The 44,325-nt window shown below is 73.3% G+C and carries 30 protein-coding genes and 3 pseudogenes; 6 read left to right on the top strand and 27 right to left on the bottom strand.

Annotation, left to right across the window (positions count from 1 at the left end; translation table 11 throughout):
- Positions 1 to 308 precede the first annotated feature (308 nt).
- From ACIQWA_RS39080 to eccD, 11 genes and pseudogenes are all read right to left on the bottom strand, one after another.
- Complete coding sequence (locus ACIQWA_RS39080; protein ID WP_360243990.1) at positions 309 to 1,994, bottom strand: ribonuclease J; 1,686 nt, start codon at positions 1,992 to 1,994, stop codon at positions 309 to 311.
- 171 nt (positions 1,995 to 2,165) lie between these two features.
- Positions 2,166 to 3,065, bottom strand: coding sequence for a 4-hydroxy-tetrahydrodipicolinate synthase (gene dapA / locus ACIQWA_RS39075; protein ID WP_402491421.1), 900 nt, complete (start codon positions 3,063 to 3,065; stop codon positions 2,166 to 2,168).
- A 215-nt stretch (positions 3,066 to 3,280) separates the two neighbouring features.
- A pseudogene (gene thyX / locus ACIQWA_RS39070) lies at positions 3,281 to 3,730 on the bottom strand (FAD-dependent thymidylate synthase); the annotation flags it as partial.
- A gap of 3 nt (positions 3,731 to 3,733) precedes the next feature.
- A pseudogene (locus tag ACIQWA_RS39065) lies at positions 3,734 to 4,336 on the bottom strand (HNH endonuclease); the annotation flags it as partial.
- Positions 4,337 to 4,639: 303 nt separating this feature from the next.
- Positions 4,640 to 4,921: pseudogene (locus ACIQWA_RS39060) on the bottom strand (FAD-dependent thymidylate synthase); the annotation flags it as partial.
- Complete coding sequence (locus tag ACIQWA_RS39055) at positions 4,918 to 5,376, bottom strand: tetratricopeptide repeat protein (RefSeq protein WP_360243999.1); 459 nt, start codon at positions 5,374 to 5,376, stop codon at positions 4,918 to 4,920. The gene ACIQWA_RS39055 and the pseudogene ACIQWA_RS39060, both read right to left, overlap by 4 nt.
- Before the next feature lie 25 nt (positions 5,377 to 5,401).
- The gene (gene dapB / locus ACIQWA_RS39050; protein WP_402491417.1) at positions 5,402 to 6,148 is read right to left on the bottom strand and encodes a 4-hydroxy-tetrahydrodipicolinate reductase; all 747 of its coding nucleotides are present in this window, start codon (positions 6,146 to 6,148) and stop codon (positions 5,402 to 5,404) included.
- Positions 6,149 to 6,183: 35 nt separating this feature from the next.
- Positions 6,184 to 7,536, bottom strand: a complete 1,353-nt coding sequence (locus ACIQWA_RS39045; RefSeq protein WP_360244005.1) for a pitrilysin family protein — start codon at positions 7,534 to 7,536, stop codon at positions 6,184 to 6,186.
- 119 nt (positions 7,537 to 7,655) lie between these two features.
- A complete protein-coding gene (locus tag ACIQWA_RS39040) occupies positions 7,656 to 9,863 on the bottom strand; it encodes a polyribonucleotide nucleotidyltransferase (protein WP_360244008.1) in 2,208 nt (735 codons plus the stop codon).
- Positions 9,864 to 10,318: 455 nt separating this feature from the next.
- Entirely contained in the window at positions 10,319 to 10,609 is a 291-nt protein-coding gene (gene rpsO, locus ACIQWA_RS39035) for a 30S ribosomal protein S15 (RefSeq protein ID WP_188302791.1), read from the bottom strand.
- Between the two features lie 200 nt (positions 10,610 to 10,809).
- The gene (gene eccD, locus ACIQWA_RS39030) at positions 10,810 to 12,270 is read right to left on the bottom strand and encodes a type VII secretion integral membrane protein EccD (RefSeq protein WP_402491413.1); all 1,461 of its coding nucleotides are present in this window, start codon (positions 12,268 to 12,270) and stop codon (positions 10,810 to 10,812) included.
- Positions 12,271 to 12,604: 334 nt separating this feature from the next.
- On the opposite strand from eccD, the gene eccCa reads away from it, so the two are divergent.
- Together eccCa and ACIQWA_RS39020 are read left to right on the top strand one after the other, a co-directional pair.
- Positions 12,605 to 16,549: a type VII secretion protein EccCa gene (gene eccCa / locus ACIQWA_RS39025; protein ID WP_402491410.1), complete on the top strand. Its 3,945-nt coding sequence runs from the start codon at positions 12,605 to 12,607 to the stop codon at positions 16,547 to 16,549.
- A 512-nt stretch (positions 16,550 to 17,061) separates the two neighbouring features.
- Positions 17,062 to 18,465 (top strand): APC family permease, encoded by a 1,404-nt coding sequence (locus ACIQWA_RS39020; protein WP_402491407.1) that lies wholly within the window; start codon positions 17,062 to 17,064, stop codon positions 18,463 to 18,465.
- Positions 18,466 to 18,606: 141 nt separating this feature from the next.
- On the opposite strand, the gene ACIQWA_RS39015 is transcribed toward ACIQWA_RS39020, so the two are convergent.
- The 6 genes from ACIQWA_RS39015 to ACIQWA_RS38990 all read right to left on the bottom strand — a co-directional run bounded on the left by ACIQWA_RS39015 (position 18,607) and on the right by ACIQWA_RS38990 (position 24,718).
- Complete coding sequence (locus tag ACIQWA_RS39015; RefSeq protein WP_402491404.1) at positions 18,607 to 19,902, bottom strand: hypothetical protein; 1,296 nt, start codon at positions 19,900 to 19,902, stop codon at positions 18,607 to 18,609.
- A gap of 161 nt (positions 19,903 to 20,063) precedes the next feature.
- Complete coding sequence (locus ACIQWA_RS39010) at positions 20,064 to 20,606, bottom strand: SigE family RNA polymerase sigma factor (protein ID WP_402491400.1); 543 nt, start codon at positions 20,604 to 20,606, stop codon at positions 20,064 to 20,066.
- A 126-nt stretch (positions 20,607 to 20,732) separates the two neighbouring features.
- Entirely contained in the window at positions 20,733 to 21,965 is a 1,233-nt protein-coding gene (gene mycP / locus ACIQWA_RS39005) for a type VII secretion-associated serine protease mycosin (protein ID WP_402491397.1), read from the bottom strand.
- A 112-nt stretch (positions 21,966 to 22,077) separates the two neighbouring features.
- The gene (locus ACIQWA_RS39000; RefSeq protein ID WP_360244029.1) at positions 22,078 to 22,368 is read right to left on the bottom strand and encodes a WXG100 family type VII secretion target; all 291 of its coding nucleotides are present in this window, start codon (positions 22,366 to 22,368) and stop codon (positions 22,078 to 22,080) included.
- A 99-nt stretch (positions 22,369 to 22,467) separates the two neighbouring features.
- Positions 22,468 to 22,770 carry a WXG100 family type VII secretion target gene (locus tag ACIQWA_RS38995; protein WP_360244032.1) on the bottom strand — a complete coding sequence of 101 codons (303 nt, stop codon included), beginning with the start codon at positions 22,768 to 22,770 and terminating at the stop codon, positions 22,468 to 22,470.
- Between the two features lie 184 nt (positions 22,771 to 22,954).
- Positions 22,955 to 24,718 carry a type VII secretion protein EccB gene (locus ACIQWA_RS38990; RefSeq protein ID WP_402491393.1) on the bottom strand — a complete coding sequence of 588 codons (1,764 nt, stop codon included), beginning with the start codon at positions 24,716 to 24,718 and terminating at the stop codon, positions 22,955 to 22,957.
- Positions 24,719 to 25,073: 355 nt separating this feature from the next.
- On the opposite strand from ACIQWA_RS38990, the gene eccE reads away from it, so the two are divergent.
- From eccE to ACIQWA_RS38975, 3 genes are all read left to right on the top strand, one after another.
- On the top strand, positions 25,074 to 26,333 hold the full coding sequence (gene eccE, locus ACIQWA_RS38985; RefSeq protein ID WP_402491390.1) for a type VII secretion protein EccE: 1,260 nt from the start codon (positions 25,074 to 25,076) through the stop codon (positions 26,331 to 26,333).
- A complete protein-coding gene (locus ACIQWA_RS38980; RefSeq protein WP_360244041.1) occupies positions 26,333 to 27,100 on the top strand; it encodes a hypothetical protein in 768 nt (255 codons plus the stop codon). The genes eccE and ACIQWA_RS38980 overlap by 1 nt, the downstream gene beginning before the upstream one ends.
- A 130-nt stretch (positions 27,101 to 27,230) precedes the next feature.
- The gene (locus tag ACIQWA_RS38975) at positions 27,231 to 29,486 is read left to right on the top strand and encodes a MinD/ParA family protein (protein WP_402491387.1); all 2,256 of its coding nucleotides are present in this window, start codon (positions 27,231 to 27,233) and stop codon (positions 29,484 to 29,486) included.
- 85 nt (positions 29,487 to 29,571) lie between these two features.
- Here ACIQWA_RS38975 and ACIQWA_RS38970 read toward each other — a convergent pair whose 3' ends face one another.
- From ACIQWA_RS38970 to rimP, 10 genes are all read right to left on the bottom strand, one after another.
- Entirely contained in the window at positions 29,572 to 30,513 is a 942-nt protein-coding gene (locus ACIQWA_RS38970) for a bifunctional riboflavin kinase/FAD synthetase (RefSeq protein WP_360244047.1), read from the bottom strand.
- A 64-nt stretch (positions 30,514 to 30,577) separates the two neighbouring features.
- Entirely contained in the window at positions 30,578 to 34,201 is a 3,624-nt protein-coding gene (locus ACIQWA_RS38965; RefSeq protein WP_402491383.1) for a serine protease, read from the bottom strand.
- Between the two features lie 239 nt (positions 34,202 to 34,440).
- The gene (truB, locus tag ACIQWA_RS38960) at positions 34,441 to 35,370 is read right to left on the bottom strand and encodes a tRNA pseudouridine(55) synthase TruB (RefSeq protein ID WP_402491380.1); all 930 of its coding nucleotides are present in this window, start codon (positions 35,368 to 35,370) and stop codon (positions 34,441 to 34,443) included.
- A gap of 44 nt (positions 35,371 to 35,414) precedes the next feature.
- The gene (locus ACIQWA_RS38955) at positions 35,415 to 36,518 is read right to left on the bottom strand and encodes a DHH family phosphoesterase (protein ID WP_360244056.1); all 1,104 of its coding nucleotides are present in this window, start codon (positions 36,516 to 36,518) and stop codon (positions 35,415 to 35,417) included.
- Between the two features lie 2 nt (positions 36,519 to 36,520).
- Positions 36,521 to 36,961 carry a 30S ribosome-binding factor RbfA gene (rbfA, locus tag ACIQWA_RS38950; protein ID WP_360244059.1) on the bottom strand — a complete coding sequence of 147 codons (441 nt, stop codon included), beginning with the start codon at positions 36,959 to 36,961 and terminating at the stop codon, positions 36,521 to 36,523.
- Positions 36,962 to 37,114: 153 nt separating this feature from the next.
- Complete coding sequence (locus ACIQWA_RS38945; protein ID WP_030311386.1) at positions 37,115 to 37,411, bottom strand: DUF503 domain-containing protein; 297 nt, start codon at positions 37,409 to 37,411, stop codon at positions 37,115 to 37,117.
- 136 nt (positions 37,412 to 37,547) lie between these two features.
- Positions 37,548 to 40,694: a translation initiation factor IF-2 gene (gene infB, locus ACIQWA_RS38940; protein WP_402491375.1), complete on the bottom strand. Its 3,147-nt coding sequence runs from the start codon at positions 40,692 to 40,694 to the stop codon at positions 37,548 to 37,550.
- Positions 40,695 to 40,905: 211 nt separating this feature from the next.
- On the bottom strand, positions 40,906 to 41,166 hold the full coding sequence (locus ACIQWA_RS38935; RefSeq protein ID WP_402491373.1) for a YlxR family protein: 261 nt from the start codon (positions 41,164 to 41,166) through the stop codon (positions 40,906 to 40,908).
- Positions 41,167 to 41,290: 124 nt separating this feature from the next.
- Positions 41,291 to 42,295 carry a transcription termination factor NusA gene (nusA, locus tag ACIQWA_RS38930; protein ID WP_402491370.1) on the bottom strand — a complete coding sequence of 335 codons (1,005 nt, stop codon included), beginning with the start codon at positions 42,293 to 42,295 and terminating at the stop codon, positions 41,291 to 41,293.
- Between the two features lie 53 nt (positions 42,296 to 42,348).
- The gene (gene rimP, locus ACIQWA_RS38925) at positions 42,349 to 42,888 is read right to left on the bottom strand and encodes a ribosome maturation factor RimP (RefSeq protein WP_360244071.1); all 540 of its coding nucleotides are present in this window, start codon (positions 42,886 to 42,888) and stop codon (positions 42,349 to 42,351) included.
- 292 nt (positions 42,889 to 43,180) lie between these two features.
- Between rimP and ACIQWA_RS38920 the strand changes: the two genes are divergently transcribed.
- Positions 43,181 to 44,170, top strand: coding sequence for a ferritin-like domain-containing protein (locus ACIQWA_RS38920; RefSeq protein ID WP_402491367.1), 990 nt, complete (start codon positions 43,181 to 43,183; stop codon positions 44,168 to 44,170).
- Positions 44,171 to 44,325: the final 155 nt, after the last annotated feature.

Below are 44,325 nucleotides of genomic sequence, written 5' to 3'. Positions count from 1 at the left end.
GGACGCTTCCTTCGGACCGCCTTCCAGCGGGCCCTCCGGGCGCTTCGTTCTTTCGTGTTTCCAGCTTATCAGATGTTTTCCGCTCCGTTTTCCGGAGTTTCATTCATCCGATTAGGCTTTTGCCTTTCGGCGCTCCCGAACTCTACCAGAGTTTCTCGGTCCGTTTTCCCGGTAGTTCTCGAATTCGCATTCGCATTCGAGGACTTCCTTGGGGCTCGTCCCGTGGGGCAACCCGGAGAACATTACGCACCGGGTCGCCCCACGTCAAACCGGCCTCAGCGGGGCCGGACGAGGGTCTGGAGCGGGGCTCAGACCTCGACGACGACCGGCAGGATCATCGGCCGGCGGCGGTAGTTGTCCGCGACCCACTTGCCGATGGTCCGGCGGACGAGCTGCTGCACCTGGCGGGGCTCCAGCACGCCGTCGCTCGCCGAACGGTCCAGGGCCTCCTGGAGCTTGGCGATGACCGGCACGAAGGCGTTGTCGTCGATGCCGGAGCCGCGGGCCTGGATGGTCGGGCCACCGACCATCTTGCCGTTGGTCGTGTCGACCGCGACGAAGACCGAGATGAAGCCCTCCTCGCCGAGGATCCTGCGGTCCTTGAGCGAGGCCTCGGTGATGTCGCCGACCGAGGCGCCGTCCACGTAGACGTAGCCGGCCCGGACCTTGCCGACGATCCGGGCGACGCCCTTCTCCAGGTCGACGCAGACGCCGTCCTCGGCGATGACCACGCGGTTGCGCGGCACGCCGGTCGCGATGCCCAGCTCGGCAGCGGCCCGCAGGTGGCGCCACTCGCCGTGGACCGGCATCAGGTTGCGCGGCTTGCAGATGTTGAAGAAGTACAGCAGCTCGCCGGCCGAGGCGTGGCCGGAGACGTGCACCTTGGCGTTGCCCTTGTGCACGACCTTGGCGCCCCAGCGGGTCAGGCCGTTGATCACGCGGTAGACGGCGTTCTCGTTGCCCGGGATGAGCGAGGACGCCAGGACGACGGTGTCGCCCTCGACGATGCGGATCTGGTGGTCGCGGTTGGCCATCCGGGACAGTGCCGCCATCGGCTCGCCCTGGGAGCCGGTGCAGATCAGCACGACCTCCTTGTCCGGCAGGTCGTCGAGCTGCTTGACGTCGACGATCATGTTGCCGGGAACCTTGAGGTACCCGAGGTCGCGGGCGATGCCCATGTTGCGGACCATCGAGCGGCCGACGAAGGCGACCTTGCGCTTGTACTCGTGCGCGGCGTCCAGCACCTGCTGGATGCGGTGCACGTGGCTGGCGAAGGAGGCGACGATGATGCGCTTGTCGGCGTTCGCGAAAACGTTTCGCAGCGCGGCCGAGATGTCGCGCTCGTGCGGGATGAAGCCGGGGACCTCGGCGTTGGTGGAGTCCACCAGCAGCAGGTCCATGCCCTCCTCCGCCAGCTTGGCGAAGGTCGGCAGGTCGGTGAGGCGGCCGTCCAGCGGCAGCTGGTCCATCTTGAAGTCACCGGTGGCCACGACCATGCCGGCGGGGGTGCGGACCGCCACGGCGAGGGCGTCCGGGATGGAGTGGTTGACCGCGATGAACTCGCAGTCGAAGGGGCCGATGCGCTCGCGCTCGCCCTCCTTGACCTCCAGCACGTACGGCCGGATGCGGTGCTCGGCGAGCTTGGCCTCGATCAGGGCGAGGGTCAGCTTGGAGCCGATCAGCGGGATGTCCGGGTTCTCCCGCAGGAGGAACGGGACGGCGCCGATGTGGTCCTCGTGGCCGTGGGTGAGGACGATGCCGTCGACCTTGTCGAGGCGGTCCCGGATGTAGCTGAAGTCCGGGAGGATCAGGTCCACGCCGGGCTGCTCGTCCTCGGGGAAGAGGACGCCGCAGTCGATGATCAGGATGCGGTCGCCGTACTCGAGGACCGTCATGTTGCGGCCGATCTCGCCGAGGCCGCCGAGCGGAGTGATGCGGAGGGCGCCCTCCTTGAGGGCCGGGGGCGCGCCGAGTTCGGGGTGCGGGTGGCTCAAAAGACTCTCCTCACGACGCACGCCATATGCCCGGGGTCCTCCCCCTGGAGACATATGGCGTGCGTACTCAGTGTCGTTCTTCCTACTGGGTCTGTGCTCTCGCGCCTTCGGTCCGGTCCAGCGGCGGACCCGGTCGGGTCCGGCGAGCCGGGGCGCGCACGTCTGTGTCTGCTACAGGTGTACCCCGCCGGAGGCGAGATCCTGCTTCAATCGGTCGATCTCCTCGGGCGTCGCGCCGACCAGGGGCAGGCGCAGCGGCCCGGCGGGCAGGCCCTGGAGGTCCAGCGCGGCCTTCGTGAGGATCACGCCCTGGGTGCGGAACATACCGGTGAACACCGGCAGCAGGCCCTGGTGGACGGCGGTGGCCTTGGCCACATCGCCGGCCAGGTAGGCCTCGATCATCGCCTTCAACTCACCGGCGACCACGTGCCCGACGACGCTGACCACGCCGACGGCCCCGACGGACAGCAGCGGCAGGTTGAGGATGTCGTCGCCGGAGTACCAGGCGAGATCGGAGCGGGCGATCGCCCAGGCCGCGGCGCCGAGGTCGCCCTTGGCGTCCTTGTTGGCGACGATCCGCGGGTGCTCGCCGAGCCGGACCAGGGTCTCGTGGCTCAGCGCGACACCGCTGCGGCCCGGGATGTCGTACGTCATGACCCTCAGGCCGGTGGCGTCGGCGACCTGCGTGAAGTGCCGATACAGGCCCTCCTGCGGGGGCTTGTTGTAGTACGGCGTGACGACCAGCAGGCCGTGCGCCCCGGCCGCCTCCGCCTGGCGGGCCAGCTCGACGCTGTGGTGGGTGTCGTTGGTGCCGACCCCGGCCACCACGTGGGCACGGTCCCCGACCGCCTCCACCACGGCGCGGACGAGCTGGGCCTTCTCGGCGTCGCTGGTGGTCGGGGACTCACCGGTGGTGCCGTTGACGACGAGGCCGTCGTTCCCGGAGTCGACGAGGTGCGTGGCGAGGCGCTGGGCGCCGTCGAGGTCGAGCGCGCCGTCGGCGGTGAACGGGGTGACCATCGCGGTCAGCACCCGGCCGAACGGCGTCTGGGGGGTGGAGGTCGGAGCCATGCGTCCAAAGCTACTCGTAGGCGGTGGGGCGGTACCCATGCCGGTCCAGGGTTCGGACAGGCGCGCAGGCCAGGAGGCGGGGGAATGGGATCCCGGTGCTGCCCGCTCGGGGGTTCGGGCAGCACCGGGATCCGTGGTCACGAATGTAGGGAGCGGCTAGAAAAGCCGCAATCCAGACATGCCCGACACTCTGCCCATATGCCTGTCGTCCCAGGTCAGGGCGCGACCCGGCCGTGCTTCTCGAAGGCCGCATGGGTGAGCGGCATGAGCTGCGCCCACTGCTCCTCCATCTGCTCCGCGACCATCTCGATCTCGCGCTGCGGGAAGGACGGCACCGCCGAGTTCTCCCGCCGGGTGCGCAGCGAGAGGAAGTGCATCAGCGAGCGCGCGTTGCAGGTCGCGTACATCGAGGAGAACAGGCCGACCGGCAGCACCGCCCGGGCCACCTCGCGGGCCACGCCGGCCGCCAGCATCTCCTGGTAGCGGGCGTAGGACTCGCGGTACGCGGCCTCCATCGAGTCCGTGACGGTCTCGTGCTGCTCCTGCGTGCCGTCGACGAACTCGTAGCGGCCCGGGCGGCCCTGCTGGACGAGCTTGCGGTCCTCGGCCGGCACGTAGAACACCGGCTGGAGCTCGCGGTAGCGGCCGGACTCCTCGTTGTACGAGTTGTGGACGACGATGCCGTTGGCGAGGAAGTTGTGCCAGGGCCCCTCGACGGCGAGGTCGTAGGTCATCTCCTCGCCGTCCTCGGCGATGGCCGTGACCAGGTCCGCCTTGGCCAGTGCGACCTTTCCGCCCCGCTGGGCCAGGGCCTGCTCGTCCGCGCTCTTGGCCGTGTGGCAGTCCTCGCAGGCGGGCGCGAGGTTCTTCTCGTCGAGGGCCTTGCCGAGGTCGAGCGCCACCGGGACGACGTGGTCCAGTTCCAGCGCCTCGCGGGGGAAGGTGCGGGAGCACAGGTAGCAGATGTCCAGCTCATCGATGAGCCGGTTCCGCTGCATTGACGTCCAGACGCCGATGCCCCGGCGCAGGCTCGGCGGCACCAGGGCCTCCGACGGGCGGGGGGCGGTACCGCCGGTCATGACCGAATCGCCGACCGCCAGTTCCCCCGCCTTGCGCCAGCCGTCCGGGGTGAGGATCGCGTGGTCCTTGCTGCACCGCAGCTGCTTGCCGCTCGCGGTCGTCAGCTTGATGAGCCGCTTGACGCCGGATTCCATCACGTCGACGATCTGCGCACGCCCGGCCAGCAGCGTCCGCTCGTCGAAGCAGCGCACGTGGTTGCGCCGGACGGAGTCCAGCTTCCTCGTGCGCTTGCCTGGGTGCAGTTCGCGGAAGTCCGCGACGGCTGCCTCGGCCGCCTCGCGGCTCGCGTGCAGACCGAGGTGGTGCACCTCGCCCTTGTGCTTGACCTGGGCCCGCCACTTCCCGGACTTCTCGTGCCAGGTCACGCCGCCCTTGGCAGTCGGCTCCCGGTCCTCGACGCCCACGTGCCAGAGCCGGTGGAGCTCCGCGATGCTCCGGCGCTTGAGCGAGCCGTCCTTGCCCTGGAGAGTGACCTCGGTGTCGCCCGCGAGGCACCAGCCGCTGCGGTGCCGGTGGAACTCGCGGAACACGAAGATCGGCGCGCTGATGAAGAAGGTCATCGAGTTGTGCTCGAACGGCGTGCCGTGCCGGTCGCGCATCAGGAAGTTGATCAGGCCCTTGGACTTCTCCGGGTCCTGCTGGAGCGCCTCCAGGGACTGCTCCCCCGCGGTCGACACCCGGGCCGACCAGATGACGTCCGAATCGGCGGCGGCGCTGCGGACCAGCTCCACCGTCACGTCGCTCCGGAAGCTGGGGGCCGTCGGTTCGTCGCTCACGCGTTACTCCTTGCGGGTTCGGTGCTGTGCAGCTTGATGGCGTGCTGCATGGTCTTGCGGGCGCGCGGGGTGTCGCCGGCGTCTGCGTACGCCACGGCGAGCCGGAACCAGACGCGCCAGTCGCCCGGTGCGGCCTCCGCCTCGGTCCGGCGGCGGGTGAACACCGCGTCGGCCGAGGCCCGGTCGATCCGCCCGCCGCTGGTGCGCTCCAGCTCGTCCACCGGCAGGCCGCCCTCGGCCTCCAGCTCGCGGGCGAGCTGCTCGCTGGCCCGGCCGAAGCGGACGGTCTGGCGCAGGAACCAGATGCCGATCACCGGGATCACGAAGGCGCAGAGGCCGATACCGATGCCGAGCGGCTTTCCGGTGGCGACCAGCTGGACGCCCTCCCCCACGCAGAGGAGGGCGACCAGCAGCAGCACGCCGGACAGGACGAAGAAACCGGTACGGGAGGTCATTCCGCGCTCCTGGAGGTCGACACGGTCACAGGTCCAGGAAGTGTTCGAGGCCGAAGGTCAGCCCCGGGGTCTCGACGACCTTGCGCACGCCCAGCAGGATGCCCGGCATGAAGCTGCTGTGGTGCAGCGAGTCGTGCCGGATGGTGAGCGTCTCGCCGGTGTCGCCGAACATCACCTGCTGGTGGGCGAGCAGGCCGCGCAGCCGTACGGCGTGCACCGGGACCCCGTCCACGTCGGCGCCGCGCGCGCCGGGCAGGCTGTGGGTGGTGGGGTCCTGCTGCTTCGGGCGGCCGGCCTCGGCGCGGGCGGCGGCGATCAGCTGGGCGGTGCGGGTGGCGGTGCCGCTGGGGGCGTCGGCCTTGCGGTCGTGGTGGAGTTCGACCACCTCGACCGACTCGAAGTACTTCGCCGCCAGCTGGGAGAACTTCATGCCGAGGATGGCGCCGATGGAGAAGTTGGGCGCGATCAGCAGCCCGAGGCCAGGGGCCTCGGAGAGCCAGCCCTCGACGGTGGCCAGCCGCTCGTCCGTCCAGCCGGTGGTGCCGGTGACCACGTGGATGCCGTGGTGGAGGCAGTAGTCGAGGTTGCCCATCACCGAGTCCGGGTGGGTGAGTTCGACGGCGACCTGGGCGCCGGAGCGGGTCAGCTCCTCCAGGTCGGAGCCACGGCCGAGGGTGGCGACCAGCTCCATGTCCGGCGCGGCCTCCACCGCCTTGACCGCCTCGGAGCCGATCCGTCCCTTGGCGCCGATCACGGCGACACGCAGCGTCATTGCGATAGTCCTCTCTGCGGAACCCAGCGGAAGAGTCAGACGAGCAGATCGGCGAGCTTGGCGGCCCGCTTGTCGTTGACCGGGCCGATCAGCGCCAGCGACGGCCGGTACGCGCCCAGCACATCACGGGCGACGGCGTGGACGTCCTCCAGGGTCACCGCCGCGATCCGCTCCAGCATGTCGTCCACCGACAGGTGGTGACCGTAGCTGAGTTCGGCCTTGCCGATGCGGTTCATCAGCGAGCCGGTGTCCTCCATGCCGAGCACGGTGGAGCCGGAGATCTGGCCGATCGCGCGCTGCAGTTCCTCCTCGGTGATGCCGTCGGCGACCACCTTGGCGAGCTCCTCGCGGCAGATCCGCAGCACCTCCTCGACCCGCTTGGGCTGGCAGCCGGCGTAGATGCCGAACAGGCCGCTGTCCGCGTAGGAGGAGGAGTACGAGTAGACGGAGTAGGCCAGGCCGCGCTTCTCCCGGACCTCCTGGAACAGCCGGGAGCTCATCCCACCGCCCAGGGCCGCGTTGAGCACGCCCATCGCCCAGCGGCGCTCGTCGTGCCGGGGCACGCCGGGCACGCCCAGCACCAGGTGGGCCTGCTCGGTGGAGCGGTTGAGCACCTCGACCTTGCCGGCCGTGCGCAGCGCCTTGACACCGCGGCGGGCCTCGGCGGGCGCCGCGGTGGAGCGGGCCAGCACCGGGGCGAAGGCCTCCTGCACCTGCTTGACGACCTTGCGGTGGTCGAGGTTGCCGGCCGCGGCGACGACCAGGTTCTCCGGGCGGTAGCGGCGGTGGTAGAAGCCGGCGACCTGGTCCCGGGTGAGGGCCTTGATGGTCTCCTGGGTGCCGAGGATCGGGCGGCCGAGCGGGCCGTTTCCGAAGATCACCTTGGCGAACAGGTCGTGGACGACGTCACCCGGGTCGTCCTCGGCCATCGCCATCTCCTCGAGGATGACGCCGCGTTCGGCGTCGACGTCCTCGGCGCGGATCAGCGAGCCGGTGAGCATGTCGCAGACCACGTCGATGGCCAGCGGCAGGTCGGTGTCCAGGACCCGGGCGTAGTAGCAGGTGTTCTCCTTCGCGGTGAAGGCGTTCATCTCGCCGCCGACCGCGTCCAGGGCCGCCGAGATGTCCAGCGCGCTGCGCCGCTCGGTGCCCTTGAAGAGCAGGTGCTCCAGGTAGTGGGTGGCGCCGTTGAGCTGCGGGGTCTCGTCCCGCGAGCCGACGCCGACCCAGATGCCGAAGGTCGCGGAGCGCACCGTCGGCAGGGTCTCGGTGACGACCCGCAGGCCGCCGGGGAGGACGGTGCGGCGCACCGTGCCGGCGCCGTCGACGCCCTTGAGCAGGGTCCGGGTGGAGCCGGGACGCTGCTTTACCGCCGGGGCCTGGGCCACGGGGGGTACCTCCAGAGGAAACGCACGTGGAATTGGCACGTACGGACGAACGCGTGGACAACAGGGTGCGGCCCGCACGCCGGGAGGCGTACGGGCCGCAAGGATCAGCTAGCGGCGCTTCACTCGGAAGCGGCCTCGCCGCCTTCCTCGCCCTCGATGACCGGGATCAGGGAGAGCTTGCCGCGCGGGTCGATCTCGGCGATCTCGACCTGCACCTTGGCGCCGACGCCGAGGACGTCCTCGACGTTCTCGACGCGCTTGCCGCCGGCCAGCTTGCGGATCTGCGAGATGTGCAGCAGGCCGTCCTTGCCCGGCATGAGCGACACGAACGCGCCGAACGTCGTGGTCTTGACCACGGTGCCCAGGTAGCGCTCGCCGACCTCCGGCATGGTCGGGTTGGCGATCTGGTTGATCGTGGTGCGGGCGGCCTCGGCGGCCGGGCCGTCGGCGGCACCGATGTAGATGGTGCCGTCGTCCTCGATCGTGATCTCGGCGCCGGTGTCCTCCTGGATCTGGTTGATCATCTTGCCCTTGGGGCCGATGACCTCACCGATCTTGTCCACCGGGATCTTGATGGTGATGATGCGCGGCGCGTTCGGGGACATCTCGTCGGGCGAGTCGATGGCCTCGTTCATCACGTCGAGGATGTGCAGGCGGGCGTCGCGGGCCTGCTTGAGCGCGGCGGCCAGCACGGAGGCCGGGATGCCGTTCAGCTTGGTGTCGAGCTGCAGCGCGGTGATGAAGTTGCGGGTACCGGCGACCTTGAAGTCCATGTCGCCGTACGCGTCCTCGGCACCGAGGATGTCGGTCAGCGCGACGTAGTGGGTCTCGCCGTCGATCTCCTGGGAGATCAGGCCCATGGCGATGCCGGCGACGGCGGCCTTGAGCGGCACACCGGCGTTCAGCAGCGACATGGTCGAGGCGCAGACCGAGCCCATCGAGGTGGAGCCGTTGGAGCCGAGCGCCTCGGAGACCTGGCGGATGGCGTACGGGAACTCCTCGCGGGTCGGCAGGACCGGGAGGATGGCGCGCTCGGCGAGGGCGCCGTGGCCGATCTCGCGGCGCTTGGGCGAGCCCACGCGGCCGGTCTCGCCGACCGAGTACGGCGGGAAGTTGTAGTTGTGCATGTAGCGGCGACGCGTCTCCGGGGAGAGCGTGTCGAGCTGCTGCTCCATCCGGAGCATGTTCAGCGTGGTGACACCCAGGATCTGGGTCTCGCCGCGCTCGAACAGGGCCGAGCCGTGGACGCGCGGGATGGCCTCGACCTCGGCGGCCAGGGTGCGGATGTCGGTGACACCGCGGCCGTCGATGCGGACCTTGTCCTTGATGACGCGCTCGCGGACGATCTTCTTGGTCAGCGCGTTGTAGGCGGCGCTGATCTCCTTCTCGCGACCCTCGAACTCGGGGAGCAGCTTCTCGGCGGCGACCGCCTTGACGCGGTCCAGCTCGGCGTTGCGCTCCTGCTTGCCCGGGATGGTGAGGGCCTTGGCCAGCTCGTCCTTGACGGCGGCGGTCAGCGCGGCCAGGACGTCGTCCTGGTAGTCCAGGAAGACCGGGAACTCGGCGGTCGGCTTGGCGGCCTGGGCGGCCAGCTGAGCCTGCGCGGCGCACAGCACCTTGATGAAGGGCTTGGCGGCGTCGAGGCCGGCGGCCACGACCTCCTCGGTCGGCGCCTCGGCGCCGCCCTCGACCAGCTTGATGGTCTTGTCGGTGGCCTCGGCCTCGACCATCATGATCGCGACGTCGCCGTCCGGCAGGACGCGACCGGCGACGACCATGTCGAAGACGGCCGACTCCAGCTCGCTGTGGGTCGGGAAGGCGACCCACTGGCCCTTGATCAGCGCGACGCGGACGCCACCGATCGGGCCGGAGAACGGCAGGCCCGCCAGCTGGGTGGAGGCGGAGGCGGCGTTGATCGCGACCACGTCGTACAGGTGGTCGGGGTTGAGCGCCATGATGGTGCAGACGACCTGGACCTCGTTGCGCAGGCCCTTGACGAAGGACGGGCGCAGCGGGCGGTCGATCAGGCGGCAGGTCAGGATCGCGTCCTCGGACGGGCGACCCTCGCGACGGAAGAACGAGCCGGGGATGCGGCCGGCGGCGTACATCCGCTCCTCGACGTCCACGGTCAGCGGGAAGAAGTCGAAGTGCTCCTTCGGCTGCTTGGACGCGCTGGTGGCCGACAGCACCATGGTGTCGTCGTCCAGGTAGGCCACGGCGGAGCCGGCGGCCTGACGGGCCAGACGGCCGGTCTCGAAGCGGATGGTACGGGTGCCGAAGGAACCGTTGTCGATCACGGCTTCGGCGTAGAACACGTTCTCTTCCACCTGGAAGATCTCCTCTTTCGTACGTTCTCCGGGAGAGCGTCCCCGCGCACTGCCTCGGGCTGGCCCTGGGGCCCTCCTGCCAGGAGGGCGGCAGTCGGGCCGGTCTTCGATCGAAGCCTCCGGGGTGCCCCGCTCGTCGGGCGGGGGTTCCGGGGGCCACTACCGAGGACCGGCGCCTCACGGCTGCCGGGCCGGGACGGGCGGTCCGCGTCTGGACGCTCTCTCGGATGCGGGCGGCTTCCGTTTGAAGCCTTCGTCCCGCGGGGGGGTTCGGGCTTGCTGCCCGGGTGGCGCTCCTGCGCCATCACCCGGCATGCCCACAACCCTACGGTGCAATCCTCGGCCACCTGGGGAGGTGCGCGCGAGTTGTTATGTCAGGGTGCCGCGTTCGAACCGCCGCGGCATACGCGCGAGGGGCGGCTCCCCGGTGTGGGGAGCCGCCCCCTGCGGCGGTCTTAGCGGGCGCCGCCGGCGGCACCGCGACGGATGCCCAGGCGGTCGACGAGCGTACGGAAACGCTCGATGTCCTTCTTGGCCAGGTACTGCAGGAGGCGGCGGCGCTGGCCGACCAGGATCAGCAGGCCACGACGCGAGTGGTGGTCGTGCTTGTGGAACTTGAGGTGCTCGGTCAGGTCCGAGATACGGCGGGAGAGCATGGCCACCTGGACCTCGGGGGAACCGGTGTCGCCCTCCTTCTGGCCGAACTCGGCGAAGATCTGCTTCTTGACGTCAGAGGCGAGAGCCACTGCAACTCCTTCAAGGTCTACCGAGCGGTCCTGGTCGACAGCACAGGACTCTGCGAGAACTCGGTGTCTCGAGCGTCGTCCGTGGTCGACGGCCCACGAAGGGGTGGACACACGGCTGCGCTCGAAGGCCAAGGGTACCAGTGCCGACCACCCGGCCGGTCGGCGGGTGGAAGGCGCCCGGCGGCAGGGGCCGGGCGCGGTCAGCCGGTGGCGCCGCGGACCAGCCGGTAGACGTTCAGCACGGCGAGCGCCAGCGGGACCAGCGAGATCAGGGTGAGGCTGTCCACCAGGTCCAGGATGCGTCCCCAGAACGGGGAGACACCGAGCCGGGGCACCACCAGGGCGATCGCGGTGAGCAGCGCGGCCCCGAAGGCGACCGAGGCGGCCAGCCAGATGGTGCGCAGGTCGAGCTCGGTGCTGGAGCCGGCCGCGCGCAGGACGAACTGCGGGGTGTGCAGGGACAGCCCGACGATCAGCAGGCACAGGCCGAGCAGGCCGGCCACGGTGAGGCTGAGGACCTGCGCGGTGTAGCGGAACAGCCGGGCGCGCAGCATGGCGGCGATGCCGAGGGCGAGGGCGAGCAGTTCGGGGAAGGTCCGGTCGGTGAAGGAGAGGACGGCGCAGGCGCCGACCACGACCGCGGCGCAGCCGCCGACCAGGCCGACCAGCACCTCGTGGCCGCGGCGGGCCTGGTGGGCGATCCGCTCGTACTGGACGGCCTCGGCGCGCTCGGCCTCCTCGTCGTAGTCGCGGCTGCGGGTGCGGGTCTGGCCGGGGGCGCTGAATCCGACCGGCAGCCGGGCGAAGCGGGCGGAGAGGCTGGGCAGGAAGCCGATCGCGGCGACGGCGGCGACACCGGTGACGGCGGCGATGTTCCCGGCCGGGGTGTCGGGCATCAGGACGGCGGCGAAGGTGGCGAGCGCGCCGGCGGTGGCGACGAAGGCGGCGGCGACGAACACCGCGTCCTTGTCCGGGAGGAGTCCGGCGAGCAGCACGGCGATCACCAGGACGGTGACGCAGCCGGTGAGGAACTGGAGCCGGCCGGGGCCGTCCCACGGGTGGGCGACGGCGATGATGCCGCTGCCGGCGATCATGGCGTGCGGCAGGGCGCCGAGGCCGAGCGCGACGGCGGCGTGGGCGTCCTGGTAGACCCGGGCGCGCACCCCGGCGAGCGCGGTGAGCACCACGGCGGCGACGCCGGCCAGCACGCCGGGCAGGCTGTGCATGTCGTGGCGCAGGTCGGAGAACCAGAGCGCGAAGCCGAGCAGCGTGAGCAGCACCCCGGCGCCGATCAGGCCGAAGCCGCGCATGAGGTCGACGGTCCAGAACCGGCGGTCGGCCTCGACGGCGCTGGCGATGGCGTCGGCGACGTCGTCGTAGACGGCGGGCGGCAGCGACTCGGCGAAGGGGCGCAGCGCCAGCAGGTCGCCGTCGCGGACCTGCTGGGCGGCCAGGGACAGGCTGCTGTCGAGGACGGTGCCGTCGCGGCGGACCAGGTGGAAGCCGGTGGGGGTGCCGTCGGGCTGGCTCTGGTTGGCCAGCCGCAGCACCTCGGGGTAGACGTCGGCGAGGGCGACGTCCTCGGGCAGGGCGACGTCGATCCGGCGGTCCGGGGCGACGACGGTCACCCGGCAGTAGCCAGTAGCGGCCGACGTGCTCATGGCCCCACCTCGATCATTCGACGCACTTGACGCTCCCCCTGTGTGGACGGTGCCGCGGCACGGTGGCGCGCGGGGTGGCTGTGGAACCGGCCCGGCCGGGCCGCGAGTTGGCGCGGCGTTACCCTACCCGCTCGGTTCGTGCCCGGTGCCGCTGCGGGGTGCGGCCCCCGTCGGCGCGGGCACGCCCCTATGTAGGATCGGCGCCTGCGCCAGGTGGTACGGGGGCTGCGCTGTGTGGGGCGTCCTCAGCCACGGGAATCCCGTACCGGGCCGAGCGCAGTCGCGTGAGGGCTGATGCCGAAGTGATCGATCGACGCCGCGGGGTGGGTGACGCATGGGTGTGATCATGGTCAAGCGACCGGCCAGGGCCTACCCGCCGACGGTGCCGGACGAGCCGGTGGAGCTGGTCAGTCCGCCGGAGCTGCCCCGGCAGGGCGGCGAGGACTGGCTGATGAGCGTCCTGCCGATGCTCGGCATGGGCGGTTCGGCGGTGTTCTTCTTCTCGCCGGGTGCGGCCGCGCCAATGAAGATCATGGGCGGTCTGATGATCGTCTCGACGGTCGGCATGGTGCTGGCCCAGATCGTGCGGGCCCGCCGGGGCGGCTCGACCGCGATGGCGGACGAGCGGCGCGACTACCTCAAGTACCTCCAGCAGACCCGCCGCCAGGTGCGCCGCACGGCGGAGAGCCAGCGCGGCGCGCTGCTGTTCCTGAACCCGGCGCCGGACCAGCTCTGGTCGATCGTCGAGGACGGCCGCCGGCTGTGGGAGCGGCGGACGGCGGACGGCGACTTCGCGCAGATCCGGGTCGGCCTCGGGCCGGTGCAGCTGTCCACCCCGCTGGTGGCGCCGCAGACCGCGCCGATGGACGAGCTGGAGCCGCTGTCGGCGGCCGCGATGCACTCGTTCCTCAAGGCGCACGGCACCCTCCAGGACCTGCCGCTGGCGGTCTCACTGCGGGCCTTCTACCACATCACGGTGTGCGGGGACCCGGACTCGGTGTACGGGAACGTGCGCGCGATGATCGCCCAGCTGACCACCCTGCACTCCCCGGACGACCTGCTGGTCGCGGTCGCCGCGGCACCCGGCGCGGCCGAGGAGTGGGACTGGACCAAGTGGCTCCCGCACAACCAGCACCGCAAGGAGAGCGACGGCGCGGGCTCGCGCCGGCTGAGCGCCACCGACCTGGGCGAGCTGGAGTACCTGCTGCAGGACGAGCTGGCCGGCCGCCAGCGCTTCGTCCGGGACGCGGCGCCCGCCGCGGACCAGCCGCACCTGGTGGTGATCATGGACGGCGCCGGGGTCCCGCACGACTCGGTGCTGGCCGGCCCCGAGGGCGTGCAGGGGGTGACCGTCATCGAGGTCGTCCCGGGCGAGGTGGACGAGCCGAGCGGGCACCTGATGGTGACGGTCAACCCGCAGGAGCTGGTACTGCGTTCGGCCTCCGGGGCGACGTACAGCGGCAAGCCGGACCTGCTCTCGCTGTGGCAGTCCGAGGCGCTGGCGCGGCAGTTGGCGCCGTACCGGGCCTCGGCCGGCGGGGACGACGAGCCGCTGCTGTCCAACCTGGACTTCACCGACATGATGAACTCGGGCGACCCGGGCTCCTTCGACGTGGCCCGCAGCTGGCGCCCGCGCGCCCAGCACGAGCGGATGCGGGTGCCGATCGGCGTCGGCGCGAACGGCGAGCACGTCTACCTGGACATCAAGGAGGCCGCGCTGGAGGGCATGGGCCCGCACGGCCTGTGCGTGGGCGCGACCGGTTCCGGCAAGTCGGAGCTGCTGCGCACCCTGGTGCTGGCGCTGGCGATGACCCACTCCTCGGAGACGCTGAACTTCGTGCTCGCCGACTTCAAGGGCGGCGCGACCTTCCTCGGCATGGCGGACATGCCGCACACCTCCGCGGTGATCACCAACCTGGAGGGCGAGCTCACCCTGGTCGACCGCATGCGCGACGCGATCGAGGGCGAGCTGCACCGCCGCCAGGAGCTGCTGCACCGCTCCGGCAACTACGCCAACATCCACGAGTACGAGCGGGCCCGGGCGGCCGGCGCGGCCCTGGACCCGCTGCCCTCGCTGGTGCTGATCATCGACGAGTTCTCCGAACTCCTCACCGCCAAGCCCGACTTCATCGAGATGTTCATCCAGATCGGCCGGATCGGCCGCTCCCTGGGCGTGCACCTGCTGCTGGCCTCGCAGCGCCTGGAGGAGGGCAAGCTGCGCGGCCTGGACACCTACCTCTCGTACCGGATCGGTCTGCGCACCTTCTCTGCGGCCGAGTCGCGGGCGGCGATCGGCGTGCCGGACGCGTACCACCTGCCGCCGGTGCCGGGCGTCGGCTACCTGAAGTTCGGCGAGGACGTGATGGACCGGTTCAAGGCCGCGTACGTCTCCGGGCCCTACCGGGCGCCGGGGCAGCAGCGGTCCACCGGCGGCCGGCGGGTGAACGCCCGGCCGGTGGAGTTCACCTCGGCCTTCGTGGACCTGCCGCCCGCCCCGGTGGAGGAGGAGGCGCCGCAGGTCCAGGAGCAGGACGACGCACTGGTGGACACCGTGCTGGACGTCTTCGTCCAGCGGATGTCCGGCCAGGGCCCGGCCGCCCACCAGGTGTGGCTGCCGCCGCTGGAGGAGGCTCCGAGCCTGGACCACCTGCTGCCGCCGCTGCAGCTCGTCCCGGACCGCGGGCTGACCGCGCCCGGCTACCCGGGCGGGCGGCTGCGCGCGCCGATCGGCATCGTGGACAAGCCGCGCGAGCAGAAGACCGACATCCTGGAGGTCGACTTCTCCGGGGCGGCCGGCCACGGCCTGGTCGTCGGCGGCCCGCGCTCGGGCAAGTCGACCGTGATGCGCGGCATGACGGCGGCCTTCGGCCTCACCCACACCCCGCGCGAGGTGCAGTTCTACCTGCTGGACTTCGGTGCGGGCAGCTTCCAGTCGCTGCTCGGGCTGCCGCACGTCGGCGGGGTCGCGGGCCGGCTGGACGTGGACAAGGTCCGCCGGATGGTCTCCGAGGTGCACGCGGTGCTGAACCGGCGCGAGGAGCTGTTCCGGGCGACCGGGATCGACACCATCGCGACCTACCGGGCCCGCCGGGCCGCCGGGCAGCTGCCCGACGAGGCCTTCGGCGACGTCTTCCTGATGATCGACGGCTGGAACACCTTCAAGCAGGAGTTCGAGGGGCTGGAGCCGGTGATCGGCGACATCGCCCAGCGCGGCCTCGGCTACGGCGTCCACCTGGTGATCACCGCCGCCCGGTACGCGGAGGTCCGCCCCGCGCTCAAGGACCTGCTGCAGAACCGCATCGAGCTCAAGCTCGGCGACGCGATGGAGTCCGAGGTCGACCGCCGGGTGGCGCAGAACGTGCCCCCGCTGGCCGGGCGCGGGATCACCGCGGAACGGCTGCACTTCCTGAGCGGCCTGCCGCGACTGGACGGCTCCTCCTCGGTGGACGACCTCCAGGACGGCGTGGCCGGACTGGTCGCCGCGGTCGACGGGGCCTGGGCCGGCCCGCGCGCCCCGCAGGTGCGGATGCTGCCGGCCGTCCTGGACGGGACCTCGCTACCGAAGGGCTTCGAGCACCCGGAGCGCGGCCTGTGCTTCGGCGTGGACGAGGCCGAGCTGGCGCCGGTGTTCGTCAACTTCGAGACCGACCCGCTGTTCATCGTGTTCGGCGACACCGAGTCCGGGAAGTCCGCGCTGCTGCGGATGCTGATCAAGCAGATCACCGAGCGCTACACCCCGGACCAGGCGGGCATCGTGGTCGGCGACTACCGGCGCGCCCTGCTGGGCACCGTCCCGTCGGAGTACCTGGTGGAGTACGCGGCCGCGCAGCCGGCCATGACCGCCATCGTGGACATGCTGCGCGGGGCCTGCGCCCGCCGCCTGCCCGGCCCGGACGTGACCGCCGAACAGCTGCGCAACCGCAGCTGGTACACCGGCAAGGACATGTTCGTGATCGTCGACGACTACGAGCTGGTCGCCACCGGCTCGGGCAACCCGCTGGCACCGCTGGCCGAGTTCCTGCCGTTCGCCCGGGACATCGGCCTGCGGGTGATCGTGGCCCGCAGCGCGGGCGGCGCCGGGCGCTCGCTGTACGAGCCGGTGATGCAGCGGATGCGCGAGCTGGGCGGGCAGGGCGTCATCCTCTCCGGCAACCGGGACGAGGGCGCACTGCTGGGGACGGTCAAGCCGCAGGCGCTGCCGCCGGGCCGCGGGGTGTACGTGTCACGCCGTGCGACCAACGGGCAGATGGTCCAGACGGGCTGGCTGCCGGTGCAGTAACGGTGCAGTGACCGTGCGGCGACGGCGTATTGACCGGGCACGGCACCAGCCCGTCCGCTACGGACAGTGAGCGAAGGGGTCGGACTCTGCGGAGTCCGGCCCCTTCGGCGTCCCACGTGCTGAAACGTTACCTAGATCTTTCCGGGTCGGGGCTGCGGTTCCCGTACCCACCTGGGCAGTTGCCGAGCGGCCGGGTGACACCTGGCGTGCCGTCGTACGACCGAGCCACGGCCTTTGAATGGTGGCCCGCAACACTCTGTTCACCTTTGATTCATGCCCGATGTTGCCAAAGTAACAAGTCGGACAAACGACGCCATGACCCTAAGTGATCATCGGATCGCATGCTTATGCCTTTCACCGCAACGGATTCCGAAGCAGTTCCGGCGTTGACGCAATCAATACGCCCAAGGTTCCATGGCGGCCCGGGAGCGACCGGACCAGACCCGAGCAACGAGCCAGCGGAGGCGATACCGCTCCCGTCCCAGGACCGAACAGAGCCGATCGGAATCCACATGACCGACACGCTTCGCCCGCCACAGAACGTAGCCGCCACGGCGGACGGCGCGGCCGCACCCCAGCAGCTCAAGCGCTCGATCGGCGTCGTGGGCGGCACCCTGCTCACGCTGTCCTGCGTCACCCCCGCGTCGACGCTCTTCGTGATCGTGCCGGAACTGTTCTCCAGCATCGGCAGCGCCACCGCCCTGGCCATCGCCATCGGCTCCGTGCTCTGCATCGCGGTCGCGTTCTGCTACTCCGAGCTCGGCACCCTGATCCCCAGCGCCGGCGGCGAGTACGCGATGGTCGGCACCCTGGCCGGACGGCTCGCGGGCTGGCTGGTCTTCATCCAGTCGCTCATCGTGGTGATGATCGTCCCCTCGGTCATCGCCCTCGGCACCGCCGACTACCTGGCGCCCGTCCTGCACGTCGACAAGCCGATCGCCGGCGCCGCCGTGATGCTGGCCGCCACCCTGGCCGGTCTGCTCGACCTGCGCGCCAACGCCTGGATCACCGGCATCTTCCTGGTCCTGGAGGTCATCGCGGCCGGCGTGGTCTCGGTGCTCGGCTTCGCCCACACCAACGCGTCCCACCCCAGCCTGCTGCACGGCCTGGTCTCCACCGACGGCGGCGCCGCCAGCCCCGTCGGCATCGGCGCCATCATCGGCGCCCTCGGCATCGCGCTGTTCGCCACCCAGGGCTTCTCCACCGCCGTCTACCTCTCCGAGGAGCTGGAGAACCCCCGCCGCACCGTCTCCCGCACCGTGCTGTGGACCCTCGGCCTCTCCAGCGCCATCATCCTGATCCCGGTCGCCGCCATCACCCTGGGCGCCCCCGACCTGCAGACCCTGACCTCCGGCAACATCTCCGGCATGGTCACCGCCTGGAGCAACTCCGCCGTCGGCACCTTCATCAGCCTCTGCATCGCGCTGGCGATCATCAACGCCGGCATCGTCATGGTCATCCAGAACTCCCGGGTGCTGTTCGCCTCCGCCCGCGACAAGGCCTGGCCCGAGCCCGTCAACAAGGCCTTCGGCACCCTCGGCCGCTTCGGCTCCCCCTGGATCGCCACCCTCGCGGTCGGCCTGCCCGGCGCGGCGCTCTGCTTCGTCAAGGGCGAGCTCCTCAGCAACATCACCGGCGTCGCCGTCACCGCGATGTACCTGCTGGTCGCCATCGCCTCGCTGCTCTCCCGCCGCGGCCACCACAAGCACGCCGCCGCCTGGCGGATGCCGCTGTGGCCCGCCGTCCCGGTGCTGCTGATCGTCGTCCTGGTGTACGTGATGACCCAGCTGGACGCCGAACCGCTGCTGTGGACCGGCGGCATCACCGCCGTCGCCACCCTCTACTGGCTGTTCTACCTGCGCCCCCGGCAGGACACCCGCTGGGTGATCAGCCTCCCCGAGGACCAGCAGGGCTGACCCGCCCCCCCCCCACCCCCCCCCCCCCCCCCCCCCCCCGCGGGGCCCCCCCCCCCCCCCCACCCCCCCCCCCCCCCCCCCCGGGGGGGCCCCGGGCCCCCCCCCCCGCCCGGGGCCACCGCCATGTCCGCACCGCCTGCGCTACTTCCTCAGCTTCCACACCGGGGCGGCGGCGATCGTCTGCATCTGGTCGTCGGTCAGCACCGGGGCCTTGCGGGTCGCCGGGCTGGTCTGGGTGCCGCTGTTGAACGAGCTGATCACCACCCGCAGGCCGTCCGGGTGCAGGGTGTCGACGGTCCACATGCCCACGCCCGGCTTGTCGCTCCCATGGCGGACGACCACCTTGGTGCCGTCCGGCAGCGTCCTGGCGTCGCCGAACAACGAGTCCCCCCGGTCACCGCTCCAGTCCTGCACGTTGAGCTGCACCATCGACTTGCCCTTGCCGTCGTCGAGCACGAAGTTGGCGTAGCCGAAGCCGCTGCCCATGGCCTCCGTCTCGGTCAGCCCGCTCGGCAGCAGTGCGGCGACGTTCTGCAGGATCTCCTGCCCGCTGTACTCCCTGGAGGTGTCGCGCACCGGGACCGGCTTCGGCTCCGGGATCGCGGCGATCACCGGGTCCCAGGACTTGTCGGTGACGATCGCCCTGAGCTGGTCTGGCGACAGCGGCGGGGTCGGCCGGCTGTCCGGCGCGCCCTTCTCGGCCGGGGAGTTCCACTCCGACAGCTCGACCTGCCGGCCGTCCTGGCCGATCAGCTTGGCGTTCCACCACTTGGTGGTGGCCCGCTTGTCCGGGTACTCGTAGCCCTGGAGCACGGTCAGCGAACCGCCGCCCGGCACACTCGTGCTGGTGCAGGCGTCGTACGGGACCAGCTTCTTGTCCGGGCAGGCATTCTGCGCCCGGTTGGGGTCGTTCGGCGCCAGCCGGGTGAGCGAGATGCCCATCGCGGCCTTGCCCTTGCCGTCGTCGAACAGCAGGGTGGCGCCCGCGTTGCCGCCGCCGCCCGGCTTGCCGGCCGCCGGCTCGGTGCCGGTGCCCTTGCCGTCGGTGACCTGGCCCTTGGGCAGCAGGGCCTGGAAGGCGGCCAGCACCTCGTCGCCGCTGACCGCCTTCGGGGTGGGCGTACCCGTCGAAGCCGGGGTCAGAGCGGCGCTCGTGCCCGTACTCCCGGACGCGGCCCCGGTGGAGGCGGCCGCCAGCGTGGCCGTACCGGAGGGCGAGCCGGACCCGGTCAGGTACACCGCTCCGGTGCCCACCAGGGCCAGCGCGGCGGCGCCGCCCACCACCGCGGCGGCCGAACGGCTGCGCCAGCGGCGGCGGCCGCGCTGGTACCCGCCCGCGACCATCCCGGCCTGGTCGGCCTGCTCGGGGCGGAAGGCCTCACCGGTACGGGTGAGGGCGTAGAGGAGATCGTCTTCGAACTTGTCCTGCTCGGGCATGGCGGATCACCGTCTCCTTGCGTCGCGGAAGTGCCGGGGAAATGGGGGGCGTCGGCGGGGCGTGCCGGTGGGTGCGGCGTAGCGATGGGTGTGACGTACCGACGGGTGTGCCGGTGCGCGGGGTGTGCCGGTGGGCGGGGTGTGCCGGTGGGCGGCCCGTTTCAGCGGGCCGAGAGCTCGGCCAGCGAGTCGGCGAGCAGGGTGCGCAGCCGGGCCAGCGCCCGGGTGGTCCTGGTACGGACCGCGCCGGAGGAGAGCCGCAGCACCTCGGCGGTCTGCTCGACACTGCGGTCCTCCCAGTAGCGCAGCACCAGCACGGCCCGGTCCGCGGCGGACATCCGCCCCAGCGCGTCCAGCAGGGTCAGCCGCAGACTGCTGTCCGCGTCCGGCCCGACCGCCTCCGGCAACGCCTCGGTCGGGCGCTCGCCGCTGGAGCGGCGGCGCTGCTGGGCGAGGAAGGTGCGCACCATCACGGTGTGGGTGTAGGCCGCCGGGTTGTCGATCCGGTGGCGGCCGCCGGTGAAGGCGCTGCGCCGCCAGAGCACGTACATCCGGCTGAGGGCCTCCTGCACGAGGTCCTCGGCGTAGTGGGTGTCGCCGCTGGTGAGCAGACAGGCCGAGCGGTACAGGTGCCCGGTGCGACTGGAGACCAGTTCCAGGAACTCGGCGTCCTTGGCCTCCCGGCCGCCCCCGATCCACCCCATGTGCCCGTCGCTCCCCCGCGTCCGTGTGCCCCGCCGACACTTGATGGATGCGGTGAACCGGCCCCGGTGTTACGGGTGTTCCGCAGGATCTTTTCCGGACCGCGCAGGGGCGCGCGGGCGGGCGGGTCAGTCGGCGGAGCCGCGGCGCCGGTCGCGCAGCACGACGCCGCCGCCGATCAGCAGGGCGACCAGCAGCGCGCCGACGCCGACCACATAGGTGGCGGTACGGCCGTCGCGGTCGGCCTGGGTCTCGCCGAGGCCGACCGGGGCCGGCACGATCGGGGCCGCGGCCAGCTTCACGGGGGCGTCCTGGGCGGGTTCGGACGGCGGGTCCTCCGGCGCCGTGGTGACGGCCTTCACCGGGTCCACCACGCCCCAGCCGATGAACCGGTTCGGGCCGCGCTCGGTGCGCTGGGCGGTCTGCTCGATCCAGGCCCGCACCTGGGCCGGCGTCCACTTCGGGTGCGCGCCGACCAGCAGCGCGGCGAGCCCGGCGACGTACGGGGCGGCGAAGCTGGTGCCGTTGTCCACGCACTGGCCGCCGCCGGGCACCGTGGAGAGCATCTCGACGCCGGGCGCGGCGACCTTCACGAAGGAGCCGTACTGGGAGAACGGGGCGCGCTCGTTGTTGCGGTCGGAGGCGCCCACGGACAGCACGGTCGGGAAGGCGCCCGGGTAGGTGTCGCCCTCGTTGCCGTCGTTGCCGCTGGAGGCGACCACCACGACCTTGTTCTGCTCGGCCCGCTCGATCGCGGCCTTCAACTCCTGGTAGCCGCCGAACCGGGCGTCGCCCGCGCCGCGCACGTCCTGGGAGATGTTGATGACCCCGACGTGCCGGTCGACCGCGTCGTTGATGGCCTTGGTCAAGGTGGAGACGTCGCCGTTGCCCGCGCTGTCGTTCTGCCGGATCGCGTAGATCCTGGCGTCGGGGGCCAGTCCGACGAAGCCGGTCCGGTCGCTGCGGCTCGCGGCGATGATGCCGGCCACCTTGGTGCCGTGGCCGACCGTGTCGGTCAGCGAGGTTCCGTCGACGGCCTTGTTGCTCTGCTTGTCGATCAGCAGGCTCGGGCCCGCGTCCACCTTGCCGTGCAGTTGCAGGTTGGTGTCGTCCACCCCGGTGTCGATGACGGCGACCGATACGCCGTTGCCGGTGGTCGCCCCGCCCTGCCAGAGCTGGTCGAGCAGTATCCGCTGCAGCGACCACGGCACGGTCGGCACGTCGGGCGCGGGCCGCGGGCAGTCACCGGCGGCGGCCAGTCCGGGCCCGCCGTCCGCGTGCGCGGGGGCGGCCAGCGGGCCGCCCAGCACCGTGAGCGCGGCCAGCGCCGCGGCCGTCCTGCGGAACCCGCGTCCGGACACCCTGCCACCCCTCATGTTCGCCACCCCGTGCCGAGCCGCGCGCCGAAGGGCGGGCGCCCGGATCCCGGGCGCCCGCCCCTGTCGTTCCCGTCCGGGAACGGTCGGTCGACCGCTACTGCCAGAGACCGGCGTTCTTCTTCTCGGTCGCGTTGTAGCTCTGCGCGGCGCTCTCCAGCGAACCGGAGATCTTGGCGCAGGTGTCCTTGAGGTTCTGGGCGGCGGAGTCCCACTTGGCCTGCTGGGCGTTGTAGCCCTGCTGGGCCTGGCCCTGCCAGCCCTGGGAGATCTTGGTGACCTCCTTGCGCAGCTCGGACAGCATGCTCTCGATCTTGTTGGCCGAGTTCTGCACGTCCTGCGACGCCTGGTGGAGGGTCTGGAAGTTGACGAGGATGTGGTCGGTCACAATGTCTCCCTTGACGAGGATGCGGAGCACCCGGCGCTCAGCCGCGGGCGCCCCGTCGAACGGACGGTCGGAACAGAGTGCTGGTCAGCTCTTCGACGCTCAGCCCTGCGGGCCGAACAGCGCCTTCTGCTCCTCTTCCGCGCTCGCGTAGTGCTTGGTGGTCAGCTCGATCGCGTGCTTGATCGCGGTCAGCGACTTGCGCAGCTCGTCGACGTCCGTGTTGACCTGGTTCTGCAGCACCTTGTAGGCGTCCGCCGCCTGGCCCTTCCAGCCACTGGTGATGTTGTCGACCGTGGTCTGGAGCGCCTTGCGCTCCGCCTCGATCTGGCCGATGGCCGTCTCGATCTTCCCGGCGAAGTCCATCATCTCCTGCGCGGTCACCGTGAACTGGCCGTCACTCATGCTCCACCATCCCCCATGAGACAAACATTGTGTGTACGTAGGGCCCCCCGGGGCCCCGCCGTCGCATCACCCGTCGTGATGTCCAGCAGCACTGTAGTCGGCACACGCAACTCACCCAACATCGAGCGCCCACTAGTTACCAGACCATGACACTGGGGCCAATTCCGTTGCCGGGCTTGGCCGATCAGGCGTTCTGCGGCTGCGCGGCGCTCTTCGCGGTCAGCGGCGGGCCGGCCGGGACCAGGTTCGACCACTCCTTGGGCACCGGCAGCGGCTGGACGTTCTGGTAGCCCAACCGCGCCTGGTTCCCGCCGGGTTGGTCGTCCGGGTTCTGGGTCGGCTGGCCGCCCGGACCGGGGTTCTGGGCGCCCGGCGCCGGCGTCGCCGCCTTCGGCGCACCGCCGGGCGTGGCCGACGGGCTGGGGCCGTGGCCGCCGTCGCTGTTGGCCGGGACGGAGTAGCGCAGGCCGGTCTCGGTGATCAGGAAGTCGGTGCCGGAGCCGTCGGCCGCACCGGCGTTGCCGTTCGCACCCGCGTTGGCGTTCGCACCGGCATTGGCGTTGGCGTTGCCGTTCGCACCGGCGGCGGCCGTCGCGGCGGCACCGGCCGCGTTGTCCACCGCCCGGTAGAACAGCCCGTGGCCGGGCGTCACGTAGGCCGCGCCCGCGCCGTTGTTGTACGCCGCCGGATAGGACGTCCCGGCCCAGACGCTGCGCCTGGGCGTGCGGCCGTCCTCGGCCATGCCGTCGAAGGTGCTGCACACCACCTGGCGGGGGTCCTGCCGGTCCGTCCAGTTGTTCACCGGCGCACCGGACTTCAACGGCCAGTCGTCCGGCGTGTTCGGCAGCCGTACGTCCGTGTTGAACCTGGACTGGTCGTCCGGGGTCATCTCGTCGCTGCGCGGCCGCTTGTCCTGGTCGTACTTGTAGAGCATCTGGTAGGCCGGGTTCTGCCGGATCAGCTCCGCCTGGAACGGCGTGATCAGGAAGAGGCCGTCCTTGCCGACCACGTAGTTGCGGTCCTGGTAGTGCACCAGCCGGCCGATCCGGCGGTCCGCCGCGTTGCCCAGGGCCACGTTCGAGTTGGGACCCTGGCTGTCCGCCATGTCCTTGACGTCGGGGAAGACGATCGGGCTCGCCGGCACCAGGGTGTCCAGCCACTCGCGCTTCACCCGCTGCGGCACCGCGTTGGGCCCGAAGACCGCGGTGACCAGCGCCCGGCGCTCCTTGTCGTCGGACTTCGGTCCGATCGCGTGCTTGCGGCCCTGCGCGTCGACCAGGAACAGGCTCGCCACCGCCTGGCCCGCCGCCGAGCTGGTCGACACCTGCTGGTCGTCGGCCTGCTGCACCAGCATCAGCTGGTCCGGGCCGAGCATCCGGTCCTTCGCGGACAGCGCCGCCGCGTCCGCCCCGGCCGCCACGAACACCGCCTGGTTGACGGTCTCCCGCTTGTCGTCCGACCCCGGACGGTCGCAGACCGCCCACTTCATCGGCTGGCTCGCGTTGTCCTTGCCCGGCAGCTTGTCCGGGGCGTACGGGATCCCGATGGTCGGGCCGTGGTTGGGGTAGCGGTCCAGCACCCCGTCGTCCACCACCACGACCTTGGCGTCGACCGGCAGCACCAGCCGCGCCGAGGACATGTTGAGCACCTGGTGCAACCGCTTGGTCCGGCCGTCCGGGTCGGTCAGCACCACGTAGCGGGTGGTCGACTGCTTCCCCTGGATGATGTTCTTGCCGCTGTCCCACTGCAGCGGGGCGGCGGGCTTGAACACCCCCCAGAGCCCGAACCCGGCCACCACCACGGCCCCCACCAGCACGCTCGGCAGCACCGCCTTCACCGGGCGCGGCGCGTCCTCGTCACTGCCGCCGCCGGAGGGCAGCAGGAACGCCCCCACCGTGCGTTTGCGGGCGAAGGTGTACGCGTTGAGCTCGTCCCGGCGCGATGCCATCCTCGTCGTCCCCCTCTGTCAGACGTGTGCCGGCGCCGTGCCGGCGGTGCCCGGCCTCCCGTCGGCCCGACCTGCCCGTGGTCCGCACCCGCCGGGCGGGATCCGGCCCGAACCCTCTACGATGCGGCAGCAGACGGTGAGTACGGTACGGGTACGGTCCGCGAACCAGCCAGCCGGGCCGCGGCAACGGATCAGAGAGGGCCATCGGGGGATGCCAAGCCAGACCGCTCCAGAACGCCGCGCGAGCGCGGGCGGCGGGAGGTCGCACCGGTCCGGGCGGGCCCGTCGCGGCGCCGCGCCCACCGGGGCCGCGGCCGGACGACCGCCGACGGGCGGCGAGGGCGGCCCCGTCCAGGTGCGCGTCAACCCCCGGCCCGGACTGCTCGGCGGCCGGTTGAAGCTCCAGCAGCTGGTCCTGGTCGAGGTCGCGGTCGCCCTGGTCGCGGTCGGCTGGACGATCAGCCGCCCGGTCGCGGCCGGCTTCGGCGCGGTCTCGCTGGTCCTGCTGGTGCTGGCGGTCGTCCCGCTGCGCGGGCGCACCATCCCGGAGCTGCTGCGGGTCCGCTCGGCCCTCAAGTCCCGCCGCAAGCAGGCGAAGTCGCTGCTGCCGCCGCCCGGCACCGACCCGGCGCTGGCGCCCGCGCTGGAGCTGGAACCGGCACTGCGCACCTGCACCCACGCCACCGAGGCCGACTTCGGCGGCCGCCCCGTCCGCCGGGAGACCGGCATGGTCGGCGACGGCACCTTCCTCAGCTCGGTGCTGCTCGTCCAGGCCAAGGACCAGCCGCTGCGCCCGGTGCGCACCGCGCTGCCGCTGCCGCTGGACGTGATCTGCTCGGCGCTCACCGTGGACGACATCGCCCTGGAGTCGGTGCAGCTGGTCCAGCACACCCAGCCCGCCCCGGCCCAGCACGTGCCGGAGCAGTCGCTGGCCGCCCGCGGCTACCGCGAACTGCCCGACGGCACCGCCACCCCCGGCCTGCGGCTGACCTGGGTCGCCCTCAAGCTCGACCCGGAGCGCGCGGCCACCGCCGTCCGGGCCCGCGGCGGCGGGAAGGAGGGCGCCCGCAAGGCCCTCCAGCGGGTCACCGACCAGCTGGCCGGACGGCTCAACAGCGCAGGGTTCAAAGCCACCGTGCTGGACGAGCGCGAGCTGATCGCCGCCCTCGCCATCGCCACCTGCGCCAACCCGATCGCGGTGGCCGGGCGCCAGGGCACCGGCAGCGGCGGCGGCACCACCCGCCGCACCCAGGAGGGCAACCGCTTCTGGCGGATCGACGACCGCTGGCACAGCACCTACTGGATCTCCCGCTGGCCGCAGCTGACCCGCCCCGGCGGCGCGGCCGGCCGGATCGGCGCCCCGGACCTGGTCAACCTGATCACCGGCTCCCCCGCGCTGGCCAGCACGTTCAGCCTCACCGCCGGGCACGGCACCGGCGGCTCGGTCACCGTCAGCGGCCACCTGCGGGTGACCGGGCGCAGCGAGGGCGAGGTCGGCGACATCGGCCGCCAGCTGGAGGCGCGGGCGCAGAGCGCCGGCCTCGGGCTGGTCCGGCTCGACCTCGAACAGGCCCCCGGCATGCTCGCCACCCTGCCGCTGGGAGGAGCGTCCTGATGGCGTACCAGACCTACCCCGCCCCCGGTCCGACGCCCGGCACCGAGCAGCGCCGGCCGCGCCCGCGGATCCTGCCCGGCTTCGGGCTGCGCGGACCGCGCCGGGAGAAGCACGTGCTGGAGGCCGCCGACCTGGCGGCGCTGGCCTTCCCGGTCGGCGACGACGGTGTGGTGATCGGCGTCGACCCGCAGGGCCTGCCGGCGGTGCTCGGGCTGTTCCGCCCCAGCGCGTACGACCTGGTGCTGGTCGGCGGCGTGTGGACGGCACAGGTGATCGCGCTGCGCGCGGCCGCGATCGGCGCCCGGGTCGCGGTGGAGACCGCCCGCGGCCAGCTCTGGGGCCCGATGGCGCAGGCCGCCGGCGGCGGCCAGCCGTGCGTGACGGTGCACCAGGTCGGGCGGCTCGGCCCGCAGGGCGCCTCGGTGGCCTCGCCCGTCCTGGTGGTGCGCGACCTCGGCGCCCGCCCGCCGCGCACCCGGCTCTCCGCCGCGCCCTGGCAGACCACGCTGACCCTGCTGCCCTACCTCGGCCCGAACGCCTCCCGGGTGCTCAACGCGGCCGACCTGGTCGGGGTGCAGCGGATCATGCCCCAGGAGGCGGAGGTGGTCGGCCGGGTGCTGTCGCTGCCGCCGGAGGACGTGGCCGCGCTGCCCGGCCTCGGCGACGACCTCACCCTGTGGGCCACCCGGATGCGGCGCCAGTACGTCCGGACGGTGGCCGGCCAGGCCGAACAGCAGGTGCTCGGCGGCCCGCGCCGGATGGACTGAGGGGCGCGTCCGGGCCGGTCGTTCCCGGTCCGGAACCGAAGCCGCCTTCAACAGGGGCAGCCGAACGGCCTAGTCTTTGTTGCGGCAACGGCACCGCTGAGCAAGCGGCGGCGAACACGAGGGAGCCCTAGTGAGCAGCGATCGGGACGGCGTCTACGTCGGCGACAACGCGGCGGAGGACGACGACGACTGGTCCGACGCGCCCGATTACACTCCCCCGTCCTGGTACGTGCAGTCGGGCCCGGCGGCGGCGCCCGCCGCACCGGGCCCGGGGGCTGACGGCGCGGCGGCCGGGGCTCCGGCGGGCGGGGCTCCGACGGCCGCGGCTGCGGCGCCGGAGTCGGCCGCTCCCGCACCGGCCCCGGTGCCGACGGCCGGGCAGACGCCCGAGGCACCCCAGCCCACCCCTGCTCCCCAGCCGGTCGCGGCTCCCGCACCGGACCCGGCCGCGCCGCCGGCGCCCGCGCCCGCCCCGGCGGCGGAGCAGGCGCCCCTCCCCGCCCCGGTGCCGCCGGTCGCGCCCGTGCAGGCCGAGGCGCAGCACGTCCCCTTCCCGGTGGCGGCCCCGGCCGTGACACCGGAGCAGCCGCAGCCGCCGGTCGCCGCCCAGCCCTGGCCGCCGGCTGCGGAGGCACCGGCCCAGTCGAGCGGGCCGCAGCCGTACCCGGCGGCCGCGCCGGTGCCGCAGGCCGTACCGCCCGCGCAGCCCGTACCGCCCGCGCAGCCCGGTCCGTCCGCGCAGCCCGCCCAGCCCGGCCCGCCGGTGCCGCCGCAGCAGTTCGCGCAGCAGCAGCCGGCCCAGCCCGGACCGCCCCAGGGCCCGACCGCTCCGGCGGCTGACCCGCAGCTGAGCTGGGACCCGCAGGCCGCCTGGGCCGCCCAGCAGTCGGCCGCCGCCCAGCCCCAGCCCGGCCAGCCCTACCCCGGGCAGCCCGAGCAGCACGCGCAGCCGCAGCCGGTCCAGCCGCAGCCCGCGCCGCCCGCTCCGGTGGACCCGCGCCAGGGCGGCTGGCCGCAGCCCGGCGCCTACCAGCAGCCGGCCGCCGCCCAGCCCTACCCCGGGCAGCCCTACCCCGGCCAGCCCGGCCAGCCGCAGCAGCCCGCCCCCGCCCAGCCCTGGCCGCCACAGGGCGGCGCGGCCACCCCGCCGCCCGCCGCGTTCCAGCAGGCCGCCGCCCCGCAGCAGACCGCCCACGGGGCGCCGCTCGGCTACACCGCCGCCGTCGAGCTGTCCTCGGACCGGCTGCTGCGCAGCCAGCCCAAGCAGCAGCGCCAGCAGCCGCGGTTCCAGTTCGGCGGCAAGGCCGCGGCGGCCGAGAAGGCCCGCAAGCTGGAGATCATCCGCACCCCGGTGCTGAGCTGCTACCGGATCGCCGTGATCAGCCTCAAGGGCGGCGTCGGCAAGACCACGACCACCACCGCGCTCGGCGCCACCCTGGCCAGCGAGCGCCAGGACAAGGTGATCGCGATCGACGCCAACCCGGACGCCGGCACCCTGGGCCGCCGGGTCAAGCGCCAGACCGGCGCGACCATCCGCGACCTGGTGACGGCCATCCCGCACCTGCGCAGCTACATGGACATCCGTCAGTTCACCTCGCAGGACCTCAACTCGGGCCTGGAGATCCTGGCGAACGACGTCGACCCGGCCGTGTCGACGACCTTCAACGACTCGGACTACCGCCAGGTCATCGAGGTGCTGGGCCGCCAGTACCCGATCATCCTGACCGACTCCGGCACCGGCCTGCTGTACAGCGCGATGCGCGGAGTGCTGGACCTCGCCGACCAGCTGATCATCGTCTCCACCCCGAGCGTGGACGGCGCCTCCAGCGCCTCCACCACGCTGGACTGGCTCTCCGCGCACGGCTACGCGGACCTGGTGCAGCGCAGCATCACGGTGGTCTCGGGGGTGCGCGAGACCAGCAAGATGATCAAGGTCGAGGACATCGTCGCGCACTTCCAGACCCGCTGCCGCGGCGTCATCGTGGTGCCCTTCGACGAGAGCCTGGCGGCCGGCGCCGAGGTCAACCTCGACATGATGCGGCCCAAGGTCCGCGAGGCGTACTTCGAGCTGGCCACCCTGGTCGGCGAGGACATCGCCCGGGCCCAGCACGCGGCCGCCCAGCAGGCCGGCTGGCAGCAGCAGGCGCAGGCGGGCCACCAGCAGCCGGGCCCGCCGCAGCCGTACGCCGATCCCCAGCAGCAGGGCTACCCCGCCCCGCCCGCCCCGGGGGCGCCGTGGGCGCCGCAGCCCGGCCAGGCCCCGCCGCCCCCGCCCGGGTACGGCTACCCCCAGCAGCCCGCCCCCGGAGCCCCGTGGCCGCAGCAGCCCGGTGCCCCCCAGCCGGGCCCCGGCTACGGCTACCCGCCGCAGGCGCCCCCGCAGTGACGAGCAGTGACGAACGGAAGGGGCCCGCCGACTTCGAGTCGGCGGGCCCCTTCGGCATTCCCCGGCAGCGGCGGCCGGGCCGGGCTCAGGCCTCGGTCAGCTCCCGGGCGCGCTTGACGTCGTCGGCCATCCGGTCCAGCAGTGCCTCGATGGAGTCGAACTTCTCCATCCCGCGCAGGTAGGCCAGGAAGTCCACGGCCACGTGCAGCCCGTACAGGTCCAGCCCGACCCGGTCGATGGCGTACGCCTCGACGGTACGGGCGGTGCCGTCGAAGGTCGGGTTGGTGCCGACCGAGATCGCCGCCGGCATCCGCTCGCCCTCCGCGGTCAGCCAGCCCGCGTACACGCCGTCGGCCGGGACGGCGCTGTGCGGCACGGTCTCCACGTTGGCGGTCGGGTAGCCGAGCTCACGGCCGCGCTGCGCGCCGCGCACCACCACGCCCTCGACCCGGTGCGGGCGGCCGAGCACCTCGTTGGCGCCGGCCATGTCCCCGGTCTCGACCAGGCGGCGGGTCAGGCTGGAGGAGAACGGCTCGCCGTCCCCGGCGGTGCCGGACACCTGGAGGTCCACCACCTCCACCTCGAAGTCGTCCGCCCCGCCCAGCTCGGCGAGCAGCGCGACGTCCCCCGCGGCCCGGTGCCCGAAGCGGAAGTTGGGGCCCTCGATCACCACCCGGGCGTGCAGCGCGTCCACCAGCACCTGCCGGACGAAGGTCTCCGGGGACTCCTGGGAGAACTCGGTGGTGAACGGCAGCACCAGCACCGCGTCCACGCCGAGTTCGGCGATCAGCTCGGCCCGGCGCGGGTGCGGCGCGAGCAGCGGCGGGTGGCTGCCCGGGCGGATCACCTCGCGCGGGTGCGGGTCGAAGGTCACCACGACCGAGGGGAGGCCGAGTTCACGGGCCCGCTCGACGGCCCGCCCGATGATCAGCTGATGCCCGCGGTGCACCCCGTCGAACGAGCCGATGGTGACGACGCTGCGTCCCCAGTCACCGGGGATCTCCTCCAGGCCACGCCAGCGCTGCACCCGACTGCTCCTTGTTCCGTACGGTGCGTGCCCTCGGCACGCTCAAACGCTCACAACCGAACCCCTATAGCGTGCCATGCGCCTGCCCCGGCTCAGGCACCGGAATGGGGGTTGGGCGCACCGGCGCGCGGACGGCCCGCACGGCCGCCGTCCGCTCCGCCTCGGCGGCGGCGTACTGGGCGTCCCGACCGGCCGCCACCAGGGCCCGCATCCGGGCCAGCCGGGGCCCGTCCGGGGCGGTCGGGGCGGCGTCGGCCGGCCACCGGGCGAGCAGCCGGGCGAAGGCCGCCGAACGCCCCGCGCAGCGCACCAGCAGCTCGTCCGCACCCGCCAGCCCCGGCACCGCCCGGGCCAGCACGGCGCGCGCCCGGGCCGGGTTCTCGGCCGCGCAGTGCTCGGCGAGGCGCTCCACGGCCGCGGTGAGCACCGCCCGGTCGGCCTCGGTGGCGAGCAGGGTGTCCAGCAGCTCGCAGCGCAGCGCGTCCGCCGCCGGGTCCGCCACCGGGACGGACAGCGCCTCGGCGAAGGGCGTACGGACCGCCGCCTCGGGGGCGGCCAGCACACCGCCGAGCAGCACCCGCAGCTCCAGCCGGGCGGCCGGCCCGTCGATCGCGGCCCGCCCCAGCCGACGGCCGAGGTAGTCGACGGCGACCGGCCCGGCCAGCGCCGGGTGGCGGCGCAGCAGCCGGGCGGCCAGGTCGGCGCTGCGCCGGGCGGCCACCGGGGCGCGGGCGTCGGCCAGCACCCGCAGGGTCTCGGCGGGGGCCGCGCCGGGCGCCGCCAGGGCGTCGGCGAGTGCGGCCAGCACGGGCTCCGGGTCGCTCTCCAGGGCCGGGGCGAGGGCGCGCGGGGTCAGGAAGGCGTCGCCGCCCGCGCGGTGGCGGGCGAGCGCGGCGTCCAGGTGCCCGGCCCTGGTCACCGGGTCGGCGACCAGCAGGGCCAGCGCGGCGCCGTGCAGGGCCGGTTCGTCCTCCCGGGCGAGCAGGGTCAGCGCGGTGAAGCGCAGCAGTTCGGCCCCGGCACCGCTCGCGTACGGGGCGGTCCGCAGCGCGTGCACGGCGGCCGCGACGTGCCGTTCGGGGCGGCGGTCGTGGCTCCAGCGGTCCACCGCGCGACAGAGCGCGGACGGCTCCTCGGCGGCGAGCACGGTGAGCAGCGCGTCCGCCCGCGGGTGCGCGGCGTCGGCCAGCGCGTCGGCCAACTCGTCCAGGGCGGCGCGGCGGTGGGCGTACAGCAGCTCGTGGGCGAGGTCCGCCACCGTGCGGCCCGGGCGGCCCGGCAGGCCGGCCGGGTCGTCGAACCAGGCGCAGAGCAGCGGGAACACCGCGACCGGGTCGGCGCGCCGCCGTTCGGCCGCCGCCGCGAGGAACTGCTGGCCCGGGCCGTCGGCGGCCACCAGGCGGCGCAGCAGGGCGAGTTCGGCCTCGACGGGCAGGCCGAGACCGGTCCAGAACGCGGGGTCGAAGCGGTTCAGCCCGTCGAGCGCCGCCCAACCGCCTACGGTGGCCGCCCGTTCGGCCGTCCGACGGGCCAACTGGTCGAGCAGCGCCAGGTGTTCGGCCGGGTCGGGGCTGGCGGCGAGTCCGGCGGTGAGCAACCGGGCCGCCCACCAGGCGGGTTCGCTGCCGGGCGGGCGCAGGTCCAGCGCACGCCAGATCCGGTGCAGCCACGGGTCCAGGGCGGTCGCGCCCCAGGTCTCGGCGACCCGGCGCAGCGCGGCGGCGACCGGGCCGATCCGGTGCCGGGGGACGGCCGGTGCGGGGCCCTGCGGTCCGGGCGGGGTGTCCTCGGCCTCGCCGAGCAGTATCCGCAGCGCCGCGTCCAGGTCCAGGTGCCGGCCCTGCAGCCAGTCGGCGAACTCCCCGTGGGCGAAGCGGAAGCCGGGCCCGGCGGGGACGAACAGCCCCTCGGCGAGGACCGCCGTGGCCCAGCCGCCGTCGACCGGGAACAGTTCCTGGAAGGCCTCCCGGCCGAGCGCGCCCGGCTCCTCGCCGAGCATCCGCCGGGCCGCCTCGTGCACCCGCCCGGCCACCGCCGCCGCGAGCCGCCGCACCCGGCCCCGGCGCGCTCCGGCGGGCCGGGCGGCGCCCCGGCGGTGGGCGCCCGGGCGGCGCGGCCGGACGTCCTCGGCCAACCGCTGGGCGACCCGCAGGCAGAGCAGGTCCAGGTGGGCGCCGAACAGTTCGCCGCGCAGCGCCGGCCCGTCGTGCAGGCCGTGCGCCCACAGCTCGCCGGCCAGCCGGACGGCCAGCGGGTGCCGGGCGTCCTCGGCGGCGGCCGGGCGGCCGGGCGGCAGCCCGTAGCGGCGGCGCACCCGCTCGGCCGCCTCGGCGGGCAGCGGGCCCAGCCGGTGCCCGGCCAGGGTCGGGGTGCCGGGCCCGCCGCCGTCCATCCGGACGGTGGGGGCGCTGGCCAGGTCGCCGTCCGGGCCCGGTTCGGCCGGGCGGGGCACGCCACCGGCGCCGCTGCCCCAGGGCTCGGAAGCCAGCCGTTCCCAGAGCTCCTCGCCGCAGGCGGTGAGCAGCCGTGCCCCGCAGCCGGTGAGCCACTGCCCGGCGCCGCGCAGCCAGCGCGGGTCCAGTTCGGCCGGGGCCTCCTCGGGGCCGTCCAGGACGACCAGCAGGGGGCGCCCGGCCGCCGCGCACAGCGCCGCCACCGGCTCGGGCGCGGGCGCCGGGGTGTCTAGCTCGGCCGCGGCGGCGGCCAGCGCCCGTTCCACCGCCTCGGCGAGCGAGCGGTCCTCGGCGCGCAGGTCGGCGCCGCGCAGCCAGAGGGTGGGCAGCGGCCGGGCGCCGTCGCTGCGGCGGGCGGCCAGTGCGGCGAGTTCGGTGGAGCGGCCGCTGCCGGGGGCGCCGACCAGGGCGGTGACGGTCGCCGCCGGCTCGTCCCCGGCCAGGCCGTCCGGCCGGTCCACCCGGTCGGCGGCCAGTCCGGCCACCCGGCCCGGCCCGGCCCCGGCGGCCGCCAGCTGGGCGCCGGTCAGCCGCAGCACCCCGGCCAGGTTCAGCGCGGGGCCGTACCCGGGCACCGTCGCCGCGTTGCGCGCCAGCAGTTCGGCCAGCGCCGGCGCGACCACCGCGCCGCCCCCGGCGGGCACCGCCCACAGCGCGCCGCCGTACGGCGCTCCCCCATACGGCGCTCCCCCGTACTGCGCTCCCCCGTGCTGCGGTCCGCGCAGGGCGGGCGCGGCCAGCGCCACCACCGCGCCGCTGCGGGCGTCCAGCACCGGTGAGCCGGCCGGCACCACGACCCCGGCCACCGCGGGCACGTCCAGCACCGGCACCCCCGCCAGCAGGTGCCCGCCGTATGCCGCGCCGCCGACGCCCAGCAGTCCGCAGCGCAGCACCACCGCCCGGCCGTCCTCGCCGGTCAGGGCGGGCAGCAGCACCTCGTGCCCGGCGCCCAGCGCGGCCACCGGCAGCGGCGGGACGGGGAGCCCGCCGACCGCGTCGGTGCGCAGCAGTGCGAGCCCGTGCTCGGGCAGCGGCAGCACCGCGTCGGTGCCGAGCACCCTGGTCTGTCCGCCGGGGGTGTGCAGCACCAGCCGGTCCAGGCCCGCCACGGCCTCGTGCGCGGTGAGCACCCAGCCCTGCGGGTCGGCGGCGAACCCCAAGCCGTGCAGCCGCCCGTCGAGGTCGCGGATCCGCAGCAGGTACCGCCCCGGATCGCCCTCCGCACACGCCGGCATGGAGCCCCCTCACCCGTCGAGCGGGCCCGTCGCCCGCTCGCCGCCCGGAGCCTGCCCCCCGCGGGGGCGCCCCGACCGCGCCCGCGCCGTTCACCACGGCGGTTCACCTCGCGCGCTCCCCCGTGCGGGTGACGCCCCCCGTTGGGGTGAAGGACCCCGCCGGGGGACCCCCGGACGGGAACGCGCAACCCCCGCCGGGAGGGCTCCCGACGGGGGTTGCGGTACGACGGAGGGCCGCCTCAGCCGACGAACACCGCGACCGGCTTCGCCTGGCCGCCCTTCTCCTCGACCAGCGCGAGGAAGCGCCCGTCCGGCCCGAACACCGCGATCGGCCCGTCCACGCCCAGCCCGGGCGCCTTCAGCCGGGAGCCGTGCGACAGCTTCTCCGCGGAGTCCTCGTCCAGGTCCCAGCGCGGGAAAGCGGCCGCCGCCGCCTCCCCGATCGGCAGCACCTCCAGCCCGCTCGCGGACTCGCCGGTGACCGACTCCTCCAGCTGCTCCAGGGTGCGCGCCGACTCCACCCCGTACGGCCCGACCTTGGTGCGGCGCAGCGCCGTCAGGTGCCCGCCGACGCCCAGCCCGGCGCCCAGGTCGCGGGCCAGCGCCCGGATGTAGGTGCCGGAGGAGCACTCCACGGTCACGTCCAGGTCGATCACCGGCGTGCCGTCCTCGGCGACCGCCGCGCGCTGCTCGTGCACGGTGAAGGAGTGGATGGTGGTGGGCCGGGCGGCGAGCTCGAAGTCCTCGCCCTCGCGCACCCGCGCGTACGAGCGCTTGCCGTCGATCTTGATCGCGCTGACCTTGGACGGCACCTGCATGATCTCGCCGGTGAGCGCCGCGATCCCGGCGTCGATCGCCTCCCGGGTGACGCCGTCCGCCGGGACCGAGGCGGTGACCTCGCCCTCGCGGTCGTCGGTGACGGTGGTCTGGCCGAGCCGGACGGTCGCCTCGTAGGTCTTGGCGGTCAGCATCAGGTGGCCGAGCAGCCGGGTGGCCCGCTCGACGCCGATCACCAGCACGCCGGTGGCCATCGGGTCCAGCGTGCCGGCGTGCCCGACCTTCCTGGTCCCGGCCAGCCACCGCAGCTTGGCGACGACCCCGTGGGAGGTGATGCCCTCGGGCTTGTCGACGATCACCAGGCCGTCCGGGCCGGTGCCTTTGCGCTTCATCGGGTTCTTTCTCTGGAACGTGCGGAAGTTGCTCTACGGGAAGGTCAGTGGAGGGGCCGCAGCGCGCCCCGGAACCGCTCGACCACCGCGGCGACGTCCTCCCGGGCGGAGAAGCCGGCCGCGAAGACGTGCCCGCCGCCGCCCAGTTCACCACAGGCCGCGGCGACGTCCACCGCGCCCTTGGAGCGGGAGGAGCCGCGCAGCGTGCCGTCCGGGTCCTGCTTGAGCACCAGGGCCACCTCGGCCTCGGCCGGCCGGCGCAGGATGTCGATCAGCCCCTCGATCTCCTCGACGGTGACGCTGAACAGCGCCAGGTCCTGGTAGGGCACCCAGGTCCACACCAGGCCCAGCCCGTCCGCCGCCTCCGGCTCGTAGACGGCCCGGTCCAGGGCGGCCGCGAGCACCTTGAGGTAGCCGAAGGAGGAGGTGTCCCACAGCTGCCGGGAGATCAGGTCGTGCCGGATGCCGGTGGCCAGCAGCCGCCCGGCGAGTTCGTGGGTGGCGGGCGTGGTCGCCCGGTACTTGAAGGAGCCGGTGTCGGTGGCGACCCCGGTGTACAGGCAGGTGGCCAGCTCCTGGTCGAGCTCGACGCCGAGCCGGCGCAGCAGTTCGTCCACCAGGACGGCGGTGGCCGGCGCGGTCGGGTCGATCAGCTGGTGGGTGCCGAAGCCCGGGTTGGAGGCGTGGTGGTCGAACACCACCAGGACGGGTGCGGCGAACGCCTTGTCGTGCAGCAGCCCCAGCCGGCTCTGCGCGGCGACGTCGAAGCAGAGCACCAGCTCGGGGACGTCCGGCACCTCGGAGGCCGGCACGATCAGCTCCTGGCCGGGCAGGAAGGCCAGCGACTCGGGCACGATCTGCGGGTCGTCGCCGAAGGAGACCCGCACCTGCTTGCCGAGCGCGCGCAGCGCCAGGGCCGCCGCCAGCGAGGAGCCCAGCGCGTCGCCGTCCGGGCAGATGTGGCAGATCAGGTCGATCGAGCGGGCCCGTCCGATCTCGGCCACCACCTGCTGCCAGATCAGCTCGAAGCCGCTCTCCTCGGCGCGCGGGCCGGGGAGCGCCGCGAGGGCACCCTCCACCGTGCTGGTGGAGGACGCCCCCGTGGTCGATCCGGCTCGCGAGGCGGCCTGCGCCGACTCACCCGCCATGTCTACTCGTCCTCGTCGTCACGCTCGGACGCCGGGACCTTGTACGGGTCCGCGTCACCGGCGTAGGTCGCGCCCGCGGCGGTGGTGCGCACCGCCGCGTCGATGGCCTTGGCCCGGTCGAGCAGGTCGTCGATGTTCCGGGCGTTGTCCGGCAGCGCGTCCGCGACGAAGGTCAGCGTCGGGGTGAAGCGCACCCCGATCTTGCCGACCTCGGAGCGGATCACGCCCTTGGCGCTCTCCAGCGCGGCCGCGGTGGCCTCGCGGTCGGTGTCGTCACCGAAGACGGTGTAGAAGACGGTGGCCTCGCGCAGGTCGCCGGTCACCCGGGTGTCGGTGATGGTCACGAACCCCAGTCGCGGGTCCTTGATCCGCCGCTCCAGGGTCTGGGCGACGACCACCTGGATGCGGTCGGCGAGCTTGCGCGCCCTAGCGGTGTCGGTCACGTTGCCTCCTCGTGCAATGGGCCCGGTACCCGGGAGAGCTGCGCACCCGTCGGGGCCCACGCCCCAAAGTACCGGCCCGCGCCCGGCCTTGCGGGCGCTCTCGGTCCTGATCCGTGTGAGAACGGCGACTTCCGTCGGCCGGCTCCACGGTCCTCATTCGTCGTCGTCGTTGTGGTAGCGCCTCCTCGCGGAGAGGAGTTGCACCTCGGGGCGGCCGGCGACCAACCGCTCACAGCTGTCCAGGACCTCGGTGACGTACCCGGCTTCGCCGGCGACCACCGCGAGGCCGATCTCGGCCCGGCGGTGCAGGTCCTGGTTCCCGGTCTCGGCAGCGCACACGCTGTACTTGCGCTGCAGTTCGGCCACGATCGGCCGCACGATCGAACGCTTCTCCTTGAGCGAGTGGACGTCGCCCAGCAGCAGGTCGAAGGTGAGTGTTCCCACGAACATGTATGACAGGTCTCGCCGACCTGGAAGGCCTCGGGGGCGTCGGCGCGGAACCGGCCGACACCCCAGGACCCTACACAGCGAGACCGGGGCCGGTCGACGGAAATACCACCCGTCGACCGGCCCCGGTTGACACCGACTAGGCGCGCGGCTTCTCGCGCATCTCGTAGGTCTCGATGATGTCCTCGACCTTGATGTCGTTGAACGACCCCAGGGTGACACCGGCCTCGAAGCCCTCGCGGACCTCGGTCGCGTCGTCCTTGAAGCGGCGCAGACCCTCGATGGTGAGGCTCTCCGCCACGACCTTGCCGTCGCGCAGCAGGCGGGCCTTGGCGTTGCGGCGGATGATGCCGTCGCGGACCAGGACACCGGCGATGTTGCCGAACTTGGAGGAGCGGAAGACCTCGCGGATCTCCGCGGCGCCGAGGCGCACCTCCTCGTACTCCGGCTTGAGCATGCCCTTGAGGGCGTTCTCGATCTCCTCGATCGCCTGGTAGATGACCGAGTAGTACCGGACGTCCACGCCTTCCTTGTCGGCCGCGGCGCGCGCACGGCCTTCGGCGCGCACGTTGAAGCCGATGATGATGGCGTCCGAGCCCATCGCCAGGTCGACGTCGGACTCGGTGATCGCACCGACGCCGCGGTGCAGCACCCGGAGCTCGACCTCCTCGCCCACGTCCAGCTTGACGAGGGCGTCCTCGAGGGCCTCGACCGAACCGGAGACGTCACCCTTGATGATGAGGTTGAGCTGCTCGATGGAGCCGGCGGCGATGGCCTTGTCCAGGTCCTCCAGGGACACCCGGACCCGACGCTGCGCGAAGGCGGCGTTGCGGTCGCGGGCCGAGCGCTTCTCGGCGATCTGGCGGGCGGTGCGGTCCTCGTCGACGACGATGAAGCTGTCGCCGGCGCGGGGCACCGAGGTCAGACCGAGCAGCAGCACCGGGCGGGACGGGCCGGCCTCGGCGAGGCTGTTGCCGTTCTCGTCCAGCATGGCGCGGACGCGGCCGTAGGCGTCGCCCACGACGATCGAGTCACCGACGCGGAGGGTACCGCGCTGGACCAGGACGGTCGCCATGGCGCCGCGGCCCTTGTCCAGGTGGGCTTCGATCGCAATACCCTGCGCGTCCTGGTGCGGGTTGGCCCGCAGGTCGAGCGAGGCGTCCGCGGTCAGGACCACGGCCTCCAGCAGCTGGTCGATGTTCAGACCCTGGCGCGCGGAGATGTCGACGAACATGGTGTCGCCGCCGTACTCCTCGGCCACCAGGCCGAACTCGGTCAGCTGGCCGCGGACCTTGGTCGGGTCGGCGCCCTCGACGTCGATCTTGTTGACGGCGACCACGATCGGCACACCGGCGGCCTTGGCGTGGTTGAGCGCCTCGACCGTCTGCGGCATGACACCGTCGTTGGCCGCGACCACCAGGATCGCGATGTCGGTGGACTTGGCACCACGGGCACGCATGGCGGAGAACGCCTCGTGACCCGGGGTGTCGAGGAAGGTGATCGGGCGCTCTTCGCCGTTCACCATCGTCGCCACCTGGTAGGCACCGATGTGCTGGGTGATGCCACCGGCCTCGCCGGCCACCACGTTGGACTTGCGGATCGCGTCCAGCAGTCGGGTCTTACCGTGGTCGACGTGACCCATGACGGTGACGACCGGCGGGCGCGGGGCCAGCTGGTCCTCGTCGCCCTCGTTGGCACCGAAGTCGATGTCGAACGACTCCAGCAGCTCGCGGTCCTCGTCGTCCCGGCTGACGATCTCCAGCTGGAAGCCCATCTCGTCCGCCAGCAGCTGCAGCGTGGCGTCGGAGACCGACTGGGTCGCGGTGACCATCTCACCGAGGTTGAACATGACGGAGACGAGCGCGGCCGGGTTGGCGTTGATCTTCTCCGCGAAGTCCATCAGCGAGGCGCCGCTCGACAGGCGAACGGTCTGGCCGTTGCCGCGAGGCAGCATCACACCGCCGACGGACGGGGCCTGCATGGCCTCGTACTCCTGGCGCTTCGCCCGCTTCGACTTGCGACCGCGAGCCGGGCGACCGCCCGGGCCACGACCGAAGGCACCCTGCGTGCCACCACGGGCACCCGGGCCACCGGGACGACCGCCGAAGCCGCCGGGACGGGGGCCGAAGCCGCCGCCACCACCGGGGGCGCCGCCACCCGGACGCGGACCGCCGAAGCCGCCGCCACCGGCCGGACGCGAGCCCGGACCGGCCGGACGACCCTGGAAGCCCGGACGGGCGCCGCCGCCACCGGGACCGGCCGGACGGCCGCCGGGGCCACCCGGACCACGGCCACCCGGGCCCGGACGCGGGCCGGCCGGACGCTGCGGCATCATGCCGGGGTTCGGACGCGGCATGCCCGACGGGCTCGGGGCGCCGGGGCGCGGACCGGCCGGACGCGGCATGCCGTCGGGACGGGGGGCACCACCGGGACGCGGGGCACCGGCACCCGGCGCACCACCCGGACGCGGACGGTCGCCACCGGGACGCGGGGCGCCACGGTCAGCACCGGGAGCACCACCCGGACGCGGGCGGTCGCCGCCCGGACGGGGAGCGCCACCGGCACCCGGCGCACCGGCCGGACGCGGACGGTCGCCACCGGGACGCGGACGGTCGCCGCCCTGCGCACCCGGAGCACCCGGACGGGCACCCGGCGCGCCCGGACGGCGGTCGCCGGGGCGGGCCATGCCGGTCGCACTGCCCGAGGTGAACGGGTTGTTGCCCGGACGCGGGCCGGCCGGACGCGGGCCCGGACGGGCGCCGCCGGAGGCCTGGCCGCTCGGGCGCGGGGCCTGGGAGGCCGGACGCGGGGCGTCGGCACCGGCCGGAGCCGGCGAGGAGAACTCGGCCGCGGGAGCGGCCGGAGCCGCCGGGGTCGCGGGACGCGCCGCCGGGCGCGGGCCCGGGGTCGGCGCACCCGGACGGGCGGCGGCGGGAGCGGCCGGAGCCGCGGGGGCGGCCGGGGCGGCGGGAGCCGCGGCGGCCGGGGTCGGACGGGGACCCGGGGTCGCGGCAGGCCGCGGACCCGGGGCCGGGGCACCCGGCTTGGGTGCACCCGCGGCACCTGCCGCGGGCTGGGGCGCCGCGGGCTTCCGCGGGCCAGGCTTGGCAGCGCCACCACCAGTGGGGGCCACACCAAGCGCGTCAGTCAACTTGCGCACGACCGGCGCCTCGATCGTCGAGGACGCCGAACGGACGAACTCACCGAGCTCGGTGAGCTTGGCCATGACGGCCTTGCTCTCCAAGCCAAGCTCCTTGGCGAGTTCATAAACCCGGACCTTAGCCACTTCACTCCTGTCTTGAGTCCGGGGGTCTCGTCCGCCGGACTGTCGCTACTTCATGGGCGTACCCATCGCGTACTCATCGCGTACTCATCGAGTGCTCATCGCAATCTCGACCTACTTCCACATCGCGAGGTACCTGACTGGTGGCACGGCGCGCGGCTGCCCGAGCGCTGTGCTTGTTGCGGTGGTTCTCCGCCGCGGTGAGCGACGGCCGTCACGGGAGGCGGCCCGCCTGGGAGGCTCCGCCCGCCCGCTCCTCGATGAACCCGCGGAGCCGCTCCGTGTCGAGCGATCCCTGGAGCCGGAAGGCCCGGGGGAACGCCCGACGGCGGACCGCGAGGTCGAGGCAGGCCGGGTCGAGGTGCAGGTGAGCGCCCCGGCCCGGCAGTGCGCCACGGGGATCAGGGACGCAGACGCCCTCGACCGCCGTGACACGCAACAGCTGGTGCTTGGCCGCTCGCTTGCGGCAGCCCACGCAGGTGCGTTCCGGGCGTGCTCGGACATGCGTCCGGCCAGACGAAGGCAAGTCTACCCCTCCGAAGGGACATGGCGCCGCCCCGAAGATCCAGGAGGACCGACGGGGACGACAGCAACAACACTCACGACCGGTCTTCGGATTCCTCGGCCTGGCCCTCGGTGTCCGGCCGGATGTCGATCCGCCAGCCCGTGAGACGGGCGGCCAGACGGGCGTTCTGCCCCTCCTTGCCGATCGCCAGGGACAGCTGGTAGTCCGGCACGATCACCCGCGCGGAACGCTGGGCGGCGTCCACGATCTCCACGCTGGTCACCCGCGCGGGGGACAGCGCGGCGGCGACCATCTCGCGCGGGTCCTCGGACCAGTCCACGATGTCGATCTTCTCGCCGTGCAGCTCGCCCATCACGGCGCGCACCCGGGAGCCCATCGGACCGATGCAGGCGCCCTTGGCGTTCAGCCCGGCCCGGCGCGACCAGACCGCGATCTTGGTGCGGTGGCCGGCCTCACGGGCGATCGCGGCGATCTCCACGCTGCCGTCCGCGATCTCCGGGACCTCCAGCGCGAACAGCTTCTTCACCAGGCTGGGGTGGGTGCGCGACAGCGTCACCGACGGCCCGCGGACACCGCGGCGCACCGCGACGACGTAGCACTTGAGCCGGGTGCCGTGCCGGTAGTCCTCGCCCGGGACCTGCTCCTGCGGCGGCAGGATGGCCTCCAGCTTGCCGATGTCGACCAGCACGTTCTTCGGGTCGTTGCCCTGCTGGACGACACCGGTGACGATGTCGCCCTCCTTGCCCGCGTACTCGCCGAAGGTCTGGTCGTCGGCGGCGTCGCGCAGGCGCTGCATCATCACCTGGATGCCGATGCTGGACGCGATCCGGCCGAAGCCGTTCGGGGTGTCGTCGAACTCCTTCGGCTCGACACCCTCCTCCAGCTCCGCCGGGTCCTCCATGGCCCACACGGTGACGTGGCCGCTCTTGCGGTCCAGGTGCACCCGGGCGCGACGGCGCGAGCCCTCGGTGCGGTGGTACGCGGTGAGGAGGGCGGACTCGATGGACTCGACCAGCAGGTCGAAGGGGATGTTCTTCTCGTTGACCAGCGTGCGCAGGGCACTCATGTCGATGTCCACGGCTACGCCTCCTCGTCTTTCGTCACGTTCATGATGGTCGTACGGCGGCCGGATCACTCGGCGCCGTCGTCCCCCTCGTCGAAGTCGGCGGCCTCGTCCAGGAGCTGCTCGTCGTCCTTGCGGTTGAACTCGACCTGGACCCGGGCCCGCGCCACCTCGACGTACTCCAGACGGCGCTCCTTGGGACGGCCGCGCCCCTTCACCGGCTGCACCTCGACCAGCGCGCCGTCCTCGTCCGCCTCCAGCACCCGGGCGACCAGCTCCCCGCCGTCGACCAGGTGGATCTTGGCGAGCCGCCCCTCCGCGCGCTGCCAGTGCCGGGGCAGTTCGAGCGGGCGCTCCGCACCCGGCGAACCGACCTCCAGCAGGTAGGGCTCGTCCCCCATGACGTCCGAGGCGTCCAGGGCCTCGCCGACCACCCGGCTGAACTCGGCGATGGCGTCCATGTCCACGCCGCCGTCGGTGTCGACGTCGATCTGCACCTGTCGGCGGCTGCCCGCCTTGGTGACCTTGACGTCCTCCAGGTCCAGTCCGGCCTGGGCGGCCAGCGGCTCCAGCAACGCGCGCAGCCGGTCGGTGTGGGTGGTGCTCATCCGGGTGGACTCCTCGGCCGCGTCTGCTGTTGTCAGAGGTCGCCCCGCGCCCTCCGCGCCCCACGGGGCGCACACCGGGTCACGGCAGCTCGGCCCAAAGCCTAGCCGGTGAAGCCACGAACCACCGATTCCGGACCTCCCCCGACCGGTCGCACGCCACCCACTGCGAGCAAGCTCACACCACCCCGCCCACCGCACCGAACCCCCGCAATCATGGGGGTTCTGCGAAGATTCAGCCCAACGAGGGCAGGCGGGGAGGCCGTCCTCCCGTACCCGCTCCGGAGTGACCCCGATGCAGCCGCCCAGCCGACGGACCTTCCTGGCCCTCGGACTGATCACCCTGACCGCCGCCTGCACCACCGAGGGAGCCACACCCCCCACCCCCGACAACTCCGGCCCGGACCCCGACCACCCCGTCCGCCTACGCGCCGTCGCCGCCACCGACACCCTGCTGGCCGCCTACGACACCCTCCTCACCACCCCCGGCGACCGCACCCCCCTGCTACAGACCCTCCGCGCCGAAACCGCCCAACACCGCGCCGCCCTCGCCCAAGGCCTGCCGCCCACCTCCATACCCCCCAGCACCAGCACCACCACCCCACCCACCCCACCCACCCCACCCACCCCACCCACCGCTCCCACCCCTCCCACTCTCGCCACCCTGGAACACCAAACCGCCCAATCCCACCTCGCCGACCTCACCACCGCCCGCCCACCCCTCGCCCGCCTGCTCGCCTCGGTGTCCGCCGCCAACGCCCTGCACGCCACGGCCCTCGGCGCCCCCACCGACCAGCCCACCCCGAGCAGCACCCCCACCCCCACCCCGAGCAACACCCCCACCCCCGGAACAGCCCTCCCCGCCCTCCAGAAGGCCCTGAGCGCCGAACACGCCGCCGTCTACGGCTACGGCGTCGTCGGCGCCCACCTCCCCGACGACCAGCAACGCACCGACGCCCGCACCGCCTACGCCGCCCACCAGTCCCAGCGCGACGCCTGGCAACGCCTCATCACCACCCTCGGCGCCACCCCCGCCCCCGCCGCCGCCGGCTACCGCCTCCCCTTCCCCGTCACCGACCCCACCACCGCCACCCACCTCGCCGCCCACCTGGAAACCAGCCTCACCACCGTCTACGCCGACCTGGTCGCCGACCTCCCCACCCCCCACCGCCCCACCGCAGCCACCGCCCTCCGCGACTGCACCCTCCGCGCCCACCGCTGGGGCGCCCCCGACACCCCCTTCCCCGGCATCCCCACCCCCCTCCCCACCCCCACCCAAACCTGACCCACACCCCGCACCCCGCACCAACCCACCCACCCCCACCACCCCCCACCCCCCACCCGCCCCAGGCGAGAGGGACGCGCTGCGGGAGGGGGCGGTGGAGGGGGTGGGTGCGGAAGGGGGCGTGACGGGTGATTTTCAGACCGCCAACGGCGCCC

The organism is Kitasatospora sp. NPDC098652, assembly GCF_044760155.1.
Taxonomy (GTDB): domain Bacteria; phylum Actinomycetota; class Actinomycetes; order Streptomycetales; family Streptomycetaceae; genus Kitasatospora.
The sequence above is the reverse complement of the archived record's forward strand: the minus strand, read 5'-3'. Positions and strand labels throughout refer to the sequence as shown.

Excerpts from the sequence above, each read along its gene's own strand:
- dapA (WP_402491421.1), bottom strand. The coding sequence starts at position 3,065 with ATGGCTCCGACCTCCACCCCCCAGACGCCGTTCGGCCGGGTGCTGACC.
- ACIQWA_RS39055 (WP_360243999.1), bottom strand. The coding sequence starts at position 5,376 with ATGACCTCCCGTACCGGTTTCTTCGTCCTGTCCGGCGTGCTGCTGCTG.
- dapB (WP_402491417.1), bottom strand. The coding sequence starts at position 6,148 with ATGACGCTGCGTGTCGCCGTGATCGGCGCCAAGGGACGGATCGGCTCC.
- eccD (WP_402491413.1), bottom strand. The coding sequence starts at position 12,270 with ATGAGCACGTCGGCCGCTACTGGCTACTGCCGGGTGACCGTCGTCGCC.
- eccCa (WP_402491410.1), top strand. The coding sequence starts at position 12,605 with ATGGGTGTGATCATGGTCAAGCGACCGGCCAGGGCCTACCCGCCGACG.
- ACIQWA_RS39020 (WP_402491407.1), top strand. The coding sequence starts at position 17,062 with ATGACCGACACGCTTCGCCCGCCACAGAACGTAGCCGCCACGGCGGAC.
- ACIQWA_RS39015 (WP_402491404.1), bottom strand. The coding sequence starts at position 19,902 with ATGCCCGAGCAGGACAAGTTCGAAGACGATCTCCTCTACGCCCTCACC.
- ACIQWA_RS39010 (WP_402491400.1), bottom strand. The coding sequence starts at position 20,606 with ATGGGGTGGATCGGGGGCGGCCGGGAGGCCAAGGACGCCGAGTTCCTG.
- ACIQWA_RS38995 (WP_360244032.1), bottom strand. The coding sequence starts at position 22,770 with ATGAGTGACGGCCAGTTCACGGTGACCGCGCAGGAGATGATGGACTTC.
- ACIQWA_RS38990 (WP_402491393.1), bottom strand. The coding sequence starts at position 24,718 with ATGGCATCGCGCCGGGACGAGCTCAACGCGTACACCTTCGCCCGCAAA.
- ACIQWA_RS38980 (WP_360244041.1), top strand. The coding sequence starts at position 26,333 with ATGGCGTACCAGACCTACCCCGCCCCCGGTCCGACGCCCGGCACCGAG.
- ACIQWA_RS38965 (WP_402491383.1), bottom strand. The coding sequence starts at position 34,201 with ATGCCGGCGTGTGCGGAGGGCGATCCGGGGCGGTACCTGCTGCGGATC.
- truB (WP_402491380.1), bottom strand. The coding sequence starts at position 35,370 with ATGAAGCGCAAAGGCACCGGCCCGGACGGCCTGGTGATCGTCGACAAG.
- ACIQWA_RS38955 (WP_360244056.1), bottom strand. The coding sequence starts at position 36,518 with ATGGCGGGTGAGTCGGCGCAGGCCGCCTCGCGAGCCGGATCGACCACG.
- ACIQWA_RS38945 (WP_030311386.1), bottom strand. The coding sequence starts at position 37,411 with ATGTTCGTGGGAACACTCACCTTCGACCTGCTGCTGGGCGACGTCCAC.
- rimP (WP_360244071.1), bottom strand. The coding sequence starts at position 42,888 with ATGAGCACCACCCACACCGACCGGCTGCGCGCGTTGCTGGAGCCGCTG.
- ACIQWA_RS38920 (WP_402491367.1), top strand. The coding sequence starts at position 43,181 with ATGCAGCCGCCCAGCCGACGGACCTTCCTGGCCCTCGGACTGATCACC.